The sequence below is a fragment of the Streptosporangium sp. DT93 genome, assembly GCF_049844535.1.
In the GTDB taxonomy this organism is placed as follows: domain Bacteria; phylum Actinomycetota; class Actinomycetes; order Streptosporangiales; family Streptosporangiaceae; genus Streptosporangium.
The window spans coordinates 20,868-76,618 of sequence record NZ_JBNCLF010000032.1 but is presented as its reverse complement, the minus strand read 5'-3'; the positions used below and the strand labels follow the sequence as shown (position 1 = coordinate 76,618).

General features: G+C 72.4%; 44 protein-coding genes and 1 pseudogene. 25 read left to right on the top strand and 20 right to left on the bottom strand.

What is annotated here, in order from left to right; all coding sequences use genetic code 11:
* The first annotated feature begins 521 nt into the window (after nt 1-521).
* From ACLQ2R_RS38125 to egtD, 10 genes and pseudogenes are all read left to right on the top strand, one after another.
* Nucleotides 522-1,232 carry a hypothetical protein gene (locus ACLQ2R_RS38125; RefSeq protein WP_425966297.1) on the top strand — a complete coding sequence of 237 codons (711 nt, stop codon included), beginning with the start codon at nt 522-524 and terminating at the stop codon, nt 1,230-1,232.
* Nucleotides 1,233-1,537: 305 nt separating this feature from the next.
* Nucleotides 1,538-2,755, top strand: a complete 1,218-nt coding sequence (locus ACLQ2R_RS38120) for an ABC transporter substrate-binding protein (RefSeq protein ID WP_425966296.1) — start codon at nt 1,538-1,540, stop codon at nt 2,753-2,755.
* 18 nt (nt 2,756-2,773) lie between these two features.
* Nucleotides 2,774-3,742 carry a carbohydrate ABC transporter permease gene (locus tag ACLQ2R_RS38115; protein ID WP_425966295.1) on the top strand — a complete coding sequence of 323 codons (969 nt, stop codon included), beginning with the start codon at nt 2,774-2,776 and terminating at the stop codon, nt 3,740-3,742.
* Complete coding sequence (locus ACLQ2R_RS38110; protein ID WP_425966294.1) at nt 3,739-4,587, top strand: carbohydrate ABC transporter permease; 849 nt, start codon at nt 3,739-3,741, stop codon at nt 4,585-4,587. The genes ACLQ2R_RS38115 and ACLQ2R_RS38110 overlap by 4 nt, the downstream gene beginning before the upstream one ends.
* Nucleotides 4,588-4,619: 32 nt before the next feature.
* Nucleotides 4,620-4,832, top strand: a pseudogene (locus tag ACLQ2R_RS38105) (DUF2264 domain-containing protein); the annotation flags it as partial.
* Nucleotides 4,799-5,311, top strand: a complete 513-nt coding sequence (locus ACLQ2R_RS38100; RefSeq protein WP_425966293.1) for a hypothetical protein — start codon at nt 4,799-4,801, stop codon at nt 5,309-5,311. The pseudogene ACLQ2R_RS38105 and the gene ACLQ2R_RS38100, both read left to right, overlap by 34 nt.
* A 330-nt stretch (nt 5,312-5,641) precedes the next feature.
* A complete protein-coding gene (locus ACLQ2R_RS38095; RefSeq protein ID WP_425966292.1) occupies nt 5,642-7,102 on the top strand; it encodes a glutamate-cysteine ligase family protein in 1,461 nt (486 codons plus the stop codon).
* Nucleotides 7,103-7,249: 147 nt separating this feature from the next.
* The gene (gene egtB / locus ACLQ2R_RS38090) at nt 7,250-8,716 is read left to right on the top strand and encodes an ergothioneine biosynthesis protein EgtB (RefSeq protein ID WP_425966291.1); all 1,467 of its coding nucleotides are present in this window, start codon (nt 7,250-7,252) and stop codon (nt 8,714-8,716) included.
* Nucleotides 8,717-9,433 carry an ergothioneine biosynthesis protein EgtC gene (gene egtC, locus ACLQ2R_RS38085; RefSeq protein ID WP_425966290.1) on the top strand — a complete coding sequence of 239 codons (717 nt, stop codon included), beginning with the start codon at nt 8,717-8,719 and terminating at the stop codon, nt 9,431-9,433. It abuts the gene before it with no gap.
* 251 nt (nt 9,434-9,684) lie between these two features.
* A complete protein-coding gene (gene egtD, locus ACLQ2R_RS38080) occupies nt 9,685-10,665 on the top strand; it encodes an L-histidine N(alpha)-methyltransferase (RefSeq protein WP_425966289.1) in 981 nt (326 codons plus the stop codon).
* Between the two features lie 190 nt (nt 10,666-10,855).
* Here the strand turns inward: egtD and ACLQ2R_RS38075 are convergent, their stop codons facing one another.
* Nucleotides 10,856-12,058, bottom strand: coding sequence for an ROK family protein (locus tag ACLQ2R_RS38075; RefSeq protein ID WP_425966288.1), 1,203 nt, complete (start codon nt 12,056-12,058; stop codon nt 10,856-10,858).
* Nucleotides 12,059-12,203: 145 nt separating this feature from the next.
* Between ACLQ2R_RS38075 and ACLQ2R_RS38070 the strand changes: the two genes are divergently transcribed.
* From ACLQ2R_RS38070 to ACLQ2R_RS38040, 7 genes are all read left to right on the top strand, one after another.
* The gene (locus tag ACLQ2R_RS38070; protein WP_425966287.1) at nt 12,204-12,521 is read left to right on the top strand and encodes a hypothetical protein; all 318 of its coding nucleotides are present in this window, start codon (nt 12,204-12,206) and stop codon (nt 12,519-12,521) included.
* A 110-nt stretch (nt 12,522-12,631) separates the two neighbouring features.
* The gene (edd, locus tag ACLQ2R_RS38065) at nt 12,632-14,551 is read left to right on the top strand and encodes a phosphogluconate dehydratase (protein ID WP_425966286.1); all 1,920 of its coding nucleotides are present in this window, start codon (nt 12,632-12,634) and stop codon (nt 14,549-14,551) included.
* Nucleotides 14,548-15,504, top strand: a complete 957-nt coding sequence (locus ACLQ2R_RS38060) for a glucokinase (protein ID WP_425966285.1) — start codon at nt 14,548-14,550, stop codon at nt 15,502-15,504. Before edd ends, ACLQ2R_RS38060 begins: the two co-directional genes overlap by 4 nt.
* Nucleotides 15,501-16,112, top strand: coding sequence for a bifunctional 4-hydroxy-2-oxoglutarate aldolase/2-dehydro-3-deoxy-phosphogluconate aldolase (eda, locus tag ACLQ2R_RS38055; protein WP_425966284.1), 612 nt, complete (start codon nt 15,501-15,503; stop codon nt 16,110-16,112). The genes ACLQ2R_RS38060 and eda overlap by 4 nt, the downstream gene beginning before the upstream one ends.
* Nucleotides 16,113-16,445: 333 nt before the next feature.
* Nucleotides 16,446-17,744, top strand: a complete 1,299-nt coding sequence (locus ACLQ2R_RS38050; protein ID WP_425966283.1) for a TIGR03118 family protein — start codon at nt 16,446-16,448, stop codon at nt 17,742-17,744.
* A 522-nt stretch (nt 17,745-18,266) separates the two neighbouring features.
* Nucleotides 18,267-19,043: an AAA family ATPase gene (locus ACLQ2R_RS38045; protein WP_425966282.1), complete on the top strand. Its 777-nt coding sequence runs from the start codon at nt 18,267-18,269 to the stop codon at nt 19,041-19,043.
* A gap of 65 nt (nt 19,044-19,108) precedes the next feature.
* Nucleotides 19,109-19,471, top strand: coding sequence for a cupin (locus ACLQ2R_RS38040; protein WP_425966281.1), 363 nt, complete (start codon nt 19,109-19,111; stop codon nt 19,469-19,471).
* A gap of 59 nt (nt 19,472-19,530) precedes the next feature.
* Here the strand turns inward: ACLQ2R_RS38040 and ACLQ2R_RS38035 are convergent, their stop codons facing one another.
* Entirely contained in the window at nt 19,531-19,869 is a 339-nt protein-coding gene (locus tag ACLQ2R_RS38035) for an Lrp/AsnC ligand binding domain-containing protein (protein ID WP_425966298.1), read from the bottom strand.
* Between the two features lie 69 nt (nt 19,870-19,938).
* On the opposite strand from ACLQ2R_RS38035, the gene ACLQ2R_RS38030 reads away from it, so the two are divergent.
* The gene (locus tag ACLQ2R_RS38030; protein ID WP_425966280.1) at nt 19,939-20,745 is read left to right on the top strand and encodes an NmrA family NAD(P)-binding protein; all 807 of its coding nucleotides are present in this window, start codon (nt 19,939-19,941) and stop codon (nt 20,743-20,745) included.
* Between the two features lie 191 nt (nt 20,746-20,936).
* On the opposite strand, the gene ACLQ2R_RS38025 is transcribed toward ACLQ2R_RS38030, so the two are convergent.
* The 9 genes from ACLQ2R_RS38025 to ACLQ2R_RS37985 all read right to left on the bottom strand — a co-directional run bounded on the left by ACLQ2R_RS38025 (nt 20,937) and on the right by ACLQ2R_RS37985 (nt 34,146).
* Complete coding sequence (locus ACLQ2R_RS38025; protein ID WP_425966279.1) at nt 20,937-21,542, bottom strand: CGNR zinc finger domain-containing protein; 606 nt, start codon at nt 21,540-21,542, stop codon at nt 20,937-20,939.
* 126 nt (nt 21,543-21,668) lie between these two features.
* Nucleotides 21,669-23,120 carry an MFS transporter gene (locus ACLQ2R_RS38020; protein WP_425966278.1) on the bottom strand — a complete coding sequence of 484 codons (1,452 nt, stop codon included), beginning with the start codon at nt 23,118-23,120 and terminating at the stop codon, nt 21,669-21,671.
* Between the two features lie 2 nt (nt 23,121-23,122).
* On the bottom strand, nt 23,123-24,508 hold the full coding sequence (locus tag ACLQ2R_RS38015; RefSeq protein ID WP_425966277.1) for an aspartate kinase: 1,386 nt from the start codon (nt 24,506-24,508) through the stop codon (nt 23,123-23,125).
* 74 nt (nt 24,509-24,582) lie between these two features.
* Nucleotides 24,583-25,578, bottom strand: coding sequence for an acyl-CoA dehydrogenase family protein (locus ACLQ2R_RS38010; RefSeq protein ID WP_425966276.1), 996 nt, complete (start codon nt 25,576-25,578; stop codon nt 24,583-24,585).
* Nucleotides 25,575-26,711, bottom strand: a complete 1,137-nt coding sequence (locus ACLQ2R_RS38005) for an acyl-CoA dehydrogenase family protein (protein WP_425966275.1) — start codon at nt 26,709-26,711, stop codon at nt 25,575-25,577. Before ACLQ2R_RS38005 ends, ACLQ2R_RS38010 begins: the two co-directional genes overlap by 4 nt.
* Nucleotides 26,708-27,574, bottom strand: coding sequence for an alpha/beta fold hydrolase (locus tag ACLQ2R_RS38000; RefSeq protein WP_425966274.1), 867 nt, complete (start codon nt 27,572-27,574; stop codon nt 26,708-26,710). The genes ACLQ2R_RS38005 and ACLQ2R_RS38000 overlap by 4 nt, the downstream gene beginning before the upstream one ends.
* Nucleotides 27,574-30,867, bottom strand: coding sequence for a non-ribosomal peptide synthetase (locus ACLQ2R_RS37995; protein WP_425966273.1), 3,294 nt, complete (start codon nt 30,865-30,867; stop codon nt 27,574-27,576). Before ACLQ2R_RS37995 ends, ACLQ2R_RS38000 begins: the two co-directional genes overlap by 1 nt.
* Before the next feature lie 16 nt (nt 30,868-30,883).
* Nucleotides 30,884-31,060 carry an MbtH family protein gene (locus tag ACLQ2R_RS37990; RefSeq protein ID WP_386237341.1) on the bottom strand — a complete coding sequence of 59 codons (177 nt, stop codon included), beginning with the start codon at nt 31,058-31,060 and terminating at the stop codon, nt 30,884-30,886.
* Nucleotides 31,061-31,065: 5 nt separating this feature from the next.
* Nucleotides 31,066-34,146 carry an amino acid adenylation domain-containing protein gene (locus ACLQ2R_RS37985; protein WP_425966272.1) on the bottom strand — a complete coding sequence of 1,027 codons (3,081 nt, stop codon included), beginning with the start codon at nt 34,144-34,146 and terminating at the stop codon, nt 31,066-31,068.
* Between the two features lie 938 nt (nt 34,147-35,084).
* Here ACLQ2R_RS37985 and ACLQ2R_RS37980 point away from each other — a divergent pair.
* Genes ACLQ2R_RS37980 through ACLQ2R_RS37970 form a run of 3 tightly spaced genes read left to right on the top strand, consistent with a single transcriptional unit; the run spans nt 35,085 to nt 37,981 of the window.
* Nucleotides 35,085-36,245, top strand: coding sequence for an argininosuccinate synthase domain-containing protein (locus ACLQ2R_RS37980; protein WP_425966271.1), 1,161 nt, complete (start codon nt 35,085-35,087; stop codon nt 36,243-36,245).
* A gap of 21 nt (nt 36,246-36,266) precedes the next feature.
* Nucleotides 36,267-37,250 carry an aldo/keto reductase gene (locus tag ACLQ2R_RS37975; RefSeq protein ID WP_425966270.1) on the top strand — a complete coding sequence of 328 codons (984 nt, stop codon included), beginning with the start codon at nt 36,267-36,269 and terminating at the stop codon, nt 37,248-37,250.
* The gene (locus tag ACLQ2R_RS37970) at nt 37,247-37,981 is read left to right on the top strand and encodes a sulfotransferase family protein (protein WP_425966269.1); all 735 of its coding nucleotides are present in this window, start codon (nt 37,247-37,249) and stop codon (nt 37,979-37,981) included. Before ACLQ2R_RS37975 ends, ACLQ2R_RS37970 begins: the two co-directional genes overlap by 4 nt.
* 119 nt (nt 37,982-38,100) lie before the next feature.
* Here ACLQ2R_RS37970 and ACLQ2R_RS37965 read toward each other — a convergent pair whose 3' ends face one another.
* Nucleotides 38,101-38,733: a GNAT family N-acetyltransferase gene (locus ACLQ2R_RS37965; RefSeq protein ID WP_425966268.1), complete on the bottom strand. Its 633-nt coding sequence runs from the start codon at nt 38,731-38,733 to the stop codon at nt 38,101-38,103.
* Nucleotides 38,734-39,045: 312 nt separating this feature from the next.
* On the opposite strand from ACLQ2R_RS37965, the gene cysD reads away from it, so the two are divergent.
* Complete coding sequence (cysD, locus tag ACLQ2R_RS37960; RefSeq protein ID WP_425966267.1) at nt 39,046-39,936, top strand: sulfate adenylyltransferase subunit CysD; 891 nt, start codon at nt 39,046-39,048, stop codon at nt 39,934-39,936.
* Complete coding sequence (gene cysC / locus ACLQ2R_RS37955) at nt 39,936-41,771, top strand: adenylyl-sulfate kinase (protein WP_425966266.1); 1,836 nt, start codon at nt 39,936-39,938, stop codon at nt 41,769-41,771. Before cysD ends, cysC begins: the two co-directional genes overlap by 1 nt.
* A 135-nt stretch (nt 41,772-41,906) precedes the next feature.
* On the opposite strand, the gene ACLQ2R_RS37950 is transcribed toward cysC, so the two are convergent.
* The gene (locus tag ACLQ2R_RS37950) at nt 41,907-42,359 is read right to left on the bottom strand and encodes an Lrp/AsnC family transcriptional regulator (RefSeq protein WP_425966265.1); all 453 of its coding nucleotides are present in this window, start codon (nt 42,357-42,359) and stop codon (nt 41,907-41,909) included.
* Between the two features lie 112 nt (nt 42,360-42,471).
* On the opposite strand from ACLQ2R_RS37950, the gene ACLQ2R_RS37945 reads away from it, so the two are divergent.
* On the top strand, nt 42,472-46,038 hold the full coding sequence (locus ACLQ2R_RS37945; protein WP_425966264.1) for an indolepyruvate ferredoxin oxidoreductase family protein: 3,567 nt from the start codon (nt 42,472-42,474) through the stop codon (nt 46,036-46,038).
* Here the strand turns inward: ACLQ2R_RS37945 and ACLQ2R_RS37940 are convergent.
* The gene (locus ACLQ2R_RS37940; protein ID WP_425966263.1) at nt 46,028-47,092 is read right to left on the bottom strand and encodes a LacI family DNA-binding transcriptional regulator; all 1,065 of its coding nucleotides are present in this window, start codon (nt 47,090-47,092) and stop codon (nt 46,028-46,030) included. The genes ACLQ2R_RS37945 and ACLQ2R_RS37940 overlap by 11 nt on opposite strands.
* Nucleotides 47,093-47,407: 315 nt before the next feature.
* Here ACLQ2R_RS37940 and ACLQ2R_RS37935 point away from each other — a divergent pair, with 315 nt between their 5' ends.
* Complete coding sequence (locus tag ACLQ2R_RS37935; RefSeq protein ID WP_425966262.1) at nt 47,408-48,676, top strand: ABC transporter ATP-binding protein; 1,269 nt, start codon at nt 47,408-47,410, stop codon at nt 48,674-48,676.
* 32 nt (nt 48,677-48,708) lie between these two features.
* Here the strand turns inward: ACLQ2R_RS37935 and ACLQ2R_RS37930 are convergent, their stop codons facing one another.
* From ACLQ2R_RS37930 to ACLQ2R_RS37905, 6 genes are all read right to left on the bottom strand, one after another.
* Entirely contained in the window at nt 48,709-49,347 is a 639-nt protein-coding gene (locus ACLQ2R_RS37930) for an amino acid-binding protein (protein ID WP_425966261.1), read from the bottom strand.
* A 93-nt stretch (nt 49,348-49,440) separates the two neighbouring features.
* A complete protein-coding gene (locus tag ACLQ2R_RS37925) occupies nt 49,441-50,802 on the bottom strand; it encodes a right-handed parallel beta-helix repeat-containing protein (RefSeq protein WP_425966260.1) in 1,362 nt (453 codons plus the stop codon).
* A gap of 234 nt (nt 50,803-51,036) precedes the next feature.
* Nucleotides 51,037-52,152, bottom strand: a complete 1,116-nt coding sequence (locus tag ACLQ2R_RS37920; protein ID WP_425966259.1) for a LacI family DNA-binding transcriptional regulator — start codon at nt 52,150-52,152, stop codon at nt 51,037-51,039.
* On the bottom strand, nt 52,142-53,770 hold the full coding sequence (locus ACLQ2R_RS37915; RefSeq protein WP_425966258.1) for a glycoside hydrolase family 13 protein: 1,629 nt from the start codon (nt 53,768-53,770) through the stop codon (nt 52,142-52,144). The genes ACLQ2R_RS37920 and ACLQ2R_RS37915 overlap by 11 nt, the downstream gene beginning before the upstream one ends.
* Before the next feature lie 51 nt (nt 53,771-53,821).
* On the bottom strand, nt 53,822-54,718 hold the full coding sequence (locus tag ACLQ2R_RS37910; RefSeq protein ID WP_425966257.1) for a sugar ABC transporter permease: 897 nt from the start codon (nt 54,716-54,718) through the stop codon (nt 53,822-53,824).
* Nucleotides 54,715-55,617 (bottom strand): carbohydrate ABC transporter permease, encoded by a 903-nt coding sequence (locus ACLQ2R_RS37905; RefSeq protein ID WP_425966256.1) that lies wholly within the window; start codon nt 55,615-55,617, stop codon nt 54,715-54,717. The genes ACLQ2R_RS37910 and ACLQ2R_RS37905 overlap by 4 nt, the downstream gene beginning before the upstream one ends.
* Nucleotides 55,618-55,751 lie beyond the last annotated feature (134 nt).

Genomic DNA, 55,751 nt, shown 5'->3' with positions numbered 1-55,751 from the left:
GCCACGTCCGAGTTCTACCAGCCACGACCAGCCCACTACCGGACCTCACGTAGATCCGAACCTCGAACAGCTCCTAGCGGCCTGCGGGCGCGTTCCGCGTCCGGCCGCCCGCCCCGGCGACGAACGACCCCGGTGACGTCTTCCCGGGGTACGGAGCCGCAGGCGGGCCCGCCCGGCCCGGAACGTCGCCCGTACGACACGCGGCGCCCGTACGACAACGCGCCCGTACGACACGGGGCGCCCGTACGACAACGCGCCCCTACGACGACGACGCGCTCGTACGACGCGCGGCGCCCGTCGGCACGAGGCGCCCTACGACGCCAGGCGTAGAGAAGGGACCTTCCTGCGGGGGACGGCCGGACACGCGTTCACGGCCACAGTGGGACGGACAGCACGACGACCATGTCCGCTCCCACCGCGCCTCCCCCTGCCCTCCCCGGGCCCCGACGGCAACGGATCGCCTTCCGCGTGTCCGGGGTGAGGCCGGGACGCGGCGCGGTACGTGCCCGGAAGGCGACCCCATGCCCGCGCCCGTCCCGACCCCGCCGAATCCTGCCGCCGAGCCCGTCCCGTCGGGAGTGCCCGCCGCCCCGCGTGGCGAACGCGGCGGCCGGCCCGCCGAACGCCGATCCGGCACCGTCATGCCGCCCCGGCTCCGTAAGACCGTCCTCACCGTGCACGTGGCGATCTCGGTCGGCTGGCTCGGGCTCGACCTGGGTCTGCTCGCCCTCGGTGTCACCGCGCTGACCACCGGCGATCCCGCACTGGTGAAGGCCTCCTACCTGGCCATGGACGTCCTCGGCGACACGCTGATCGTCCCCGTGGGACTGATCGCGGTGCTGACCGGCGTCGTGCTCGGCCTGTACACGCCCTGGGGGCTGGTCAGGTACCACTGGGTGCTGCTCAAGCTGGTGACCAGCACGGCCGCGTTGATCGCCTCGGTGTTCGCGCTCCGCCCGCAGATCGAGGAGGCCGCCGCCTGGGTGTCCGGGGCGGGGGCCGCCACGCCGTTACCCCTCCCGGACCGGGGCGAGCTGAGCCTGGTCGTCGCGCCGAGCGTCGCCCTGACCGTCTACCTGCTCAACGTGGCATTGTCGACGTTCAAGCCGTTCGGCCGCACGCCGTACGGGCGCCGGCGGACGGCCCGGGGCACCGGGAGCACCGGGAGCACCGGCGTCGGCGGCGGCGGCGGTACCGCGACGCGGGCCGCCCGGAGCCGCCCGGCCGGCTGAGGCCGGAGCACGAACCTGACGCGGACCGGCCCCGGACCGGCCCCGGACCGGCCCCGGACCGGCCCCGGACCGGACAGGGCCGGACAGGGCCGGACAGGGCCGGACGCGCACCGGACCAGGACCGGACGCGGACAGGAGCACGCGCCGCGGCACGGGCCGGAAGCTCGGCGACCACGCGATCGTCACTGGCGACCGGCCCTCTCACTCCTGCCTCCCCACCGTGTTACCAAAGCGTTTCTCAACGGGGCTGAACTTTTTTCACATCTTACATTATCGTCCGTTGCACCCCCCATCAGGAGGAAGAAATGATCAGGAGAGTCACAGGGGCCGCGGCCGGTATGGCACTGCTCGCCGGACTCGTCGCTTGCGGCGGCGACACCGGGACGGCCTCGGAGGCCACGACGCTGACGTACTGGATGTTCCAGGACCGCACCCCGCAGGCCGGGGAGGTCGTGGAGAAACTGCGCGCGGACTTCGAGAAGGCCAACAAGGTCACCGTCAAGATCGTCAAGATCCCCAAGGACGACTACAACACCAAGCTGGGCAGCGCGGTCGCCGCCGGGACCGTCCCCGACGTCGGCATCCTGGACCAGCCCCTGGTCGCCAGGTACGCACTGGACGGCACCATCAAGGAGGTGCCCGCCGGCACGGCCGACGAGAAGGCGTACTACAAGGGCGCCCTCGACACCAACCGGGTGAACGGCAAGCTCTACGGCCTGCCGCTGGACCACACCGCGGTCGCGCTCTTCTACAACAAGAAGCTGATCCCGACGCCGCCCAAGACCTGGGACGAGCTCAAGCAGATGGCCGCGAAGGTCCACCAGGACGACCCGAAGACCGCCGGGATCGTGGTGCCCAAGGGCGACGGCTACGGCGGCTGGATGTGGCCGGGCTTCGTCGCGGGCGCCGGCGGCTCCATGGTCGACGAGCAGGGCAAGAAGATCCTGTTCGACCAGCAGCCCGGGGTGGAGGCGCTCCAGCTCTGGGCGGACCTGCTGCCCTCCTCCCCCAGGGAGATCACCGACTCGGACAAGGCCTTCGAGAACGGCCTGGCCGCGATGACGATCTCCGGCCCGTGGGACGTGGCCAACATCAAGGACCAGTTCCCCGACCTGCAGTTCAGCACCGCCCCGCTGCCGTACAAGACCGAGCCCGCCGGGAACATCGGCGGCGAGAACGCGGTGGTCTTCAGCAAGGGCAAGAACGCCGAGCTGGCCTGGAAGTGGCTCGTCCACCTGACGAGCGCCGAGAACAACACCGCGCTGGCACAGGCGCTCGGCGGCTTCCCGACGAACGTGGCCGCGGCCGAGAAGGACGCCGCGACCTTCGGGCCCGACCAGGCGGCGTTCCTGGAGCAGCTCAAGGTCGCCCAGGCCCGCCCCGCCCTGCCGGAGTGGATCCAGATCAACGACGAGATCATCGCCCCCGCCATCGAGGCGGCGCTGAGCGGCAAGAAGACCTCCCAGGAGGCGCTCACCGAGGCCGCGGACAAGACGCGCGCGCTGCTCGGCTGGAACGGCTAACGCGAAAGCGAGGCGAACGTGGCATCTCCGGTGCTGGCCGACCAGCCCACCGTGACGCCCCGTCCCGGGCGGCCCCGCCGCCGCCCGGGGTTCGGGCGACGCGACCACGTCATCGGGTGGCTCCTGATCGCCCCCGCGATGATCTATTTCGTGATCTTCATGCTCTACCCGGCGCTGGCCGCGCTGTACTACAGCTTCACCGACTGGAACCTGCGGTCGGCGGCGAGCTGGGTGGGCCTGGCCAACTACTCCGACCTGCTCTCCGACGACGCGAAGTACCCCCACTTCTGGAAGTCGGTCCAGGTCACCCTGCTCTACACGGTGATCGCCGTCCCCCTGACGCTGGTCACCGCCCTGGCCCAGGCCCTGCTGCTCAACATGATCCGCCGCGGCTCGGGGGCCTTCAGGCTGCTGCTCTTCCTGCCCGTGGTGACCGCCGAGGCCGCCGTGGGCGTCATCTGGCGCTGGCTGTACGACCCCCAGTACGGGCTCGTCAACGGCTTCCTCGGGCTGTTCGGCATCCCCGGGCAGAACTGGCTCAACACCCCCGAGCTGGTCATCCCGGCGCTGGCGTTCATCGCGGCCTGGCAGTGCGGCATCTCGATGCTCATCTACCTGGCCGGGCTGAAGGGCATCCCCGGCTCGATCCGCGAGGCCGCGATCATCGACGGCGCCGGCCCGCTCCAGCGCTTCTGGAAGGTCGTCGTGCCGATGCTGCGGCCCACGACGTTCTACCTGCTGGTCACCGGGGTGATCGCGGCGCTCCAGGTCTTCGGCCTGGTCTACGTGATCCTGTCGGGCGGCGGCGGCAGGAGCGTCACCGGCGGCCCCGAGCAGTCGGGCCTGACCTACGTGCTGCACCTGTACCTGTACGCGTTCCGCTACGACGCGATGGGCGCCGCCTGCGCGATGTCGTTCGTCCTGCTCGTCTTCATCATGATCATTACTGCGCTGCAGTTCAGGTTCGTCCGGCAGGAGGCGTCATGAGGACGGCGAGGAACGTACGGCTCGCGCCCGTCTACGTCGCCCTGGTGCTGCTGGCGGCGGTGTCGGTCGTGCCGTTCCTGTGGATGCTGGCGACCTCCTTCAAGCACGGCTCGGACGTCTACACCAAGGTGCCCAGCCTGCTGCCGCTGGACCGCAGGACCGGCGAGTGGTCGCCCACCCTGGAGAACTACTCCTACGTCCTGGAGTTCGGCGGGATGGGCCAGGCGTTCGTCAACAGCGTCTGGGTCTGCCTGATCCTGGTCCCGGCCAAGCTGCTGATCGACGCGCTGGCCGCCTACGCCTTCGCCCGGATCCCCTTCCCCGGCCGGGACAAGATCTTCGTCCTGCTGCTCGCCGGCATGATGGTCCCCACGATCACGCTCCTGGTGCCGCGCCTGCACGTCACCCAGGCGCTGGGCATGTTCGACTCCGCGTGGGGCCTGATCGTGCCCAACGTGGCCTCGGTGCTGGACATCTTCCTGCTGCGCCAGTTCTTCCTGTCGCTGCCCACGGAGCTGGAGGAGGCCGCGCGCATCGACGGCGCGGGCCGGATGCAGATCTTCTGGCGGATCGTCGTGCCGCTGTCGAAGCCGGTGCTGGCGGTCGTGACGATCACCAGCTTCATCTTCCACTGGAACGACCTGATCTGGCCGCTGGTGGTGCTCAACGACCCCGAGCTCTACACGCTGCCGCTGGCCCTGCAGCAGCTCGCCAGCGGCGAGTCGGGACGGGCCTACTACATGATGGCCGGTGCCGCGCTGGCGGTCGTCCCGGTCATCGTGATCCTGATGATCTTCCAGCGCCGCATCATGGAGGGGATCGCGTTCACCGGCCTCAAGAGTTGACCTCCGCCGGGCACGGAGGCGGGCACGGAGACGTGAGGGGCACCGGGAGCGGGACGCCGCGTGACCGCGAGGGCCTGCGCGAGCCGGTGACCGGGCTGGTCGAGCCGCTGGTGCCCCGCCTCAGCCCCGGGCGGGCGCGCCTGCGGCTCGGGGTCAACACGGCCCACTACCCGGACGCGGCGGCCGAGCTGGAGGCGTTCGCCCGCCCGCTGTGGGGGCTGGCGCCGCCGGCAGCCGGGGGCGGGTCCTTCGGCCACCGGGAGCTGTGGCGCCGCGGGCTCGCCGCGGGGGCCGCGCCGATGTCGACACCTGGCTGCTCCCGCACCCGCCCTGGCACCTGCGGGTGCACCGGCTGCGGACGGGACGAAGGCTGCTGTCGGCCGAGGGCGCGTTCGCGGTCGACCGTGACCCCGCCGCGTACCGCGACGCCGCCGGTCCCGGTCACGCCCGCGTCGGCTCCCCCGCGGGGCTGTGCGTGATCGAGGACCTGACCGGGGCGCGGACCGGGGAGCTGGTCCGTCCCCTGCCGGGCACGAACGTCATGGTCCCGCGCACGGTCATCCCCACGCTCCGGGGTGAGCACGTCCCCGGCGGGGAGGGCGCGGGCTCCGGCTCAAGCGGGAGATCCTTCCGGCCGGGCACCCCTTCAGGACCCGCTGTCCCCGCCACCTGCCACGGGCGAGTCGATGCGTGCGGCGATCCCTCATCGCCAAAAAGGTGTTGAACCAGGTCAGAAGGGGAATTTTTCTCCCAGAACCACCGTCGCTCCCGGGAGCGCCCCGGCGAGAAGGGCGTCATCACGTCCGAGGGCCGAACGCGACACTGCATCACCATGGGCTACCACGGTGACGCTCGGCGATCGATCCATGACGTCTCGCCATGGAGGTCCCGGACACACGGAGGTCCCGGACGCCCCGGCCGAACGGCGGGCGCCCGGACTCCGCGGGAGCGTACCGGATCCGTGGAAGCCGTTCGCGGCCCCGGACGCCGGGCCCGTGGATCTGATCACTCATGGACCTGTGAAGCCGTACAGGAATGGCGAGAGGGGACGGGGATGACCGGTCTCGCGACCGAGAACGCGCTGGTCCGGGATGTCGACGACGTGGAGGCCTTCGCGCGGCGCTGCTTCTCCGGCTCTCCCGGCGACCTTCTGGGGGTGGAACTGGAGTTCCTGGTGTTCGACCGTACGGTCCCCGCCCGCCAGGTCCCGATCGCCAGGATCGCCGGCGCCCTGCCACCGCTGCCCGGCGGGAGCGTGGTGACCTTCGAGCCGGGCGGCCAGCTGGAGCTCTCGAGCCCGCCGGGCTCCCTGCCCGACGCGATCGGCCGCCTCACCTCGGACGTCGAGGCCGTGCGGGAGGCGCTGCGGGGGGCGGACCTGGTGCTGGCCGGGGTCGGGCTCGACCCGCTGCGACCGGCCTGGCGGCAACTGCACCTTCCCCGGTACGAGGCCATGGCCGAGTTCCTCGGCACGCCGTACGGGTCGCTGATGATGTGCTCGACCGCGTCGATCCAGGTCAACCTGGACCTCGGCCCGGATCCCGTGAGGCGCTGGGAACGCGCGCACCTGCTCGGTCCCGTCCTGGTGGCGGCCTTCGCCTGCTCGCCGCTGAGCGGGAGCCGGCCGTGCGGGTGGATGTCGGGCCGCCAGGCGGTGTGGGAGCGGCTCGACCCCACGAGGACGGGCTCCGTCCCCGCGAGCGGCGATCCGGCCGCCGCCTGGACGGAGTACCTGCTCGACGCCCGCCTGATGGCGGTACGCGAGGACGCCGGGTCCGGCGAGGAGGGCGCCGGGAACGGACGCCACGGCCGGCACGGGCGCCACGGTGGAAACGGGCGCGGTGAGAACGGGCGCGGCGGGAACGGCCCGCGCGGGAACGGGCGCGGCCGGGACACGGAACGCGACCTCCGCCACGCCCGGACCGGCGGTGCCGGGGACCACGAGGGACAGGGACACCACGGGGATCACGGGAATCACGGGGATCGCGCGGGTCACGGGAACGGGGTGCGTTACCGTCCCGTCCGGGACGGCTCGACCTTCCGCGACCTGCTGGCCGCCTCCCGCGAACCGCCGACCCTGGCGGACCTGACGTACCACGCCACCACCCTCTTCCCGCCGGTCCGGCCGCGCGGCTGGCTGGAGATCCGCTACCTCGACGCCCAGGATCCTGCGGGCTGGCAGGTGTGCGCGGCGGTGACGCACGCCCTGGTGACCGACGACCGCGCGGCCGACGCGGCGCTGGCCGCGGTGGAGCCGTGCGCGGGGATGTGGCTCCAGGCGGGACGCCGCGGGCTGGCCGAGCCCCGGCTGAGGGACGCGGCCGACGACTGCTTCCGCGCCGCGCTCGCGGCGCTGCCCCGGCTGGGGGCGCCGCCGGGCCTGGTCCGGGAGGTCGCCGCCTTCGGGGACCGCCACGTGACCCCCGGCCGGTCCCCGGCCGCGGATCTGCTGGAGCTGGTGAAGGGGCCGGAGGGACGCCTGCCGGCCTGGCTGTCCGGGGAGGGGCGGGCCTGACGCCCTCCAGGACCGGACCACCGTCCTGACCGGCCGGGAAGGGGGGCCTGACGTTCCCCCGGGCCGGACCACCGGCCCGGCCGTCCGGGAGGGGGGATCCGAAACCCCTCCGGATCGGAGCACGCGGGTCCCACGCAGGAGGTATGGATGAGCGACTTCAAGGAACGGATCGCCGCCGAGCTGACCGCGGCGCGGAGCCGGTCCATCGCCTACACCGACGCCGAGGACGACCTGCTGGTCAGGCAGCACTCACCGCTGATGTCACCGCTGGTGTGGGACCTGGCGCACGTGGGCAACTACGAGGAGCTGTGGGTGCTGCGCCAGGCCGGCGGGATCGCCCCGCTCCGCCCGGAGATCGACGACCTGTACGACGCGTTCCGGCACCCGCGCGCCGACCGCCCGGCCCTGCCCGTCCTGGGGCCCGGCGAGGCACGCCACTACATCGGGGGCGTGCGCGGCCGGGTGCTGGACGTCCTGGACGAGATCGACCTGAACGGCCCCGATCCCCTGCACCGCGACGGCTTCGTCTTCGGCCTGGTGATCCAGCACGAGCACCAGCACGACGAGACGATGCTGGCGACCCTGCAGCTGTCCGGCGCGCCGGACCTGGTCCGCGACGGCGACCTGCCGCCCGCCGGCCCGCCGGGGCCGGCCGAGGTGTTCGTCCCGCCGGGCCCGTTCCTGATGGGCACCGCCACCCACCCGTGGGCCTACGACAACGAGCGCCCCGCCCACCCGGTCGACCTGCCCGGCTACTGGATCGACAGGCTCCCGGTCGGCAACCGCGCCTACGCCGACTTCGTCGAGGACGGCGGCTACGACGATCCCCGCTGGTGGAGCGGGGAGGGCCTGCACTGGCTGCGGCGCAGCCGGGCGTTCGCGCCGCTGTTCTGGACGCGGGACGGCGGGAGCTGGTGGCGTACCCGCTTCGGCCGGACCGAGCCCGTGCCCATGGACGAACCCGTCCAGCACGTGTGCTGGTACGAGGCCGAGGCCTACGCCCGGTGGGCCGGGCGGCGGCTGCCGACCGAGGCCGAGTGGGAGAGGGCCTGCGGCTGGGACGCCGGGGCGGAGCGGGCGCGGCGCTACCCCTGGGGGGACGACGCGCCGGGGCCCGGCAGGGCGAACCTCGGCCACCGGGCGGCACGGCCCGCGCCGCTGGGCGCCTTCCCGGCCGGGGCCTCCCCCTGCGGGGCCGAGCAGATGGTCGGGGACGTGTGGGAGTGGACGGGCTCGTGCTTCCTGCCCTACCCGGGGTTCCGGAGCTTCCCCTACCCCGAGTACAGCGAGGTCTTCTTCGGCTCCCGCCACCGGGTGCTGCGCGGCGGGTCCTGGGCGTCGGATCCGGCGGTGGTGCGCACGACGTTCCGGAACTGGGACCGTCCGGCCCGCAGGCAGATCTTCTCCGGCTTCCGGTGCGCCCGCTCGGCCTCGGCGGAGGACTCCGCCTGTGTCCACCCGGCCTCCGCCGGGAACTCCCGGTCCACCCGCCCGGCCTCCGCCACGGACCTCCCGCCCGTCCGCCCGGCTTCCGCGGGAGACTCCGGGTCCACCCGCCCGGGCTCCGCCGGAGGCTTCGGGGCCACCCGCCCGGCCTCCGCCGGGGAGGGGTAGATGTGCCGCCACGCGGCGTGGCTGGGCGCCCCTCGCACCCTCGCCTCGCTGATCCACGAGCCCGGTCACGGCCTGCTGCGGCAGTCCTACGCGCCGCGCCTGCAGCGCCACGGCACGGTCAACGCCGACGGTTTCGGCGTCGCCTGGTACGACACCGCCCGCGCGGAGCCGGTCCGCTACCGGCGGGCGATCCCCATTTGGACCGACGAGAACCTGCCGGGGATCGCGCGGATCGCGAGATCCGGCTGCCTGCTGGCCGCCGTACGGTCGGCCCCCGTGGGGACGCCGGTCGAGGAGAGCGCGACCCCGCCCTTCGCCGACGGGCCGTGGCTGGTCAGCCACAACGGGCGCGTCTCCCGGGAGGTGGTCGGGGAGCTCGCCGACGACGCGGAGAGCACGTGCGACTCGGCCTGGCTGGCCGCCGCGGTGTTCGCGCGCCGGCGCGCGGGTGATCCGCTCGGCGAGGCCCTGACGGAGATCGTCACCCGGGCCGGGGTGAAGGATCCCGGTGCCCGCCTGAACCTGCTCGCCTGTGACGGCGTCTCGATCGCCGCGACCGCGTGGGGGGACACGCTCTTCGTCCACCTCGGCGACCACGCGCGCGACGGGGTGCTCGTGGCGAGCGAGCCCCTGGACGGCCGGCCCGGCTGGCGGGCCGTTCCCGACCGGACCCTCGTCCTGGCCTCACCCGACGGTGTACGCGTCCGGCCGCTCTGACCGGCCCCCACCGGCCCCACGGCCCCGAGCAGCCCCCGGCCCCCACCGGCCTCCTCGGTCCCGTCGGTCTCCGAGGAACCGGAGGGAACGCCGGTCCCCGGTGGGCACGCGCCGGCCCCGAAGGACCACGAACGTCCCCGGGCGACCACCGGGGCGACCGACCCGGCCGAGAGGAGAGCGGTTCCGCCACACCAGAGCGACACGGCCGCGGACCCGCGTGCGGGACGTGGCCCACAGACCCGGGAGGCACCGTGTCCATCAGCCAGTCACCCGTACAGCTGATCGATCATCTCGGCCGCGAGCACCTGCGCCACGCCCTCGGACGCGACGTCCGCACCGGGATGGCGGCCACGCCCAAGTGGTTGCCGCCCAAGTGGTTCTACGACGAGGCGGGCAGCGACCTGTTCTCCAGGATCACCCGGCTGCCGGAGTACTATCCCACCCGCCGCGAGCTGGCCATCCTGCGCAGGCAGGCGCTCGACATCGCCGTCCGCAGCGGCGCCGACACCCTGGTCGAGCTCGGCTCGGGAACCGGCGAGAAGACCGTGCTGCTGCTGGACGCGCTCTCGGCCAGGGGCACGCTGCGCGCCTACACGCCGGTGGACGTCGACGCGGCGACCCTGGGCGACGCCGCGCGGCGGTTCGCCTCCCGCTACCGCGGCCTGGTCGTGCGGGCGATCTGCGCCGACTTCGAGACGCACCTGGCGCTGCTGCCCCGGACGGGACGGCGGATGGTGGCCTTCCTCGGCGGCACCGTCGGCAACCTCGCCCCGGAGCCTCGCGGGGCGTTCCTGAGGGAGCTGCGCGCCACGCTCTGCCCCGGGGACTCCCTCCTGCTCGGCGCCGACCTGGTCAAGGACCCCAGGCGGCTGGTCGCGGCGTACGACGACGCCGCGGGGGTGACGGCCGCCTTCAACCGGAACGTGCTGCGGGTGATCAACCGGGAGCTGGGCGCCGGCTTCGAGCCGGAGGCCTTCGAGCACGTCGCGCTCTACGACGAGCGGCACGAGTGGATCGAGATGCGGCTGCGCGCGAGCCGCGCCATGCGCGTGCCGATCCCCGGCCTGGGCCTGCGGGTCTCCTTCGCGGCGGGGGAGGAGATACGCACCGAGATCAGCGCGAAGTTCCGTATCGGCGGCCTGCGGCGGGAGCTCACCGCGGCCGGGTTCCGGATGGAGTGCCACTACACCGACCCGATCGGCGACTTCGCGCTCGTCCTGGCCCGCGTCTGACCTGTCCGTGGGCCCGGTACGGACGTGCGGCACCGGACCTCGGGCATCACCCCCGGCCGGATCCCGGGGCTCGGGTCCCGGAATCCGGGTCTCGGGCTCCGGACCTCAGGCCCGGGCCGGGACCCGGGCCCGGGACCCGGGATCAGGCCCGGGACCCGGGATCAGGATTCCGGGCTCAGGGTTCCGGACCTCAGGCGAGGGAGCGGATCGCCCTGGCCGGTCGGCGCCAGGACGCGTCGACGGCCTCGGGCGACAGGATGTGGTCCAGGACCATGTGGGCGCAGCCGGCGATCCCGGCCTCCGGGCCGAGGCGGCTGCGCTCGATGCGCAGGTTGCGGGTGGCCAGGGCGGTCGAGCGGCGGTGGACCACCTCGCGCACCCCCGAGACCAGCGGCTGGAAGGTCTCGGCGACGTCGCCGCCCAGGACGACCACGGAGGGGTTGAGCAGGTTGACAGCGCTGGCGACGACCTCCCCGAGCATCCGGGCGGCGTTGCGCACCACGGTCATCGTCCGGGCGTCGCCAGAACGGACCAGGCCGACCACGTCGTCGAGGGTCTTGACCTCGTACCCCAGGGCGCGCAGGTCGCGCAGGATGGCGGTGCCGCTGGCGACCGAGTCGACGCAGTCGATGTTGCCGCAGCGGCAGAGCACTCCCCCGCCGTCGCGGACCGGGATGTGCCCGATCTCCCCGGCGGCGCCCAGCGCCCCCCGCAGGATCTCGCCGCCGGCGATGACGCCGGAGCCGATCCGGGTGGAGACCTTGATGAACAGCAGGTCGTCGGCCTGGCCCGCGTAGACCTCGCGGTGCTCGCCGATCGCGATGACGTTCACGTCGTTGTCGAGGAAGACCGGGACGGGGAAGCGCTCGGCGATGATCGGCGGGATGGCCACGCCGGTCCAGCTCGCCATGATCCGGGTGCTCTCGGTACGTCCGGCCGCGAACTCCACGGTGGCCGGGACGCCCAGGCCGACGCCGCGGACCGGCGCGGCGAGGTCGTCGCCGAGCAGCTCGCTCCAGGTCTCCATGACGAGCGGCAGGACCACGTCCGGGCCCTCCTCCACGTCCACCGCGAGCCCGGCGGAGGCCAGCACCTCGCCGCCGAGGTCGCAGACCGCGATCTGGGCGCGGCTGGCGCCCAGGGAACCGACCAGCACGACCCCGCCGGAGGCGTTGAAGACCAGGCGGGTCGGCGGGCGGCCTCCGGTGGAGGGGCCCTCGCTGTCCTCCACCACCAGGTTCCGCTCCAGCAGCTCCGACACCCGCAGGGACACGGCGGGCCGGGACAGGCCGGTGACACGCCCTATGTCGGAGCGCGTGACGGCCTCACCGGAGCGGATGAGGCGCAGCACCTCACCGCTGGTGGCCAGCGCGGCAGCGGGACGTCGAGGCATCGGCCAAGTGAATCACACCCACTTAGTAAATGAAACCTTCGTACTTTCTTATCTTGAATGACAAAACTCCGCTTGCGAAGAGCGCAAGGTCTGGCTACTGTCCGATCTATCCCAGATTCCGGTAGCCCACCGTGGAGCACCCCCCATGTCCGAGACACCGCGACCCGCAGACCTGATCGTCTTCGGCGGCACAGGCGACCTCTCCATGCGGAAACTCCTGCCCGCGCTCTACCACGCCGACCGTGACGGCCGGCCGGCCCCCGAGACGCGGACCATCGCGATGTCCCGGGGCGGGCTCGACGAGGTCGAGGCCGCCTGGCGGTGGATCGACCCGATCCTCGGCGAGCGGGACTCGCGGGGCACCCCGCCCGAGCCCTACCCGGCGGGCAGCGCCGGACCCGCCTCGGCGTACGAACTCGTCGGCCGCCGCGGCCGCGCCTGGCACGAGGAGGTGCCGGTGTGAACGACCGCGCGGACCCCGCGGACCGGCCGGGACACGACCACGACGACCGGCACGAGCGACACGAACGACCTGACCGACGAGATCGGCACGACCGCGACGGAGGACACCGGATGCACCCCGTGATCCAGGAGGTCACCGACCGCCTGACCGAGCGCAGCCGCCCCAGCCGCACCGCGTACCTGGCCCGGCTGCACGCCGAGGCCGAGGCGGCGCGCCTCCGGGGACCGGCCAGGGCGAGCCTGGGCTGCGCCAACCTGGCCCACGGCTTCGCCGGGGTCGGCGCGGCCGACAAGCGCGACCTGCGGGCGAACGTCAAGCCCGGCGTGGCGATCGTGTCGAGCTACAACGACATGCTCTCGGCGCACCAGCCCTACGAGGCCTACCCGGCGATCCTCAAGGACGCCGTGCGCCGGGCGGGCGGCGTCGCGCAGTTCGCCGGCGGCGTGCCCGCGATGTGCGACGGCATCACCCAGGGCCGGGCCGGCATGGAGCTGTCGCTCTACAGCCGCGAGGTGATCGCGATGTCCACCGCGATCGCGCTCTCGCACGACATGTTCGACGCCTCCCTCCTGCTCGGCGTCTGCGACAAGATCGTCCCCGGCCTGCTGATCGGCGCCCTGCACTTCGGCCACCTGCCCGCGATCTTCGTGCCCGCCGGGCCGATGACCTCCGGCCTGCCCAACAAGGTCAAGGCCCGCACCCGGCAGCTCTTCGCCGAGGGCAAGGTCGGCAAGGACGAGCTGCTCGACGCCGAGGCGAAGTCCTACCACTCCCCCGGCACCTGCACCTTCTACGGCACCGCCAACTCCAACCAGGTCATGATCGAGGTCATGGGCCTGCACCTGCCGGGCGCCACGTTCGTCAACCCGCGCACCGAGCTGCGCGAGGCCCTGACCCGGGCCGCGGGCAGGCGGGCGGTCGAGCTGACCGCGCACGGCGACGAGTACACCCCGGTCGGCGAGGTCGTCGACGAGAAGGCGATCGTCAACGCCTGCGTGGCGCTGCTGGCCACCGGCGGCTCCACCAACCACACCATGCACATCGTCGCCATCGCCGCGGCGGCCGGCATCGAGCTGCTCTGGGACGACCTGTCGGCCCTGTCGAAGGCCGTGCCGCTGCTGACCCGGATGTACCCCAACGGCCAGGCCGACGTGAACCACTTCCAGGCCGCCGGCGGGATGCAGGTCCTCATCGCCGAGCTGCTCGACGCCGGGCTGCTCCACGGCGACGTGCTGACGATCGCCGGCCGCGGGCTGGACCACTACCGCTCGACCGTGGAGCTCAAGGACGGCGAGCTCCTCTGGCAGGAGCGCACCGAGGGCAGCACCGACCCGGACGTGCTGCGGCCGGTCGCCGACGCGTTCTCCGCCGACGGCGGCATCCACATGCTCGACGGCAACCTGGGCCGCGCGGTCACCAAGGTCTCCGCCGTCAAGGACGAGCACCTGGTCATCGAGGCCCCCGCCAAGGTCTTCGACGACCAGCTGGAGCTGCTGCGCGCCTTCGACGCGGGCGAGCTGGACGGGCAGGACTTCGTGGCGGTCATCCGCTACCAGGGGCCCAGCGCCAACGGCATGCCCGAGCTGCACAAGCTCACCCCGCCGATGGCGGTGCTCCTGGACCGCGGCCAGCGGGTGGCGATCGTCACCGACGGCCGCATGTCCGGCGCGTCCGGCAAGGTCCCGGCCGCCATCCACCTCTCGCCCGAGGCCGCCGACGGCGGCCCGATCGCGCGGGTGGTGGACGGCGACCCGATCCGCCTCGACGCCGCCGCGGGCACCCTGGAGCTGCTGGTGCCCGCCGCGGAGCTGGCCGCCCGGCCGACGCTGGGCGCGCCGCTCGACGACGCCCGCTGGGTCGGCACCGGCCGCGAGCTGTTCGGCGCCTTCCGCCGCGCCGCCGGCCCCGCCGAGCGCGGCGCGAGCGTCTTCGCCCTGAACGGCCGCGCCGAGGCCCTGGCATCGGCGGCGTCGACGTCGGCGCCCCCGGCCGCCGGCCACCCCGCGACCACCTCGGGCGCGACCCCATGACCCTCCCCTGGCTCGTCGCCGACATCGGCGGCACCAACGCCCGTTTCGGGCTGATCACCGAACCCGGTGGCCGGCCCGAGGCGGTGGCCGTGCTCGCGGGCGCGGAACACGACGGCCTACCCGGAGCCGTAGCCGCCTATATCGCAGATCATGCGGGCGGAGTTCGGCCGGGAGCCGCGTGTGTCGCGATCGCGGGGCCCGTGGAGGGAGACCGTTACCGGCTCACCAACGCCGGATGGACGGGGTCGGTGCGCGACCTGGGCATTCCCCACGCCTGGCTGCTCAACGACTTCGAGGCCCTGGCCGCGTCCCTGCCGTACCTGGGCGGCGAGGATCTGGCCGGCCTGGGCGGCCCGGAACCCGGCGACGGCGTCAAGGCCGTGCTCGGGCCCGGGACGGGGCTCGGCGTGGGCGGCCTGGTGCCCTCCGCCGGAGGCTGGGTGCCGATCCCCGGGGAGGGCGGGCACGTCACCGCGCCGCTCCTGGACGAGCGCGACCACGAGATCGTCCGCGCCCTGCGCGCGGACGGCCTGGAGCACGTGGTCGCCGAGCACCTGCTGTCCGGCCCCGGCCTGTCCCGGCTGCACCGGGGGCTGGCGCTGGTCCGCGGCACGGACGCGCCCCGGCTGACGGCCGCCGAGATCGTCACCCGGCTGGACGACTCGCTCTGCGCCGAGACCGTCGAGGTGTTCTGCGCGATGCTCGGCACCTTCGCCGGGAACGTCGCCCTGACCCTGGGCGCCAGGGGCGGCGTCTACCTGGGCGGCGGGGTGCTGCCGCGTATCGTGGAGCGGGTCCGCTCCAGCGACTTCCGCCGCCGGTTCGAGGCGACCCCCACCCTGAACGACTACCTCTCCGGCATCGCCACGACGCTGATCGTGGCCCCCCAGCCCGCCCTGGTCGGCGCGGCGGCGTGGCTGGACCAACGCCTGTCAGACATGGAGTACGCATGAGCCTGCTCGACATCGCCCCCGTCGTCCCGGTCGTCGTCATCGACGACGTGGAGACCGCGGTCCCCCTGGCCCGCGCCCTGGTGGCGGGCGGCCTGCCGGTCATCGAGGTCACCCTGCGCACCGAAGCGGCGCTGGAGGCGATCGGGCGCATCTCCGCCGAGGTGCCCGACGCGGTGATCGGCGCGGGCACGATCCGCGCCGCGGCCGACGTGGCCGCGGCCGTGGCGGCCGGTTCCCGGTTCCTGGTCAGCCCGGGGACCACGCCCGGCCTGGTCGACGCCATGGAGTCGAGCGGGGTGCCGTTCCTGCCGGGCGCGGCGACCGCCTCCGAGGTCATGGCGCTGGCCGACCGGGGGGTGAGCGAGATGAAGTTCTTCCCCGCCGAGGCGGCCGGGGGCCTGCCGTACCTCAAGGCGCTCGGCGGCCCGCTGCCGCAGGTCAGGTTCTGCCCGACGGGCGGCATCAGGCTCGACACCGCCCCCGCCTACCTGGCGCTGCCGAACGTCGGCTGTGTCGGGGGGACCTGGCTCACCCCGGCCGACGCGCTCGCCTCGGGCGACTACGCCCGGATCGAGAAGCTGGCCGCCGAGGCCGCAGCCCTGCGCTGACCGCTTCCCTCCACCCGGCTCCCCCGGACCCGGGCCGGGCCACGAACCCCGTGGGCGTGTCTGTTCTCCCTTGGCGCGCTCGCGGCCATGAGTCACCGTGACCCGGTGAGACGCTCATGGATCCGGCCCGCGGCCGCCCCACCCGGCGGTCGCGGGTCGCCTTTTCTCCCCCTCCCGGTTCCCCCTCCCCGGGCTCCTCGCGGCCTCGCCCTCGCGGCTCTCCGCGCGGCCCCGCAGGCCCCCGGCGGCCCCTCGCAGCCGGGCGGGCTGAACCCCGCGCGGACCCCGCGCGTATCTCGCGGCGAAAGGCACTCCCTCACAGAGGAGCCATGAATGCGAGTACGCATCGTCACGATCTGCGCCACGGTCCTGGTCATGGGCGTCGCCGGTACGGCGTCGGCCGGGACAGGGCACGCGCAGGGCGGAGCGAAACAGACACCGGCCGGGACCGGCGCGGCGAAGGCCGGCGCGGGACGGGTCACGACCGACGGCGGCCGGTCGGAGGCCGGCGCGGCGCTCTCCCGCAGCCGTTTCTCGGTCACCAACCTCGTCTCGGACGTCGGCGGACGGGCCGCGATCACCGACGCGACCCTGGTCAACCCGTGGGGCCTGGCGATGGGCAAGACCCTGTGGGTCTCGGCCGCCGGCACCGGGCTCGCCACGGTCTACTCCGGCGGCGCGGGCAACGTGAAGCAGGAGAAGACCCGGGTCCGCGTCCCCGGCGGCAGGCCCACCGGGCAGGTCGTCAACATGGGCGAGGAGTTCGTCGTCAAGGGCCCGGGCGGTTCGGGACCGGCGACCTTCATCTTCGCCAGCCCCAGCGGGGCGATCACCGGCTGGAACGCCGAGGCCGACCCGGACGACGCGATCATCAGCGCCTTCGTCAGGGGCGCCGACTTCAAGGGGCTGGCCCTGGCCAGGACCAACCGGGGGCCGATGCTGCTGGCCGCCGACTTCGCCCACAACCGGGTACACGTCTTCGACGGCGACTTCGACCGGATCTCGATGGGCCGCCGCGCGTTCCAGGACCCCGGCCTGCCCGAGGACTACGCCCCGTTCAACGTGGAGGTCGTGGGCCGCTCGATCCTCGTCGCGTACGCCAGGCGCGACCCGCAGACCGGCAAGTCGGTGGCCGGGCAGGGCAAGGGGTTCGTCAGCCAGTTCAACGGCTCGGGCCGGTTCGTCGGCCGTTTCGCCGCGCGCGGAGCCCTCAACGCGCCCTGGGCGATGACACTGGCCCCGAAGAACTTCGGCGCCCACTCCGGGGCGCTGCTCGTGGGCAACTTCGGCGACGGCCGGATCAACGCCTACGACCCGCGCAACGGCCGCCCGCTCGGCCCGCTGCGCTCCTCCGACGGCCGGCCCGTCACGCTGGGCGGCCTGTGGGACCTGGAGCCCGGCACCGAGACGGTCGGCGGCACGAACGCGCTCTGGTTCAGCGCGGGCAGCGACGGCGGCACGCACGGCCTGCTCGGCCTGATCAGGCCCGCCGGCGCCGGTGGCTCCTCGTCCTCCCCCAACGCCTCGCCGTCGCCGACGTCCTCGCACCCGAGCTCCCACAACTCCGGCACCTCCAACAACTCCGGTAACTCCGCCCCCGACAACTCCGGCGGCTCCGGGTACGGCTACTGACGGCTACTGACGGATCCCGGACGGCCGCGGGCGCCCGGAGCACGCCCGGCGGCGCCGGCACCCCCGCACCACGGGCCCGCGAGGTCCGGCTTCAGGGCCGGTCCCCACGGGACCCGCGGCGGGGTGCCGGCGCCGCGGCGCGTCCGGGCGGGGCCACCGGGCCCGTCCCGAGCCCCCCGCCCCCCTGTCCCCTGCCGTCCCCGGCCGGAACGGCTCCCGGCCCCGAGCCACTGGCCCCCCGGCCGAAGCGGCCCCCGGCCCCGGCCCCCTGGCCCCCGCGGGAGCGGCTCCCGGCACCGTCCGGACGGAGCCTTTCCCTGCCCGCCGGGCGGCGCGTTCCCGGGCTCGGGGGCCTCGATGACCACGCCGGTGCCGGGTTTCCTTTAACCTTGAACCAGCGAGGGGAGTACTTCCCAAGAATCGGCCCGGTCAGTACGGACGTTCTACAACGTCCCCGGACGGTCGCCCGCGACGATGCGGGTGAAGGAGACCTCGGATGACGAGCGCATTCGAGGTGCGAGCATGACCGCCGACCGTCCCTCCTCCCTCCCGGACGTCACCCGCCCGACGCTCCCCCCTGCCCGGCGCCGCGTCTCCCTGCGCCGCATCCGTGTCCGCCACTGGAAGGGCGCCCGAAGCGTGACGAGCGACATTCCCCATCTCCGTGAGGTGCACGTGATGGCCACCACACCGGCAGGCCGTCCCGCGGACGGAGAGCTGCACTACCCGGCGGGGTCGCTGGTGCTCCTCGCGGGCATCCCCGGGGCGGGCAAGAGCACCCTGCTGGACCGGCTGTACGGGCTCAGCGGCGACGAGCGCCATCCGGTACGGGCGGGCGAGGCCCGGGTGATCGACTCGCGCCAGTCGCGCAACTGGTGGGCCCGCTACCTGGGCCCGCTCCCCCCCAGGGCCCGCATCCCGATCGTGCACACCACCCACGTGGTGCGGATCGCCCGCGCCCTGCTCGGCGGGCACGGCGTCGTGGCGCACACCCGAGGCACCTGGCCGCACATCCTGTACGGCTTCGCCTGGCTGGCCCGCAGAGTCGGCAGCGAGGTGCACCTGATCCTGCTCGACGTGGACCCTGCCACGGCCCGGGCGGGGCAGCTCGCCCGCGGCCGGGTCGTCACGGACGCGACCTTCGCCCGGCACTGCCGCCGCTGGCGGGTGCTCATGGACCAGGCCCGCGACGGCGCGGTCCCGCCGGCGGCCGGTGTGACCGTCCTGGGCCGCCCGGATGCGGATATGCTCCGGGCGATCCGCTTCGACGAGCGGCCCACCGCCTCGCGGAGCCGCTGAGTCGTCCACATAGGGTTCTGCGCCCCGCCTTCCGGGGGACGGCAGGACGATCGGGAGGAGACCACATGATCGACGTAACGGCTCTCGCCGAGGAGCACCTCTCCCTGGCGCGGCAGAGCGCGCACGGCCGCAGCGCCCACACCTATCTCGACGAGGGCACGCTCCGTCAGGCGATCATCGCGCTGACCGCGGGCACCGCCCTGGGCGAGCATGACGCCCCGCCGGCCGCGAGCCTGCACGTCCTGTCGGGACGGGTGCGGCTCGTCGACGGCGTGCCGGCCGACGGTTCCGGTGCCGGTCAGGCCGCCGGGCAGGGGACCGCGCTCGACGCGGGGCAGGTCGCCCCGATCCCGCAGCGGCGGCACTCGCTGGAGGCCGACGAGGACTCCGTGGTCATCCTCACCAGCGTCGTCAACATCACCGTCTGACGTCACCGTCCGAACCGGACGCCGCCCGGCACCGCCCAGCCCGCCGCACCCGTCCGCCGTCAGGCGGGCGGGGACGCGGGGCGGGGACGGGTTCTCGGCGGGCTCGGCCGCCCCGGGGGGAGCACCTCGACCGAGGTCTTGCGGATGTGGTCGTAGACCAGCGAGGTGCGCACGTCGGCGATGTTGCGGTGCCGGGAGACGTGGTCGAGGACGAAGTCGCGCAGGTGCCCGGTGTCGCGTACGGCCACCTGGATGATGAAGTCGTCGCCACCGGAGACCACGAAGACCGCGAGGGTCTCCGGGAGCGCGGCCACGTGGTCGCGGAAGGCCTCGACCGCCTCGCGGAGCTCCTGGCGGGCTGCGCCTGACGTGGAGGCGGTGCGGGCGGACTTCTTGATCTCAAGTGTGGTTGAGTTTCTAGGCTCGTCGGTGACTCATCCGGACAGGACGACCTAAGGAACTCGACTGTGACGACCTTGGTGACAGGTGCCACCGGGAACACCGGCCGGCACGTCGTGGCGGAGCTGGTCCGCCGAGGAGAGCGGGTCCGGGCCCTGACGCGGGACCCGGCGGCGAACGCGGGAAGATTTCCGGCCGAGGTGGAGCTGGTGGCCGGCACGCACACCACACCGGAGACGTTGGACGCCGCGCTCCACGGCGTCAGCCGGCTGCATGTCACGGTGACGGCGGGAACGGCCGAGGCCGGGCCCGAGCTGGTCCGGCGGGCGGTCGCCGCGGGCGTCCGGCGCATCACCGTGCTGTGGGGCGGCTGGGTGGGCCCGGCCGAGCAGGCGGTCGCCGACTCGGGCGTGGAGTGGACACGCCTGGAAGCACAGGAGTTCATGTCCAACACGTTGAGCTGGGCCGAATCGATCCGAGCCGAGGGAGTGGTCCGAGAACCGTACGACTTTCCCAGCGCGCTGGTGCACGAGGCCGACATCGCGGCCGTGGCAGCCGTCGCACTGCTCGACGACGGCCACGCGGGGCGGTCCTACAACCTCACCGGACCCGAGGCGCTGACCCCGGGTGGGCGAATCGCGATCCTGTCCCGGGCCGTCCGCCGCGACATCGCCTTCGAGCCGACAACGCACGAACAGGCGATCGACAGGCTGACGGCCACCGGCGTGTCCCGGGCGGACGCCGAGTATGTCGTCGGCTGGTATGCCGAGCCCAGTGACTCCTCCACGACCGTGGACGACACGGTGGCGCAGGTGATCGGCCGTCCGGCACGGACGTTCACACAGTGGGCGGACGAGCACGCGGACCGTTTCTAGGCCGGGGACGATCCCTGGCGGCCGGACGCGCCCACGCCGGCCGATCTCCCCCGTTCGGGGGGAGGGGCTTCCGCGTTCTCCCGACATGAGGTGACACGGAAACCCGTGCCCTCGCCGGGCCGGCTGCCGCCGGCGACAGATCGATGTGTCGCGGCGACCGCCGGAAAGCGCCCCGGTACGTCGGACGGGGCTCAGTTGTACGTCTGGCCCTGGCGGTGGCGGCGGGCCTTCTCGCGGTTCCCGCAGACGCTCATGCTGCACCAGCGGCGGCGCCCGCCCCGCGAGGAGTCCAGGAACAGCCAGCCGCATCGCCCGCACGCCCTGACCCGGTCGAGGGGGAGGGTGAACACCGCGTGGACCACCAGCAGCGACAGCGCCGAGGGGATCGCGCCGGGCACCGCCCAGTCCGTGGTGCGGTGGTCGAGCACGGCGTCGATCTGCTGGACCTGCCCGGCGCGCATCCCCTTGCCTGCCCGCTGCAGGAGCGCGCCGAAGGGTTCGGCCGGCACCGTCCCGCCGTCGGCGATCGCGCTGAACACGGCCCACGCGTGCTCGCGAACGGCCCGGACCTCCGGCACGAGACCACGCTCGGACGCCTCCGTCAAAGGGGGCGTCCCGTCGATCAGGCCGGCGGACTCGCACCAGGTCAGGACGTCGGCGGAGGTGTTCAGCAGGTCGACGTCCTCGGCCGGGAGCGTGCGGTCGAAGACGGTGTTGGCGAGGTCCAGGACCGGGTGGCCGCCGATGAAGTGGGCGTCCATCCAGGGTGAGCGGACCCGGGAGGTCAAAGTAACCATTGTACCGAGTATATACGGTTTCAGCCGATGGGCGTCGTCGGCCCGCCGCGCGCCCCGGACCGGGCGGATCGCCGCGAAGCGGCGTGCGACGATCACGCGGGAATCGCGATCACGCGGGAATCGCGGTCACGCGACCTCCGCCGCCTCCGCGCCCTTCGTGGCTCCCTCTCCCCTGAAGCGCCCCCGGAGAAGGAAGGTCGTGACGATCGCCACGACGGCGAACCCGACCGAGCACCACAGGGCCCAGCGCCAGCCCGCGAGCACGGCACCCGCCCCGGCGCCCACGGTGAAGTGGGCGGCCACCGAGGTCACGACCCCCACGCCCACGGCCAGCCCCAGCTGCTGCGAGGCGTTGATCAGCGCACCGGCCGTGGCCCGCCGCCCCTCGTCGGCGCCGTTCGTGCCGGCGATGCTGGTGGTGATCAGCGCGAGGATGTGGCCGAAGGCGTTCACGGACGTGCCGACCAGGACGAGGACGAGCCCGTACCCCTCCGGCAGGCCCACCATGACCGCGATGCCGATCGTCTCGACGGCGATGCCGTAGAGAAGGACGCGGTACAGCCCGAACCGCTCGACGAGCTTTCCCGCGTAGATGCCGGTGACGACCGCGACCACGCCCGAGAGGGCGAACGTCAGGCCGGTCGCGAGCGCGCCCAGGCCGAGGTGGGTCTGCAGGTAGAGGGTGAGGATGAACAGCATCCCGCCGTAGGAGCAGATCAGCAGGACGGTGACCAGGTTGGCCGCGCCGATCGCGGCCGTGCGGAAGATGGAGATCGGCACGAGCGTGTCGTCGCTCCTGGACTCCACCCAGACGAACAGGGCGACGGCCGGCACCGCGATCCCGGCGGCGAGCAGGATCGGGGCCGACGTCCAGCCGTACTTCTCCCCCTCGGTCAGGGCGAACACGAGGGCGACCATGCCCGTCGTCGCCAGGGCGACGCCGGCGAGGTCGAGGTGGCGGGACGCGTTCGTGTCCCGGCTCTCGTCGAGATGGATCCTCGCGAGAAGGCAGGCGACCACGACGATCGGCACGTTGATCAGGAAGACGGACCGCCACCCGGCGTACTCGGTGAGGACGCCCCCGAGCACCATGCCGGAGACGAATCCCGCCGACAGCGCCGCACCGTAGACGCCGAGGGCGCGTTCGCGCTCCGGTCCTTCGGGAACGGTCGCCTGGAGCAGTCCCAGCCCCGCCGGGGCGATGAACGCGGCGGCGACCCCCTGCAGGGCGCGGCCCGCGATGAGGGCGGCCGGCGACCAGGCGAGGCCCGCGAGGAGCGAGGCCAGGGCGAAGCCGACCAGGCTCCAGATAAACGTCCGCTTCCTCCCGAAGAGGTCGGCGACCCTCCCCCCGAGCAGGAGGAAGCCGCAGAAGGTGAGCGGGTAGACCGAGAGCACCCAGGCGACGCCGCCCCCGGAGCCGAAGTCCATGCCCTCGCGGATGCTCGGGGCGGCGACGTTGATGATCGAGTAGTCGACGGCGACCAGGAACTGGGTGCCGCAGATGACGGTGAGCTGCCAGAACCGCCGGGAGCGGAATCCGCTCCCGGTTTCTTCTGTCGTGTGTGACGATGTCATCTTCAATGCACCTGCCTTTCGCTTCTGCCGACCAGCGGACCGGAGATTCCAGGCAGTCGCGGCTGGGCCGGTCCCGGTACGGTCGCGTCCCGGATCTCGCCCGACCCTACCGAGGCCTCGGCGCGTGAGTACGGCGTTCCGCGCGACGGGTGACCTGCACGGGAGTGCGGGCCGGTGGCGAGGAACATCCCGTGAAGCCGCTTCACGGCGTCGAGGACGTCGTGCTCGGCGCAGGTGATGGAGATCCGCCGGGCACGGACCGTCATGTCCCGCACCGTGACACCGTGGTTCCCGAGCGTGTCCGCCAGGAGGTGCACCTCGGGGTGGCGGTCGCGGAACCCGCGGCCCACCAGCGACACCTTCCCCAGGGGCCCGGACCAGTGGCATCCGGTGAAGGCGCCGGCCGCGTGCAGGCCGGCGAGCACCTCGTCGACCCGGTCCCGGTCGGCGGCCCTCACGACGAAGCGCAGGGAGCGGCCGGCGCCGGGGCCGTCGGCGTCCAGGTGCTCCAGCATGTCCACGGGCAGCGGGAGGTCGGCCAGTACGGCGGCGATCGTGCTCAGGGCGCCGGGGTCGATCCCGTCGAGCCGGCAGCGGAGCTGGCCCGTCCTGTGGGCGACGCCGACGGCGGTGAACCGCTCGCTGTCCGGCGGGGCGGAGGAGCGGAAGCCGGTCACCCAGGTGCCGGCGGCCTCGGTCGTGCTGGAGCGGATGTGGAGGGGGACGCGGTGGGTGCTGGCGTACTGGACGCTGGAGTGGGCGAGCACCGAGGCGCCGCCGGCGGCCAGCTCGGCCATGTCCTCGTAGGTGAGGTGGTCCAGCTTGCGGGCGTCGGCGACGTGTCGCGGGTCGGCGGTGAACACGCCCTCGACGTCGGTGAATATCTCGCACACCTCGGCCCGCAGCGCCGCGGCCAGCGCGACGGCCGTGGTGTCGGAGCCGCCGCGGCTCAGGGTGGTCAGCTCGCCGCTCTCGGCGGCGATGCCCTGGAAGCCGGTCAGCACGGGGACGTGGCCGCTCTGGATGCATTCGCGGATCAGTTCGGGGTGGACGCCGACGATGCGCGCGCCGCCGTGCACCCCGTCGGTGATGATGCCGCCGTCGCGGGCGTTGAACGAGCGGGCGGGTACGCCCAGCTCGTTCAACGCCATGGCGAGCGCGGCCGCGGAGGCCTGTTCACCGGTGCTGAGCAGGATGTCCAGCTCCCGGGCGGGTGGATTGTCGGTGAGGTCGTGTGCCATTTCGAGCATGGCGTCGGTGGTGCCGCCCATCGCGGACACCACGACGGCCACGGATCCCTTCGCGGCGGCTATGCGCTGCGCTGCGTGACTGATCTTTCTCGCGTCACCCAGTGATGTTCCGCCGTACTTCTGTACCACCAGGTTCATCGTTCACTCCTGGACCATGTGATTCCCTGAGAACCGTCCGGGCGGGCCGGGCCGGTCTCCCGGCCCGGCCTCCTTCATCGCGTCTCCCGGCCTTCCCGCCGCAGCCGGGACGGGGTGCCGAGCCGTACCGACTCGGCCGCCGCCCACCTGTAGTACAGCTGCGCGTCGTTGTCGGAGCACATGCCCGCGGCGCCGTGGATCTGCATGGTCCGCGTCGTGACGGTACGTGCCAGGTCCGAGGCCTCCGCGAGGTTGGCCGCCGCGTGCGCGGCCGCGTCGCGGTCGTGCACCAGCAGGCGCGTGGCGTCGAGGCGCATCGACATCTCGCTGAGCCGGAAGGCCAGGGCCTGGAACTTGCCGATGGGCCTGCCGAACTGGCGTCGCGCCTTGGCGTGCTCGACGGCGTGGTCGAGCGCCGCCTGGGCCAGGCCCACCAGGTACGCCGCCTGGCGCACGCGCGCGCCGGCCAGCGCCGTCTCCCACCGGTCGCGGGAGCCGTCCCAGGCGGTCGCGGGCGTGCCCTCGAACTCGACCCGGTAGGCCTCGCCCCGGCTCGTCTCCTCGTGGCGCCGCGTCGTGACGGACGGATGATCGGCCCGTACGAGCGCCAGGCGAGGTCCCTGCCCGCCGTCGGTGCCGCCGTCGCCGGTCGCGCCGACGACGAAGTGGTCGACCTCCGCCGCGAACCCGACGAAGTTCCGCCGCGCGGTGATCGCGCCGTCCTTCTCCGACCACGGCTCGTCGGCGATCGCCAGCGCCACCGGCGCCTGGCCGACGGCGTCGTCCCCGAACAGTTCCCGCGCGGTGAGCGTGTCGAGCAGGGGCCCCTGGTAGAGCACCGACCCGAGCAGCTCGGCCAGCCGTACGGTGCCGGAGGTCCGCAGGGCGCCGAGCCCGACCAGTCCCTCCCACACCATCGCGCGGGTCTCGCGGCCGTCGTCGTCGTCCCCGTCCTCCACGCGGGGCCGGTCGGTCATCCGCCGTACCAGCGGCGCCAGGTCCCCCTCGAAGAAGTCGGCGAACGCCGTGATGTCGTCCCTGCTCTCCTGTGTCGTCTCCGTTGTGGTCATGACGGCAACCCCAGTTTCGATGTGGCGACGAAGAAGAGCATGATCTCCGAGGAGCCCTGGGCGAGCGTGAGGCCCGGGGCCTCCCGGAACGCGGCGTCGAAGACGCCCTCGGCGATCGCCTCGGGGTCGCGCGCGTCCAGCAGCGCCCGTGGGCCGAGAAGTTCGACCGCCGCCAGCGACACCTCCTTGGCCGTCTCGGACGTGTACCACTTTGCGGTCGCCGAGTGGACCTCGTCGGGCCGTCCCTCGTGGAGGTTGACGATGCACCGCCACGCCAGCAGCCGTGCCGCGCGCACCCGTGTCTCCAGCTCGACCAGCCGCTCCTCGCTCCCGGGCGGCGCGTGCTCGCGCAACGCGGCCAGCGTGCGCTCCGCCTTGGCGGAGTGGTCCAGCCCGGTGCGCTCCAGCGGGAGCACCTTGCCCAGCACCTGCCACCCGTCGTCGACCTCGCCGAGCACGTTCTCGGGGCCGATGCGGATGCCGTCGAGCGTCACCAGGTCGAACCGCTCCTCGGACAGGTTCCACACCGGCTCGATGACCGTGCCGATGCTCTGCAGCGGCACCAGGAAGAGCGTGATCCCGGAGAAGTTCACCGGGCCGGTCGACGTGCGGGCCGCGCACAGCGCGAACTCGCTGTGCTGCGCCTTCATGTTGTAGATCTTCCGGCCGTGCAGGCGCCAGCCGTCGCCGTCCGGCTCGGCGCGCGTGGTCAGCGACGCCAGGTCGGATCCGACGTCCGGCTCGCTGAACAGCACGTTGGCCGTGATCTCGCCGCGCGCCAGGCCCGGCAGGTAGCGTTCCTTCTGCTCGGGTGTGCCGAACAGGTTGATGGCGTTGCCGACGATGTCGACGCCCAGCGAGTGCACGTTCTCGGGAATGCCGTGGCGGATCATCTCCTCGGTGAGGATCGCCTTCTCCACGATCGTGGCGTCCGCGCCGCCGTACTGCTCGGGCCAGTTGATCGCGAGCCAGCCGAGCTTGCCCAGCCGCCGGTGCACGTCGAGCAGGCCGCTCTCCTGCCCGTACGGCATCCGCCGGGACTGTGCGATCTCCGCGCTCACCGCGTCCTCGCACAGCATCGTGCACACCTCGTGCCGGAAGTTCTCCTGTTCCGGTGTGAAGACCGGCATCATCGGACGTTCACCTCGCTTAGTCTGTCGCGCATCACGTCCGCCAGGGCCTCGGCGTGCGCTGGTCGGAGCATCGTGTAGTGGTCGCCCGGCACCGTCCGGATCTCGTCGGCGTAGGCACGCCATCTACCGAGCGCCTCGGCGCCCTCGGTGTCCCGGGTGTCCCGGGTGTCCCGGGTGTCGCTGGTGTCGCCGGCCCACAGCAGCACCACCCTGCCCTTCACCCGCGAGGGGCGGAACTCCAGCAGCCCGCGTACGTTCGCGGCGAACACCGGGAACCGCCTCGCCACCTCGGCGTCGTCCGCCTCCACGCCCATCGCCGCGACGTCGGCGGCGAACCACCGCCTCAGCTCGTCGTCGCCGGGACGGGACGGCTCGCCCGGCAGGGCGGTGTCGAGCACGAACGTCAGCGCGACGTCGCCGTCCTGGCGCGCCATGTCGAGCGCCACCGCGCCGCCGATCGACCAGCCGCCCAGGTGCAGCGGCCCGTCGGGCTGGACCTCGCGGACCGCGGCCAGGTAGACGGCCGCCAGGTCGGACAGCCGCCGTTCCCCGGCGACGCCGTCGCGCAGGCCCGGATCCTCCAGCGCCAGGACGGGACGGTCGTCGTCCAGCAGCGCGGCCAGCGTGACGTAGGGCGCCACCGATCCGCCGGCCGCGTGCACCAGGAACAGCGGCGGCTTCGAGCCCGCGTGGACGAGCGGCACCAGCGGGGACGCCGCCTGCCGGCCGGAGCCCGGCGGCCGCTCCCCCGGCGGGGCGGGGGAGGCCCCCTGGGCGAGGGCCTCCTCCCTTCTGCGCCGCAGCCGCAGCCGCAGCAGCGCGTCTCGTTTCTCCTCCAGGGTGGAGGGACCCGGACCGCTCATCAGCTCGACTCTTTCAGCAGCTTGTCGAGTTCCTCCTCGGACATGTCCGCGACCTGGGCCTCCAGCTGCGCCACCTCGTCGTCGCCCAGCAGCGCGCGCTGCGCGTCGTCGACCTTCTCGGAGAACTGGCTGAGCAGCGGGTAGCTGAACAGCTTCCGCGGGTCGAGCGTCACCTGGAAGGCGTCGCGCACCCGGGAGATCATCTGGGTCACCTGCAGGGAGTTGCCGCCGAGGACGAAGAAGTTGTCCTGGGCGCCGACGCTCCCGGGGTCGAGGCTCAGCAGGCTCTGCCAGATCTCGGCCATCCGCCGCTGCGTCTCGGTGGTCAGCTCGACCTGTTCCACGCCGCCGTCGGGGCGGGGGTCGGGCAGCTTCGCGTGGTCGACCTTCCCGCTCGAGGTCAGCGGGAGCGCCTCCAGCGACACGTAGTCGTTGGGCACCATGTGCAGGGGCAGCAGCCCGACCAGGTGCTCGCGCAGCGCGTCCTGCTCGAACTCGCCGACCACGTAGGCGGCCAGCCACGCCGACGTCGTGCCCTCGTCGCGCACGGTCACGACGCACTGCCGCACCCCGTCGAAGCCCTCGATGGCGTGCTCGATCTCGCCGAGCTCCACGCGCAGCCCGCGCAGCTTCACCTGGCGGTCGACCCGGCCCAGGAACTCCAGGTTGCCTTCGCTGTTCCAGCGCGCCAGGTCACCGGTGGCGTACATGCGCTCGCCCGGCGTGGCGGCGAACGGGTCGGGCAGGAACTTCTCGGCGGTCTGGTCGGAGCGGCCGAGGTAGCCGATGGCCAGGCCGGCGCCCGCCATGAAGAGCTCCCCGGGCACGCCGACCGGCACGGGCCGCAGCCCCCTGTCCAGGACGTAGGCGCGCTGGTTGGCCATCGCCCGGCCGATGGGGGGCGTCCCCTCCAGCGGTTCCGGCGGGCACAGGTAGTCCACGCACGTCACCGTGACCTCGGTCGGGCCGTACCCGTTGTGGAACTCCCGTCCCGGCTTGCTCCACCGGTTGACCAGGTCGGGACCGAAGGGCTCCATGCCGATGAAGCACACCCGCAGGTCGTCCAGGGTGGAGGGGTCGAGCAGTCCCAGCACCGCGGGCGGGATGTCGACCATCGTCACCCGCTCCTCGGCCAGCAGCCGCTGCAGCGCCTCGGGGTCGAGCAGTTCGGAGCGCGGCGCGCCCACGATGGTCCCGCCCGCGGTCAGCGTGGAGAAGACGTCCGACACGCTCACGTCGAAGGCGGGGTTGGAGAACTGCAGGATCCGGTCGTCCGGCGTCACCGAGAACATCCGCTGGAAGGTGACGCAGAAGTTCACCACCGCCCGGTGGGGGACCATGACGCCCTTGGGGGTGCCGGTCGAGCCCGAGGTGTAGATGACGTAGGCGGTGTCCTCGCGCGTGACCTGCACCGAGGGCGCCGAGGTCTCCCGCGTGTCGAGCGCGTCGGTGTCCAGCAGGATCCGTCCCACGTCCGCGGGCAGGAGGTCGGCGAGATCCGACGTCGTCACGACCGCGGCCACGTCGGCGTCGGCGAGCTGGTAGGCCAGCCGCTCCTGCGGGTACTGCGGGTCGAGCGGCAGCCACGCGCCGCCCGCCTTGAGCACGCCGAGCTCGGCGGCCGGCAGGTCGAGGCCGCGCTCCAGCAGGACCCCCACCACGCTTCCCGGGGCCACCTTGAACTCCTCGGCGAGCGCGTGCGCCAGCCGGTTGGAGCGCTCGTCCAGTTTCGCGTAGGTCAGGTCCTCCCCCGCGAAGCGCATCGCGACCGCGTCGGGCGCCTCGGCCACGCGCGCCGCGACCAGTTCGTGCAGCAGGCGCTCGTCGCTCTCCCCGGGCTCGGGGTTCCATTCGGTGAGCACGCGCAGGTACTCGTCGCCCGACATGACGTCCAGCGCGTCGATCCGGGCGTCCGGCCTGGACAGCGCGTCGGCCATGACGGTCGTGAAGTGCTCCACCAGGCGCTCGACGCTCTCCTGGGCGAGCAGCTCGGAGGAGTACTCGATCCACACGCCCAGGCCGCCGTCCGGCAGGTCGTTGATCTGGAACGTGAGGTCGAACCTGGTCGTCTCCGGCTGCGGGGTCAGCATCTCGACGTCCACGCCGGGCAGGCTCCAGCGCGCGATCATCTGCTCGGGCAGCAGTGTGAACAGGTGCGCGACGATCGGGTTGCGTCCCGGCAGCCGCTCCGGGCTGAGCTCCTCCACCAGCCGGCCGAACGGCACGTCCTGGTTGGCCATCGCCTCGATGATGGTGTCGTTGACGGAGTGCGCCAGGTCTCGGAACACCGGGTCGCCGTCGAGGTTCCCGCGGATCACCACCGCGTTGGCGAAGAACCCCATCATGGGTTCGGTCTCCGAGCGCGTCCGCCCCGACAGGACCGATCCGAGCGCGATGTCCCGCTGGCCGGTGTAGCGGTTCATCACGACCTGGTACCCGGCCATCGTCAGGGCGAGCAGGGAGACGTTCTCGGCCTGGGCCAGGTCGCGGATGCCCCGCGCGAGGTCGTCGGGCAGGCGGGTCTCGTGGATGCGGCCGGCCCCGGTGGGCGCCGACGGGCGCTGCCGGTCGGTGCGCCACTCCAGCGACTCCATCCCGTCCAGCGTGGAGCGCCAGTGGTCGATCTGCCTGGCCGGGTCCTCGCTGAGCAGCCAGAGCCGCTGCCAGGCCGCGAAGTCGACGGGCTGGAGGTCCAGCTCGGGGAACTCCGCGCCGCTGGGGTCGCTGTAGCGGGCGGTCAGCTCCTCGGCGAACTGGCGCGAGGACCATCCGTCGATGACGATGTGGTGCCAGACGATGGACAGCACGTGGTCCTCGGGGCCCAGACGCAGCACGGCGAACCGGTACGGCGGCTTGTTGCGCAGGTCGAACTCCTCGCGCACCTGGGCGTCGATCCACTCCTGGACGGAGTCCTCGCTCCCGTCGGTCACCGGCAGTTCCCACGTCTCGGGCGGCGGGTCGACGAGCTGGAACGGCACGCCGTGCTCGTCGCCGAAGCGGGTGCGCAGGCTCTCGTGGCGCGTGACGATCCCGCGCAACGCCTCGGAGAGGGCCTCCATGTCGAGCTTCCCGCGCAGGCGCATCGCGAAGGGCACGTTGTAGACCGGTGCGCCGGCGACCATCTGGTGCAGGAACCACAGGAAACGCTGCTGCTCGGCGATGGCCATCTTGCCGGTGCGCGGGACGGCGACGATCCGCTCCCGCTCCGCCTTCTCCGCCACGCGCTGGCGGACCTTCCTCTCCAGCAGTTCACGCCTGATGTCGGCGACGTCACGGTTCTCGGGGTTAGCCATGATCTCCTTCTCCTCCTTAACGTCGCACGCTCAGCGGGCGCTGGTCGGTCCACACCCGCGCGATGTGCTCCAGGCATTCGCTCTTGCCGCCTTCGACCCCGGCCTCGCTCCAGCCGGACGGGATGTCCCGGCCGGCGGGCCAGATCGAGTACTGCTCCTCGTGGTTCATCACCACGGTGAACTTCTCTTCCATGACGCTTACCTTTCTTGAGGTACGAAGGCGGATATGTCTGTCAGCTGGGTGAGGTAGCGGTCGAGCGTCCTGAGCCCGTCCGCCTCGGGGGACGCCAGCGAGGCCGCGTGCCGGCCGAACCGCCGGGTGTCGAAGTGCCGGGAGCCGTCGGTGAACATCCGGTCGAACTCGGCCGGCGCCTCGTCGCGGCCCTCGTCCGGGGGCGGCAGCAGCAGGTGCAGCCCGGCGAGTCTCCCGTCGGGCCCGGCGACGGCCTCCAGGCGGTCGCGGAACCGCGCGTAGCCGACCCGGTCGAGCCCGCACCGGCCGGCGAGCTCGTCGAACGCGTCGGCGAAGCGCAGCCTGGCCGGCCACACCACGTGCATCGCGCCGTCGGGCACCTCGATGTCGCCGGTCGCGGCGCCCGCCACGAACCGGCCGACCACGTCCACCGGCGTCACGTCGGTCGCGGCCTCGGTCGGGAACACGCATCCGGTGCGCGCGCACGCGTACAGCAGGTTGTGCGCCAGCGAGTCGGGGTTGGCCACGCCGGTCGCCCGGTGCGGCCAGACCTCGCCGAGGCGGTACACCACCGAGCCGACGCCCTGCCGGTGCGCGCCGGCGAGCAGGCTCTCCGCGACGTACTTCGACCTGTTGTAGCCGTCGGCGGCGACCTGGTCGGGCACCGGGATCTGGTCCTCGGTGAAGCGCGGGGCGCCCGGCCCGGCGGGGGCGAAGATGCTCAGGGTGGACAGGGTGTGCAGGCGGGCGCCGCCCGAGGCGAGCTTGATGAGCTCCTGCACGCCGAGCACGTTGGCCGGGCGGTGCTCCAGGTAGCCGGACAGGAAGTTCACCGCGCCCGCGGCGTTGACGACGCCGGAGACGGCCGACGCGATCGCGTCGAAGCGCTCCCGCGGCAGGCCGAGCAGCTCGCTGCCCAGGTCGCCGGGGACCACCTCGACCCGTCCGGCCTTGATCGCCGCGGGGAGCTGCTGCCGGGCGGAGGTCAGCTCGTACCGGTCGAGGACCTCGGTGAGCCGCCGGGCGCCGTCGGCGGGGTCGGAGCAGCGCACCAGGCAGATCAGCCCGGCGTCGGAGTGCGCCAGCAGTTCGGCGAGGATGTGCGCCCCGATGAACCCGGTCGCGCCGGTGAGCAGCAGTGTCCTCGGCGGGCGCCAGGCCAGGTCGTGCCTGATGTAGGCGAGTTCGGCGCTGTCGTCGTCGACGCCCGCCGACAGCCGCGCGGCCTGGGCGCGCACGGTCGACTCGACGAGCAGGTCCCTGGGCCGCACCGGCCTGCCCAGCCGCTCGCCGACCGCGACGGTGAGCCGGTAGGCGATCAGCGAGGTGCCCCCGTAGTCGGAGAAGGGCACGACCACCGAGATCTGTTCCCGTTCCAGCACCTCGCGCCAGGCCGAGCAGATCAGCTCCTCCATCGGGTCGGCCGGCGGCTCGATCGGCTCGGCCGTGTCCTCCTGCCGTGCCGCCTCGGCCACGACGAGGCCGGCCAGCGCCTTGCGGTCCGCCTTGCCGTTGTGGTTGAGCGGGAGCTCGTCGAGCACCACGATCTGGTGCGGGACCTGCTCGGCCGGAAGTTTCTCCGCCGCGTGCTCGCGGAGTTCCTCCACCGAGGGGGTCTCCTCCGCCGACAGCGGCGTGACGCAGCCGGCCAGGGTGGCCTCGGGGGCCTCGCCGAGCACGACCGCCGTCGCGTTGCCGACGAGCGGGTGGTCGGCCAGGGCCGACGCGACGTCGCCGAGTTCCACCCGCACCCCGCCGAGCTTGACCTGCTCGTCGAGCCGTCCGACGAAGTGCAGCAGGCCGTCCTCGCCGACCCGCGTCCGGTCGCCCGTGCGGTACAGCCGCCCGCCCGGGATCTCCGGGAACGGGTTGGGCACGAACACCCGCGCGGTGCGCCCGGGATCGTTGAGGTAGCCCGCCCCGATGCACTCCCCGCCGAGGTAGAGCTCGCCGGGGGTGTTCGGCGGGAGGGGCCTGAGGTCGGCGTCGAGCACGATCGCGGCGGTGTTGTCGATGGGCCGCCCGAGCGGGATGCGGTCGGCGTCGGCGTCGGTGACGTCGTGGAACACCGACCCGATCGAGCACTCCGTCGGCCCGAACGTGTTGGTGACCTCGAGTCCGGGCAGCAGCTCGCGCAGCCGGTGCACCACGCCGGGGACGGCCGCCTCCCCGCCGATCAGCATGCGGCGCAGGCTCGACGTCGCGGCGCGCAGGTCCTCGCGTTCCTCCAGCAGGGACACGAACGCCGCGAGGACGGAGGGCACGAAGTCGGTCATCGTGACGCCGTAGCGGCCGATGGTCATCGCGGTCTCCTCAAGGTCGAGGATCCCGTCGCGGTCGGGCAGCACGACCTGCCCGCCGCAGGTCAGCGGCCACAGCACCTGCCACATCGAGGAGTCGAACGTGGAGCGGCTGTTCTGCAGCGTCACGTGACCGGCGCCGTCGCCGAACCGGCGCGACATCGCGGTCAGCCTGTTGACCACGCCGCGGTGGTGGTTGAGCGCGCACTTGGGCGCGCCCGTCGAGCCGGACGTGTAGAACCCGTAGATCAGGTCCTCGGGCCCGGGGGCGCGGCCGGCCGGTGGCCCCGCCCCGGCCGGGTCGCGCGGCGGTTCCGCGCAGTCGACGATCACCGCCGGGACGGACGGCGCCAGTTCGGCGGCGGTCTCCAGCGTCGCCGGGGACACCACGACGGCGGGGGGCGACAGTTCGGCCACGATCGCCCTGAGCCGGTCGAGCGGCCAGGCCGGATCCAGCGGCACGAATGCCGATCCCGTCTTCATCACCCCGAGGAGTGCGGTCGGGAATTCGCGTCCGTCCGCTATCAGCACGGGTATCGGATGTCGTTCCGGTACGCCTTTTCCGATCAGTCGATCGGCCGTCGTATTGGCTGCGGAATCGAGGTCGGAATAACTCATCGTCATGTCCCGGTAGCGGACCGCGGGACGGTCCGGCGCGTTCTCCTTCTGTTCACGGAACAGGTCGAGGACCGTGCTGTTCCGGGGGAACGGGTGCTGCGGGCCCAGGGACGATCGAACGGCGGTCAGGTCGTCTTCGCTCAAGTTCTTCTGCTGATGGCGTGGCATCGTGCTTCCATGGTCTCGGCTGGCAACAGGTCCTCTGTGAGATGGGTCGTTCACTGTTCAGATTGTCGGGCTCAAAGCGGTCGCGGCCGACCCTCGGAGAGCGTCACGAGGGCGAAAGAAAGCGTTCACCATGTTTCGCGGCCGCGCCGTTCTGCTGCCCCGATTTTCGGCCGGATATACGGGGAACGGAGAGCTTCGCTCGGGCGTGCGGCGGCCGTGCTTTTCCTCCCCGCACCGGGGGGTCTTAATGGTGTGCGATATGTTGAATAACTGTTGTTCATCGCCTTGGGGGTTACTTCCATACTGGGACACCTGACGGGGTTCCGCAAGTCCTGGTACCTCCTCGGCCGACTCGGCAAGCCTGTGAACTGCGAATATAAAGACCCGACTCATTCCGGGGAGCGCGTGGGGCGACGACGGGCGTTCGGACGCCGTCGCCGCCGGGTGCCCACAGCTCACCCGCGCCGGCGACGGCGCCGGCATCGGGTCCGGGCACCTGAAACGACCACCCGAAATGTGGGAAAAAGATTCCGGAACCGGTGGCGCGGCCGGTCGGCCGGACAGGTCCCGCTGAGGGGGATGGGAAAGGCATGCCCGTCCGTACCCGGGTCGACAGGCGTTAATCCACGGAGTGCACTTTTTTGTCAAACCGCCCGGAAAAAGGCCGTGACCAGCGAGGAAACGAATGTCGATCATCACTCTCCCGCGTCCGACGAATGGTAGGAGGGCAATCCGTGGCACGCCCCGTTCCTCTCTGCAGAAGTTAAAGGATTCGCCGGAGAGGACGGCCAAAAAGGCCGCGTCGGTCGTACCGGAATCAATGCCGGAATCGGCGGCGTATCAGAGGTGCGGGCTTGCATTTCGTGGGTAGTGTGGGTGAGGGTTGATGTATTGATCACCGCCATCGTTCACCGTCCGCCAGCGCAAAGGAGGAGGTCATGGGGCAGGCAGATGACAACGCACGGGTAGGGCTATTCCAATCGGGGGGACTGTCCTCCCTCGCCGTCGGGGTGTGGCTTCGCGAGACGTCCACTCCGGCGAAGCACTATCTCGCCGATATCGGTCAGTCGGATCGCGCGAATATGGACGCACTCGTCTCCTCCCTGAGGAGTTCGGGCGACGAGGTGGTCGTCGTGGACCTGCGGGCGCCGATGGCCTCCATGGCGTCGGATCTGCTGCGCTACCGCGCCCGCCACGACGGCGGCTACTGGAACACGACCGGCGCGTCCCGCTTCGTGCTCGTCAACGAGCTCGTGCCGCTGATGCGGGCGGACGGGTGCCGGACGTTCGTGCACGGCTGTGTCGGCGGTGGCAACGACCAGCGCCGGTTCGCGCGCTACGGCGTCCAGGTCGCCCCGGAGATGTCCCTCGTGGAGCCGTGGACGGACCCGCGGGCGCTCGGGCGGTTCCCCGACCGCCACGCCATGCTCGCGGCGGTCGTCGAGCACGGGCTGCACCTCGACCCGGGCAGTGCCGCCGACCGGTCCACCGACGCCAACCTCGCCGGCATCTCGCACGAGTCGGCCGAGCTTGAGGACCTCCAGACGCCGGTCACCCGGCTCCGGCCGCGGTGGAGCCGATGGCCCTGGGAGGGCCCGGACGAGCCCGAGACCGTCACCGTCGTCTTCCGCGACGGACGGGTCGCCGACGTCGGCGGCAGCGGGCCCGACCCGGTCGAGTGGATGACGCGCGCCAACGAGATCGGGGCCCGGCACGGCGTCTGGCTCCGTGACGTGGTCGAACGGCGCATCATCGGCACGGTCTGCCGGGGCATCTACGAGGCCCCCGGCCTGGAGGTGCTCGAACACGCGTGGACCCGCGTCCTGCAGGCCAGCCTCGACGCGGCGGGCCGCGAACTCTACGACCGGCTGGCCGCCGGCCTGGGCACCGCGCTGTACGAGGCGCGCTGGCTCGAACCCGCCGCGCAGGCGGCACGGGACGCGATCGACCGGATCGTCGGCGAGGTCAACGGCAGCGTGACCCTCTCGGTCCACCGCGGCGTCGTCCGCGCCGAGGGGATGAAGGCGGCCGGTCACGTGACGCAGCAGACGCGGTTCGGCTCGGGTGGCAACCGCTGGAGCCAGGTAGTGGCCGTCTAGACGAAGGAAGAGGAGGAGACGATGCGTGAGCGTCGATTCGGCCGGCTGGGCTGGATGGTCGGCGACGTCGGCTACGGGATGTGGGGCATAGCCGGCGGTGAGGGCGGATGGACCGGCGCCGACGGCGAGACGGGTCACACCGCGCTGGACGAGGCCGTGCGCCTGGGGTGCGATTTCTTCGACACCGCCTGGATCTACGGCCGCGGGGAGAGCGAGAGGATGCTCGGGGAGCTGGTCAAAAGGCACCCGGAACGCCGCCTGTACATCGCGACCAAGCCCCCGCCGAAGGATCGCACCTGGCCGTCCACCCGGGACTCCAAGCTGTCCGACGTGTACCCGCCGGACCATCTGTGGGAGTACCTGCACCGCAGCCTCGAAGGGCTGGGCACCCCGTCCGTCGACCTGTTCCAGTTCCACGTCTGGGAGGACGCCTGGGCGCACGACGCGGCCTGGCAGGACACCGTCGCCGAGATGAGGGAACGCGGGCTGATCAAGGGGGTCGGCATCAGCGTCAACCGCTGGGAACCCTGGAACGTGCTGGAGACCCTGAAGACCGGCCTGATCGACTCGGTGCAGGTCATCTACAACATCTTCGACCAGGCCCCCGAGGACGAGCTCTTCCCGGCGTGCCGTGAGCTGGACGTGGCGGTGATCGCGCGGGTGCCCTTCGACGAGGGGTCGCTCACCGGCACCCTCACCCGCGACACCCGCTGGCCGGAGGGCGACTGGCGCAACACCTACTTCGTCCCCGAGAACCTCGCCGCGAGCGTGGAGCGCGCCGACCGGCTGGCGCGGATCGTGCCCGAGGGCATGACCATGCCCGAGCTCGCCCTGCGCTTCATCCTCCAGAACCCCGACGTCACCACCGTCATCCCCGGCATGCGCAAGCCCGCCCACGTGCGCGCCAACATCGCCGCCGGCGACGCCGAACCGCTGAGCGAGGAGCTGATGGCACGGTTGCGCGAGCACCGCTGGGACCGCGAGCCCACGGAGTGGTCGCAGTGAGCGCCGCGCCGAAGCCCATCGTGCTGTGGGCCGTGCCCCGCTCCCGTTCCACCGCGTTCCTGCGCATCATGATCGAGCGCGGCGATCTCGAGGTGGCCCACGAGCCGTTCTCGTACCTCCAGGCGGACGGCCACTTCGAGTTCGCGGGCAGGCGCGCCGCGTCGCCGATCGAGCTGCTCGACCTCATGCTGGAGGTCAACGAGGAGCGGCGGGTGTTCGCCAAGGACACCTCCGACTACACCTACACCCCGCTGTTCGAGGACGAGCGCCTGTTCGGCGACGTCATCAACACCTTCATGATCCGGGAACCGCGGGGCGCCGTCTCCTCCCACTACGCCATGAACCCCAAGGCCACCCTGGACGAGTACGGGTTCGAGTACCTGCACGCCATCTTCGAGGCCGTACGGTCGGCCACCGGCGAGATCCCCCTGGTGATCGACGGCGACGACCTGGTGACCGATCCGGAGGGGACGGTCCGGGCGTACTGCGAGCGGGTCGGGCTGGAGTTCATGCCCGAGGCGATGCGCTGGAAGCCCGGTGAGCAGAAGAGCTGGCAGCGCACGAACCGGTGGCACGCGGAGGTGGCCGAGAGCAGCGGGCTCGTGGCGAGACCGGCCGAGCGGCGTGAGACGCCCGACACCAACGAGCACCTGCGCCGCGTCGCCGAGCACCACCGGCCGTTCTACGACGCGCTCGCGCGCCACCGCCTCACGGTCGGGGGGAAACGGTGACGTGCCGGTGCCGGCTCCGTGACCGCCCTCCCCCGCAGGCCGGGGAGCGGGCCGGGGAGCGGGCCGGGGAGCGGGCCGGGCGGCGGCGCCCCGGGACGTCGCCGCCCGGCCCGGCGGCCTCACCCCAGCTTGCGCCGCATGACCGGCCGGTCCTCGCGCGGGCGGGCGACCTCGGAGAATCCGGCCTTGAGAAAGGCGCTGGCAATTCCCGTCATCGCCGTGTCCGCGCCCGCGCGTTTCCCCTCGCGCGGTTCGACCGGATACCCCTCGGCGATCTCGTGACCCGCGGAGGCCGCGTATTCGCAGACGGCCTCCAGAACGGCCGGGAGCAACCCGGAGTCACGATGCTCCTTCCGGACGTAGACGCACGCGATCGCGCAGACCGGCTTGTCGTCGACGCTCGCGAGAAGCGGCGAGCGCTCCAGTCGCGGAAACGACGAGCGTGGTCCGAGCGAGCACCACGCCACCGGCGTGTCGTCGTCGTAGACGACCACGCCGGGCGCCGGTTCACGCTGGGAGAGGCGTTTCATGGCCCGCTTGTTCCCCTCGCCCTTCCCTTCCGTCCACTCCGCGATCGACAGCCGCCAGTGCATGCACCAGCAGCCGCGGGCGCCCCCGTTGGTCCCGAGGACCTTCTCGAAGTCGCCCCAGGTGTCCTTGGACAGCTCTTTGGCGGTCAGGGAGCCGGATCCCTTCCGGCTTCCGCGAGTGCTCTTCTTACCAGAGGTGTTCGTCTTTCCACGGGCGTTCATCGCCGCACCCTCCATCCGATGCCGAAGACGTGACGTACGTCGGCGTTTCCTGGCCGCGTCCACGCCCGGCGGCCCCCGAATCCTTTCGTTTCCGGGCGGGGCCGCGAAGGCGGGACGTTCCCGTTCCATGACGGCCGGCCCGTACGGTGACCACGCGTTTCTCCATCGGCGCGATTCACCGGGGACCGCACGACATGTAAATAACCGTTATAACAGTTTTACAAGTTACTATAGATGGAGCACGACCGTAGGGAAGAAGAGCCGTTCCGGGCCGTGCCGGGCTCGGGCGGAGCGACGACGGAGGACCGAGACGTGGCAGAAGAAGACGTCCTGGACACACTCGAGGCCGAGGCGATCCACGTACTGCGTGAGGTCGCCGGAGCGTTTCGCCGGCCGGTGCTGATGTACTCGATCGGCAAGGATTCCTCGGTGCTGCTGCACCTGGCGATCAAGGCCTTCGCACCCGGCCGGATGCCGTTCCCGGTGCTGCACATCGACACCAAGTGGAAGTTCGGCGAGATGATCGCCTTCCGGGACGACACGGCCCGGAGGCTGGAGCTCGACCTGCGGGTGCACACCAACCCCGAGCGCGTGACGCCGTTCACCCACGGCGCGCACGAGTACACCCGGATCATGAAGACCGAGGCGCTGCGCCAGGCGCTCGACGAGAACGGGTTCGACGCCGCGATCGGCGGCGCGCGGCGCGACGAGGAGCGGTCGCGGGCCAAGGAGAGGATCTTCTCCCTGCGCGAGCCCGGCCACCGCTGGGAGCCGCGCTCGCAGCGCCCGGAGTTCTGGTCGTGGGCGAACACCGAGCTGGCCGAGGGCCAGACGATGCGGGCGTTCCCGCTGTCGAACTGGACCGAGCTGGACGTCTGGCGCTACATCAGGCGCGAGGACATCCCCGTGGTGCCGCTGTACTTCTCCGCCCCGCGCCCGGTCGTCGAGCGGAACGGCTCGTTGATCATGGTGGACGACGAGCGCTACGAGCTGTCGCCCGGCGAGCGGCCGACGACGCGCCAGGTGCGGTTCCGCACCCTCGGCTGCTACCCGCTGACCGCGGCCGTCGAGTCCAAGGCCGAGAACATCGACGAGGTCATCGACGAGATGCGCCTGGACCGCAGGTCGGAGCGCGCCGGCCGGCTCATCGACGGCGAGGGCGGCACGTCCATAGAGAGCAAGAAGTCTGAGGGGTACTTCTGATGTCCGCGGTTCTGAGAGTGGTGGCGTGCGGCTCGGTCGACGACGGCAAGTCCACCCTTATCGGTCAGCTACTCGCCAACACCGGCGGCGCCACCGACGACCAGCTCGAGTACGCCAGGAGCACCAGGCGCGGCGGCTCCACGATCCCGGCCGGAGCGGTGGACTACTCGCTGCTGACCGACGGGCTGGAGGCCGAGCACGAGCAGGGCATCACCATCGACGTCGCCCACCTCTTCCTCGACCTGCCGTCCGGGCGGCGGGTGATCGTCGCCGACGCGCCGGGACACGAGCAGTACACCCGCAACATGGCGGTCGCGGCGTCCACCGCGGACGTCGCCGTGCTGCTCGTCGACGCCACCAAGGGGATCCGCGAGCAGACCCACCGGCACCTGGCGATCTGCGCGCTCATGGGCGTGCCGTCCGTCGTCGCGGTCGTCAACAAGCTCGACGCGGTGGGCTGGGACCGGACGACGTTCGACGACCTCGCGGGCGAACTGCGGTCGGCGGCGGACGGCTTCGACATGACGGCGACCGTGATCCCGGCCAGCGCGCTCGCCGGGGACAACGTCGTCACCCCGTCGGAGAACCTGCCGTGGTACGAGGGGCCGACGCTGCTGGGCGCGCTGACGGACTGGGAGCCGGTCGACCGGAAGGGACCCGACGGCTACCGGCTGCCCGTCCAGTACGTGATCCGGGCGGACGACCTGCGCGGTTTCGCGGGCACGGTGTTCGGCGGCCCGGTCCGGCCGGGCGACACCGTCGCGGTCGCGGGCAGCGGCGCGACGTCCACGATCGACCGGGTGCTCGGCCCCGGCGGCACCGACCTCGACGTGGCCGGCCCCGGCACCGCGGTGACGCTGACGCTGGCCGACGACGTCGACGTCCGCCGCGGGGACCTGCTGACGACGCCGGACGCGCTTCGCGACGGGCCCTCCCCGGCGACGGCGTACTCCGCCACGCTGATCTGGACCTCCGACGAGCCGCTGCGGCACGGCCGTTCCTACCTGCTGATGGCCGGGGCGCGGACCGTGCCCGCCGTGGTCACGACCGTGCGCGGCCGGCTGGACGTGGCGTCCGGCAAGCAGTTCGCCGCGCGCACCCTCGACCTCAACGACATCGGCACGGTCGAGCTGACCACCGACGGCCCGGTCTGCCTGGACGCCTACCGGGAGTGCCGGGACACCGGCAGCCTCCTGCTGGTGGACCGGGTCAGCAAGGAGACCGTGGCGGCCGGCATGGTCCGGCACGCGCTGCGGCGCGGCCGCAACGTCGTCCCGCACGCCTACACCGTCGACCGGGACGCCCGGCAGCGCCTCAAGGGCCAGCAGGCCAAGGTGGTGTGGCTGACCGGCCTGCCGGGCGCCGGCAAGTCGACGATCGCCAACGCGCTGGAGCGGCGGCTCCACGGCATGGGGCTGCACACCTACGTGCTCGACGGCGACAACGTCCGCAGCGGGCTGAACAAGGACCTCGGGTTCACCCCGGAGGACCGCGCGGAGAACGTGCGGCGGGTCGCCGAGCTGACCCGCATCCTGGTGGACGCCGGCCTGATCGTGATCGTCGCGCTGGTCTCGCCGTTCCGGACGGACCGGGCGGTGGCCAAGAGCCTGTTCCAGCCGGGCGACTTCGCCGAGGTCTGGGTGAACACCCCGGCCGAGGTGTGCGCGACCCGGGATCCCAAGGGTCTGTACGCGCAGGCGAAGGCCGGCAGGCTGCCCAACATGACCGGCCACGGCCAGGCCTACGAGCCGCCGGAGCGGCCCGACCTGGTGGTCGACGGCAACGGCTCGCTCGACGACGCGACCGAGGCCCTGAGCGCCCTGCTGCGCGGCTGAGGCCGTTCCGCGGACCCGGGGCCGCCGGCCCCGCCCGCGGATCCGGGCGTCGTCCGGCCCCTGCGGCCCACCGGACGACGCCCGGACGACCCACCGGACGGCACCCTGGTCACGGGGCCCTGGGCGGGAACCGGGTCACAGGGGCAGGGCGCCGCCGGTCTTGAGGGCCTTCATCGCGATCTGCGAGGTGAGCTTGTCCAGGCCGGGCAGGCGCCCGAGCCGCTCCAGGCAGAGCTGGCTGTAGGCCTCCATGTCCGGCACGGCCACCCGCAGCACGTAGTCGGGGCGGCCGAACATCCGCAGGCACTCGACCACGTCGTCGATCTCCAGCACGGCCGTCTCGAAGGCGGTGACCGTCTCGGCGTCCTGGCCCTCCAGCTCGACGTAGGCGACGACCTGGAAGCCCCGGCCGACCGCCGCCGGGTCGATCACGGCGCGGTAGCCGGTGATCACCCCGGAATCCTCCAGGTTGCGGACCCGGCGCAGGCAGGGGGACGGCGTCAGCCGCACCCGCTCGGCCAGTTCCAGGTTGCTCAACCGCCCGTCCACCTGCAGGAGGTTGAGAATTGCGCGATCCGTCCCATCCATGACATCGGATGCTAACGAGAGGGTCCGCCCTTGGAAAGATTGAAATCGAATTTTGTTCTGTCTGGCATAACCTTGCGGACACCGCAGGAGTGCCACAGACGGGACAAGGACTATGACGATCTTCGCCGACGCCCGTGAGATCTCTCCCGACGACCGTTACCTCCTCGACGAGGGCCGGGTCTTCATGACCGGCACCCAGGCCCTGGTGCGCGTGATCCTCGACCGGATGCGCGCCGACCGCGCCGCCGGCCTGGACACCGGCGCGATGGTGTCGGGCTATCCCGGCTCCCCGCTGGGCGGCTTCGACCAGGAGCTGGCCCGCTCCCGCCGGCACGCCGGGCCGCTGGGCGTGGTGCACCGCCCGGGGCAGAACGAGGAGCTCGGCGCCACGGCCGTCTGGGGCAGCCAGCTCGTGCCCACCCTCCCCCGCCCGCGCAGGTCCGGCGTGCTGGGCGTCTGGTACGGCAAGGCGCCGGGCGTGGACCGCGCGGCCGACGCGTTCCGGCACGGCAACTTCGTCGGCGCCCACCCCGACGGCGGCCTGATCGCGTTCTGCGGCGACGACCCCTCCTGCAAGTCCTCCACCCTCCCCTCGGCGACCGAGAGCGCGCTCGCCGCGCTCGGCATGCCGGTCGTCCATCCCGGAAGCGTCCAGGAACTGCTCGACCTGGGCCGTCATGCGATCATGGCGTCCCGGGCGAGCGGCCTCTGGGTCGCGGTGAAGGCCGTCTCCAACGTCGTGGACGCCACCGGCACCGTGGACCTCGGGTATGACCGGGTCGCCCCGGTCATACCCGTGGTCGAGTACGAGGGCAGGCCCTACCGGCACGTGCCCGACGCCACCCTGCTCACCCCGTGGTCGCTGGAGATGGAGCGCACCCTGGTCGGCCCGAGGCTGGAGCTGGCCCGCGCCTACGCCCGCGAGAACGGCCTCAACCGCGTCACCTGCGACCCGGCGGACGCCTGGCTGGGCATCGTCGCCTCCGGCACCGCCTACCACGACGTACGCGAGGGCTTCCGCAAGCTGGGCATCACCCCCGAGGAGGCCGGCGTCCGGCTGCTGAAGATCGGCATGATCTGGCCGCTGGAGAAGGAGATCGTCCGCACGTTCGCCCGCGGGCTGGCGGAGATCCTGGTCGTGGAGGAGAAGGCCCCGCTGCTGGAGACCTCGGTCAAGGACGTGCTGTACGGGACGGCCGGCGCCCCCCGCGTGCTGGGCAGGCACGACGAGAACGGCGAGCGGCTGATCCCCGGGCACGGGTCCGTCGACGCCGACCTGGCCGCCAAGGCCATCGCCTTCCGGCTGCGCCGCCGGGGCCTGACCGGCTTCGGCGACCGGATGGACGCCGGGCTCGCCCTGCTGTCGCGCCCGGCGCCGCTGACGCTGCTCGCCCCGAAGCGCACGCCCTTCTTCTGCTCGGGCTGCCCGCACAACCGCTCCACCGCCGTGCCCGACGGCGCGCCCGTCGGCGCCGGCATCGGCTGCCACACGATGGTGGTGCTCAACCGCGAGGGCAAGGGCGAGCTGCTGGGCCTGACCCAGATGGGCGGCGAGGGAACGCAGTGGATCGGCCAGGCGCCCTTCACCGACACCCCGCACATCTTCCAGAACCTCGGCGACGGCACCTTCCACCACAGCGGCTCGCTCGCGATCAGGGCCGCGGTCGGCGCGGGCGTCAACATCACCTACAAGCTGCTCTACAACAGCGCGGTGGCGATGACCGGCGGCCAGACCATCACCCCGGCCCTGTCGGTGGCCGAGCTGACCCGCTGGCTGGAGATCGAGGGGGTGCGCCGGGTCCTCGTCACCACCGACGAGCCCGCGCGCTACCGCGGGGTCAGGCTGTCGGGCATCGCCGAGGTCCGCGACCGCACGGCCCTGGACGACGCGCAGCGCGAGCTGGCCGCGATCCCGGGCGTGACCGTGCTCATCCACGACCAGCAGTGCGCGGCCGAGAAGCGGCGGCTGCGCAAGCGGGGCGAGCTGCCCGACCCGGTCAGGCGGGTGGCGATCAACCAGCGGGTCTGCGAGGGCTGCGGCGACTGCGCGCAGAAGTCCGAGTGCCTGTCGGTGCTGCCGGTCGAGACCGAGTTCGGCCGCAAGACCGAGATCCACCAGTCGTCCTGCAACAAGGACTACTCCTGCGTGGAGGGCGACTGCCCCTCCTTCGTCACCGTCCTGCCCGCCAGGGGCAAGGCCGCCAAGAAGCGCGCCGCGGTGCCCGTCCCGCCCGTGATGCCGCTCCCCGGGACGCGTGCCGGTGAGGCGTCGATCAGGATGGTCGGCGTCGGCGGCACCGGCGTGGTGTCGGTCGCGCAGATCCTCGGCACCGCCGCGCTGCTCGACGGCAGGCGCTCGCGCGGGCTCGACCAGACCGGGCTGGCCCAGAAGGGCGGCACCGTCGTCTCCGACATCCTGATCTACGACGGAGACGACAGCGACGACGGGGACGGGGAGCGTACGGCGCGGGGCGGCACGGCCAGCGTGGACGCCTACCTCGCGCTGGACCTGATCGGCGCCACCGACCCCGCCCACCTGGCCGCGGCCGACCGCGGCAGGACCGTGGCGGTGGTCTCCACCAGCCTGGCCCCGACCGGTTCGATGGTGCTCGACCCGTCCACCCACCTGACCGACCCGGCCTCGCCGATCGCGGTGCTGGAGACGCGGACCCGGCGCGAGCTGAACGTCTACCTCGACGCCGAGGAGCTGTCCCAGGCGCTGTTCGGCGACCACATGCCGGCCAACACCGTCATCGTCGGGGCCGCCTGGCAGCGCGGGCTCATCCCGGTCGGGCTGGAGGCGATGGAGGGGGCGATCCGCGCGACCGGCGGCCGGTCGGCCGAGCGGACGCTGGCCGCCTTCCACTGGGGCCGCGCCGTGGTCGCCGCCCCCGAGGCGGTGGCCGAGGCGACCCGGCCCGCGCCCCCGGTCGCGGCCGCCCCGTCCCCGGAGGCGGCCCGGCTCGTCGACGCGGTCGCCGAGCCCGGCACCGAGCTGCACCGCGTCCTCACCGTGCGGGTGCCCGACCTGGCCGCCTACCAGGACCCGCGCCACGCCGCCCGCTACGCCGACGCGGTCCGCGCGGTCCTGGACAGGGAACGGGCGGCCCTGAGTGCGTCGCCGGACGCGGCCTCCGGGACGTCCTTCCCGGTCACCGAGGCCTACGCCCGAGAGCTGCACCGGCTGATGACCTACAAGGACGAGTACGAGGTGGCGCGGCTGCACCTCGACCCGGCCGAGCGGGCCAGGCTCGCCGCCGAGTTCGGCCCGGGCGCGCGGATCTCCTACAACCTGCACCCGCCGGTCCTGCGCGCCATGGGCGTGAAGCGCAAGATCCGGCTCGGCGCCTGGTTCGACCCGGCCTTCCGCCTCCTGTACGGCATGCGCCGGCTGCGCGGCACCCGGCTGGACCCGTTCGGGCTGGGGACGGTGCGCTCGACCGAGCGGGAGCTCGCCGGCGAGTACACCCGCGACGTGCACCGCGCGCTGGACCACCTGCGCCCGGAGACCGCCGGGCGGGTGCTGGAGCTGGCCGGGCTGCCCGAGCTCGTCCGGGGGTACGAGCACGTCAAGCTCCGCAACGTGACGACCTACCGCGAGCGCGCGGCACGGCTGCTGGAGGACCTGTCCCCCGGCCCGTCCGCGGGGGACGGGCGTCCGGGAGTCGTCAGCGGTTGACCAGCGGGCCGGAGCCGGTGGAGCGGCGCACGACGAGCTCGGGCTGGAAGATCAGCTCGACGTGCTTGGCGCGCATGCCGTTGATCTCCTCCAGCAGGGTGGCCACCGCCGCCGAGGCCATCGCGCCGATGGGCTTGCGCACGGTGGTCAGCGGCGGGTCGGTGAACGCGATCAGCGGCGAGTCGTCGAACCCCACCACCGACACGTCACCGGGCACCGAAAGCCCCCGGTCCCGGCAGGCGCGGATCGCGCCCAGCGCCATCAGGTCGGACGCGCACACGATCCCGGTGCAGCCCCGCGCCAGCAGCTGCGTCGCCGCGGCCTGGCCGCCCTCCACCGAGAACAGCGAGTGCGAGATCAGCTCGTCCACCTCGACCGCCCCGAGGAGCTGCGCCATCGCGCGCCGGTAGCCCTCGATCTTCCTGATCACCGGGACGAACCGGCGCGGCCCCACGGCCAGGCCGATCCGCTCGTGACCCAGGTCGGCCAGGTGCTGCACGGCCAGCCGCGCCGCGGCCCGGTCGTCGGGCGAGATGAAGGGCGCCTCGATGCGCTCGCTGTAGCCGTCGACCAGGACGATCGGCAGTCCCCGGTCGGTCAGGCGGGTGTAACGGTCCATCCTGGCGGTGGTGTCGGCGTGCAGTCCCGAGACGAAGACGATGCCGCTGACCCCCCGGTCCACCAGCAGTTCGGTGAACTCGTCCTCGGGGGCGCCGCCGGGGAGCTGGGTGCACAGCACCGGGGTGTAGCCGTGCTGGGTCAGCGCCTTCTCCACGGCCTGGGCGAAGGCGGGGAAGATGGGGTTGTCCAGCTCGGGGGTGACCAGGCCGATCAGGCCGTTGCTGCGCTGGCGCAATCGCTGGGGGCGCTCGTACCCCATCAGGTCGAGCGCGGTCAGCACCGCCTGACGCGTCGACGACGACACGCTCGGCTTGCCGTTGAGCACCCGGCTGACCGTGGCCTCGCTCACCCCGGCGTGCGCGGCGATGTCGGCCAGCCGGATCGACGTGCCGTCGGGGCGTGAGCGCGAGGGCTGCGCGATTTCACCGTCCATCACGAGCCACCCCACCATGCGGCACAGGCGGGCGCAAGCAGATCGGCGCCCGGCCCCCCGTGCGTGTTGTTTCCGTAAATATCACAAACTGTAACATCTCAACCCTCACGGTCACCTCGCTGTAAAGCCTTCTGGTCACGACTGACCGTCACATCGGGGAACGAAGAAGTAACCATCAGATGAGCGATTTCTAACGACATCTATGGACACACGGGCAAGTGACGCGATGTACTACCTCATCAATCACACAGCTTGGATCTGGGCGGGGGCGTCCGGGAGGAACGAGCGCGCATGAGTACCGTCGTCCTCGATAACGTGAGCAAGGTATACCCGGGTGGGTACCTCGCGGTCGACCGCATGAGCCTGCGGGCGGAGAACGGGGAGTTCCTCGTCCTGCTCGGGCCGTCCGGCTGCGGCAAGTCCACGTTACTCCGGATGATCGCGGGACTCGAGGACGTCACCGACGGTGACCTCTGGCTGGGCGGCACGCTCGCCAACGATCTCGCCCCCCGTGACCGGGACGTGGCCATGGTCTTCCAGAACGGCGCGCTCTACCCGCACCGGACCGTACGGGGCAACATCGCCTTCCCGCTGGAGATCGCCAAGGCCGACCCGGCGATGGTCAGGGATCGCGTGACCGAGCTGTCGAAGGTGCTGCACATCGACGAGACGCTGGAACGGCGCCCTGGAACGCTCTCCGGAGGCCAGCGCCAGCGCGTCGCGATGGGCCGCGCGATCGTCCGCCAGCCCTCGCTCTTCCTGATGGACGAGCCGCTGTCCAACCTGGACGCCGGCATGCGCACCGAGCTGCGGATGGAGATCTCCTCGCTGGTCCGCTCCCTCGGGGTGACCACGATCTACGTCACGCACGACCAGGTCGAGGCCCTGACGCTGGCCGACCGGATCGCCATCATGAACCGCGGCGTGCTGCAGGACCTCGGCACCCCCGGCCAGGTCTACAACGACCCCGCGACGGCCTTCACCGCGGCCTTCCTCAGCTCCCAGCAGCTCAACCTGCTCTCGGCGACCGTGCGCACCCCGCAGAACCAGTACATCCTGCTGGACTTCGGCCCGCACCAGATCATGATCCCCTGGACCGATCCCAGGGCGTACGTCATCTCCCAGCACGTGGGCCACCAGATCATCGTCGGGCTGCGCCCGGACTGCCTGGCGCCGGTCCCCGACAGCTTCGAGGGTCCGACCTTCCTCGGCCGGGTCCGCGCGCTGGAGTACCACGGCCACGACTGGCTCGCCTACGTCGAGAGCGGCCTGACCTCCGTGGCCGTTCCCGAGCCGCCCGACCCCCGCCAGAAGGCCCACGCGCTGGGCGATTCCCCCCTGGCCGGCGGACGGGTCCGCTCGATGCTGCGCCGCCTGATGCCCGGCGCCGCGCCGGACGAGGAGGCCGAGCCGCACCAGCAGCAGGAGCACGCCAGCGGCCACCACCGCAGGGCGGACCTCATCGTCCGGCTCGGCTCCCGCCCGGTCTGGCGGGCCGGCGAGTCCGCCCGGGTCGGCGTCGACGCCAGCCGCCTGATGCTCTTCACCATGGACGGCACCCGCGTCGACCCGCCGCAGCGCTGACCCCCCGGCCCCGCCTCCCCGGGGGCCGGGCCTCAGGTGTCGCGGCTCATGATCGAGACGACCTCCACGATCCGGACGGCACGTTCCAGCTCGGCGCGGTGGAAGGGCGGCCCGTCGGAGCGGGCCATGACCAGGTGCAGGCTCGTGCCCGGCACCGGGACGCTCATCAGCCGGTAGCGGCCCGTGCCGAGGACGGCGGGCCGCAGCGTGGCCAGGTCGGCCGCCTTGACGCCGCCGAGGCCGCCCGTCTCGTCCAGGGCGAGCGGCGCCTGCCAGCTGCGGTGGACCGGCTCCCCGTCCTGCGGCGACAGGATCATCGCCCACTCGGCGCTCACCAGGTCGGGCACCGCGTCCACCAGCGTGGCGAGAGCCCTTCCGGGGTCGGTGGCGACGTGCTTCATCAGGTCGTAGTCCGGAGCGGTCCCGGGGGCCTCCTTGGTGGGCCAGACGCCCTCGACGCGTATCCCCGGCATGCCGGAGAGCCGGTCCCTGACCGTGTCCGCGTCCACCGTGCCGGGCCAGAAGACGGTGAAGTCGTCCACCACCCGTCCCGCCTCGCGTTCCAGGACCGTCACCTGGTGGATGTCCGCGCCCAGCGTGCCGAGCACCCGGGCCGCCTGGCCCAGGGCGCCCGGACGGTCGGGGAAGGAGACCCGTAGCCGCAACATCATGCCGATCACCTCGCTCTGGGCACAGCCTGTCCTAGCCAGGTTTCACGAGGGTTCCGGGAAGATGTCCAAAATAAGACCCAAAAACCTTAAATATCAGGATTGATAGGCACCGGCGGCGGGGGTGCCGGACAGTACGGCACCGGACAGGTCGCGGGCCATGACCGCTCCCCCGTACCAGGCGGGACCGAGCCGCACCCCGCGGCCGATGGCCGGGGAACCCGGCCTCAGGCGCAGGTCGGTGCGGCTGCGGAAGCGGGGGTCGGCCAGGATCGACCGGGGTCCGAGCTTGAACCGCAGGGAGCGGCCCCGGTAGACGCCGGCGTCCTCGTCGGCGCCCTTGCCGTCCTCGAACCCGATCTGGCCGCCGACCACGATGACGTTGTTGCGCAGTTTCAGGATGCCCGGGGAGCAGCCGTCGTGGCAGGACCAGCCCATGGTGTCGCGGGCCGGCAGGTTGACCGAGTTGTGCACCGCGACGGTGCCCTTCACCGGGCCGACCACGTGACCGGGGCCGCGGGTGACGAGGAAGGAGCCCCGCCGCGAGGAGGTCACCACGTTGTGCGCGAAGACGTTGCCCGCGGCCGTCCTCCCCTTCTGCGCGCCCAGCTCGACGAAGGTCTCGTTGTCCCTGGCGACGTTGTGCGTGACCCGGTTGCGGTCGCCGTTGAACACCTCGACGGCGGCGCCGTCGGTGCCGTAGTCCTTGCTCTTCGCGTAGCTGCCGGTGATCACGTTCCCGGTGACGAGGTTGTCGTCGCCGTTGAGCAGCACGCCGAAGGCGCCGGAGTCGTCGTCGCCGCCCTCGTCGTTGACGCTCATCCGGTCGTTGTCCTCCAGCAGGCTGTTCTTGAGGACGTTGTTCCTGCCGATGAAGTGGACCCCGGTGATGTTGCGGTCGGCGACGACGCGGTCGAGCTCGTTGCGGCTGCCGCCCACCTCGAAACCGGCCCACTGGCAGTTGCTGGCCCGCACCCCCGCCACGCGCACGTAGGAGCCCGACACCACCACGCAGGCCGCGTCCCTGCCGCTGATCCTGGGGGCCGCGCCCGTGCTGTACGGCTCGACCGTGACCGGGGAGGCGGCGGTGCCCCGCGCCGACAGCGTCAGCGGGCCCCTCCAGCTCCCGCCGCGCCTGAGGCGCACGACCGAGCCCGGCCGCAGCGTCGCGGCGTTGACGTTGTCCAGGCTGCGCCAGGGCTTGGCGGGCGAGGTGCCGGCGGCGGCGTCGTCACCCGCCTTGGAGTCGACGTAGTAGACGGTGCCCGCGACGCCGACGGCCTCGACGGCCTCGACGGCCTCGGTGACACGGGCGGCGCCCGCGGTGACACGGGCGGAGTCTGCCGTGACACGGGCGGGATCCGCGGTGCGCGCGGCGGCGCCGGGTGCCGTGACGAGCGCGCCTGTCGTCGCCAGGGCCACCGCCACGGGTAGGGCCCACCGCCTCGTCGAGTTCATGCTGGCACGCTCCATCGCCCTCACCACCGGTGTACAGGCGCCGATCTTTGCACACCCGGTGCTCGATCGGCGATCCATGGAGACGACCCACAGCCGACCGTTACCAGCACTTCACCGGCCCGTGCTCGGCCGGCCCGCTCCCGGACCGCCGGACGACGGGACGGTACGCGCGGACGGCCGCGCGGGATCGCCGCGGAACCCGCGGGACCGCCGCCGGGCGCCCGCGCGGAGAGGTCAGCGCAGGATCTTGGGGCCCGAGCCCGTGGATCCGCGCACGATGAGTTCGGGCTGGAAGATCAGCTCGGAGTGCTGCTGGACGGAGCTTCCGGCGACGGCCTCCAGCAGGGTGTGCACGGCGGCCGTCACCATCGACTGCACGGGCTGGCGCACGGTGGTCAGCGGCGGGTCGGTGAACGCGATCAGCGGCGAGTCGTCGAACCCCACCACCGACACGTCACCGGGCACCGAAAGGCCCCGGTCCCGGCAGGCGCGGATCGCGCCCAGCGCCATCAGGTCGGACGCGCACACGATCCCGGTGCAGCCGCGTTCCAGGAGCTGGGCGGCGGCGGCCTGGCCGCCCTCCACCGAGAACAGCGAGTGCGAGATGAGCTCGTCCACCTCGACCGCCCCGAGGAGCTGCGCCATCGCGCGCCGGTAGCCCTCGATCTTCCTGATCACCGGGACGAACCGGCCGGGGCCGACGGCCAGGCCGATCCGCTCGTGTCCCAGGTCGGCCAGGTGCTGCACGGCTAGCCGCGCCGCGGCCCGGTCGTCGGGCGAGATGAACGGGGCCGGGACGTCGGCCGCGTGGCCGTTGAGCAGGACAATGGGCACGCCCTGCCCGATGAGCTGGGTGTAGCGGTCCGAGCGGGCGGTGACGTCCGCATGCAGCCCCGAGACGAAGATGATCCCGCTGACCCCGCGCTCCACCAGCAGCTCGGTGAACTCGTCCTCGACCGCGCCGCCGGGAAGCTGGGTGCACAGTACCGGGGTGTAGCCGTGCTGGGTCAGCGTCTTCTCGAAGGCCTGGGCGAACGCCGGGAAGATGGGGTTGTCCAGCTCCGGGGTGACCAGGCCGATCAGGCCGTTGCTGCGCTGGCGCAGCCGCTGCGGGCGCTCGTACCCCATGACGTCCAGGGCCGCCAGCACCGAGCGCCGGGTGAGGGCGGACACGCCCGGCTTGCCGTTGAGCACCCGGCTGACCGTGGCCTCGCTCACCCCGGCGTGCGCGGCGATGTCGGTCAGCCGCGCTGTGCCCCCGGTGCCCCCGGTACTCCCGGTACTCCCGGCACCACCGGCGCCGTTGGCACCGCCGGCGGTGTTGCCGGGCGCGCCCCCGCTATGCGACATCGGTTCCCCACCAGACGGCGGAGTCGGGGGCGAGCCGTGCCAGGCCGTCCTCGATCGTCGTCTCGGCGCTGGCCAGCAGGACCCGTCCGGGGGCGGGCAGCGAGACCGGCTCGCCGGTGAGGTTGACCGTGCAGGCGAACCCGTCGCCCCGGCGGAAGGCCAGCGTCCCGTCCGGGGAGCCGATCCAGGTCAGCGGAACGTCGTCGAAGCCGCGGCGCTCCCGCCTGATCCTCAGCGCCTCCCGGTAGAGGTTCAGCGTGGAGAGCGGGTCGAGAAGCTGGGAGCCGACGCTGAGCGGCCCCCAGGAGGCCGGCATGGGCAGCCAGGGGGAGCCGGTGCCCGGCAGCAGGCTGAAGCCGAAGTGCGGCTCGCCGTCGGCCCACGGCAGTGGCACCCGGCAGCCGTCGCGGCCGTCGTCGGGGTTGCGGTGGCGCTGCGGGTCGCGCAGGAACTCCTCGGGCAGGTCGAGGACCTCCGGCAGGCCGAGTTCCTCGCCCTGGTAGACGTAGGCCGAGCCCGGCAGGGAGAGCGTCAGCAGGGCGGCCGCCCGGGAGCGGCGCAGGCCGAGCTCGCCGCCGCCGTAGCGGGTCACGTGGCGCTTGACGTCGTGGTTGGACAGCACCCAGGTGCTGGGCGCGCCGACCAGGTCGGCGGTGGCCAGCGACTCCTCGATGACCGCGCGGAACCCGCCGGCGTGCCAGGGGGTCTTGAGGAAGTGGAAGTTGAACGCCTGGTGCATCTCGTCGGGGCGGACGTAGTCGGCCAGCCGCCGCGGGGACGGCGCCCACGCCTCGGCGACGCCGATCCGCTCGCCCGGGTAGGAGTCGAGCAGCCTGCGCCAGGCGCGGTGGATCTCGTGCACGCCGTCCTGGTCGAAGAACGGAACCACGTCGGCGCCGATCATCTGGACCTGGTCGGGGTGGCCGACGTCGGGCAGGCCCTCGGCCTTGACCATGCCGTGGGCGACGTCGACGCGGAAGCCGTCCACGCCCAGGTCCAGCCAGAAGCGCAGGATCGACTCGAACTCCGCGTGGACCTCGGGGTTCTCCCAGTTCAGGTCGGGCTGCTCGGGGGCGAACAGGTGCAGGTACCACTCGCCGTCCGGCAGCCGGGTCCACGCCGGGCCGCCGAAGATGGACTCCCAGTCGTTGGGCGGCAGCTCACCGGCCGCGCCCCGGCCGGGGCGGAAGAGGTAGCGCTCCCGCGCCGCCTCGCCGGGGGCCGCCGCCAGGGCCTCGGCGAACCAGGCGTGCCGGTCGGAGGTGTGGTTGGGCACCACGTCCACGATCACGCGCAGGCCGTGCCGGTGCGCGTCCTCGATCAGGGCGCGCGCGTCGGCCAGCGACCCGAAGATCGGGTCCACGTCCCGGTAGTCGGCCACGTCGTAGCCGAAGTCGGCCATCGGCGAGGTGAAGAACGGGGTGAGCCAGATCGCGTCGACGCCCAGGTCCGCCAGGTAGGGCAACCTGCCGCGCGCGCCGAGCAGGTCCCCCACGCCGTCGCCGTTGCCGTCGGCGAAGCTGCGGACGTAGACCTGGTAGATCACCGCGTCGCGCCACCACCGGGTGGCGGTGCCGGCGCCCGATGGTGACGGGTCCGCGTGGACGAGCTCGGTCATGGTTGAGTCCCCCGATCAGATGACATGTCAGGACGTGATGGCACGGGAGTGTCAGGCCTTCGTGGCGCCGCTGGTGAGCCCGGCGACCAGGTGGCGCTGGACCAGCAGGAAGACGACCGCCGCGGGCACCGCGATCAGCACCGCGGAGGCGGTGAGCAGGCCCCAGTCCGACCAGTGCTGGCCGACGAACTGCTGCAGGCCGATGCCGAGCGTGCGCTTCTCCTCCTGGGACATGAAGACGGTCGCGTAGGCGACCTCGCCCCAGGCGGTCATGAAGGAGTAGAACGCGGTGACCGCCAGGCTGGGCCTGGCCAGCGGCAGGATGACCCGCCAGAAGGTGCCGAACGGCGTCAGGCCGTCGACCATGCCCGCCTGGTCGATCTCGCGCGGGATGGAGTCGAAGTAGCTCTTCATCATCCACGCGCAGAACGGGACCGCCACGGTCATGTAGGCGATGACCAGGCCGGGGAGCTGGTTGAGCAGCTTCAGGCCGGCCATCAGGTTGTAGAGCGGGACGATCAGGATCGCCACCGGGAACATCTGGGTGACGAGCAGCATCCACATGACCCCGCGGTAGCCGGGGAAGCGGAAGCGGCTGATCGCGTACCCGGTGGTGGAGGCCAGGAAGACGCCGATGACCGTGGTCAGCCCGGCGACGATCACCGAGTTGAGCAGCCAGGTCGGGAACTGCGTCTCGGTCAGCACCCGGGTGTAGTTGTCCAGCGAGGGCTGGTTGAAGATCTCCAGCTCGCTGGAGAGCCAGCCGTCGCGCGGCTTGAGCGAGGTCAGGATCAGCCAGACGATCGGGAAGAGCGAGACGAGGACCGCGGCGAGCAGGGTCGCGTGCAGCAGGAGGGACCTGCCGAGGCCGCGCTCCCCGCGTCCCCTGCCGGGCGTGGCGGCCGTCCTCGCGGGGCTCGCGGCGCCCCTGATGTCGGCGGTGCTCACCAGACCTCCCCTTGCTTGCGCAGCGAGCGCCGGTAGACCACGGCCAGCACGACGAGGAGCAGGAGGATGATGACTCCCCAGGCCGCGGAGTTGGAGTAGTTGCGGACGCCGGTGAAGGCCTCGCGGAAGGCGTAGGTGACCAGGATCTCGGTGGAGCTGCCCGGTCCTCCCCCGCTGATCAGGTAGATCACCGGGAACATGTTGAACGTCCAGATGGTGCCCAGCAGGACCACGGTGCTCGACACCGTGCGCAGGCCGGGCAGGGTGATGAAGCGGAAGCGCTGCCACGGCGTGGCGCCGTCCACCTCGGCGGCCTCGTAGAGCTCGCCGGGGATCGACTGGAGCCCGCCCAGCATGGCGACCATCATGAACGGCACGCCCATCCAGACGTTGACCGCGATGACCGCGATCCTCGCCGTGGTCGGGTCGTCGAGCCAGCCGACCGCGCCCAGGCCCGCGGCCCTGAGCATGGCGTTGATCACGCCGAAGTCGCTGTTGTACAGGTAGCGCCAGATGAACGCGGAGACGAACCCGGGGATCGCCCACGGCAGGATGAGCAGCAGCCGGTAGGCCGAGCGGAACCTGAGCTTCCGGTTGAGCAGCAGCGCCAGCCCCAGGCCCAGTCCGTAGTGCAGCGCCACGCAGGCGACGGTCCAGATCACGGTCCAGGTCAGCTTGTCCCAGAACAGGGAGCTGGTCAGGATCCCGACGTAGTTCTCAAGACCCACGAACTCGTAGGTGGAGGGGATGACGTTGACGCCGATCGTGCGGCCGATGTTGGCCTCGGTGGCGTCGGTCAGCGACAGGTAGACACCGCGGGCCAGCGGCCAGCCGACCAGCAGGCCGGTGACCAGGATCACCGGGGCGACCATGGCCAGGGCGTACCAGTGCCTGCCCATGGCCTGCCGGAACGAGCCGTTGGGGCCGGGCCGGCGGCGGCCCCGGGCGGGGGGGGGGGGGGGGGGGGGCGCGCGCGGGCGCGGGGGGGGGGGGGGGCGCGGCGGCGGGGCGCGCCCGCCCGCGCGGCGCGCCG

Bases quoted from the DNA above. Each gene is read 5' to 3' on its own strand.
- ACLQ2R_RS38050 (WP_425966283.1), top strand. From the start codon at position 16,446: ATGCGAGTACGCATCGTCACGATCTGCGCCACGGTCCTGGTCATGGGC.
- ACLQ2R_RS37905 (WP_425966256.1), bottom strand. From the start codon at position 55,617: ATGGGCAGGCACTGGTACGCCCTGGCCATGGTCGCCCCGGTGATCCTG.
- ACLQ2R_RS38010 (WP_425966276.1), bottom strand. From the start codon at position 25,578: ATGACCACAACGGAGACGACACAGGAGAGCAGGGACGACATCACGGCG.
- ACLQ2R_RS37940 (WP_425966263.1), bottom strand. From the start codon at position 47,092: ATGGACGGTGAAATCGCGCAGCCCTCGCGCTCACGCCCCGACGGCACG.
- egtB (WP_425966291.1), top strand. From the start codon at position 7,250: ATGAGCGACTTCAAGGAACGGATCGCCGCCGAGCTGACCGCGGCGCGG.
- ACLQ2R_RS38110 (WP_425966294.1), top strand. From the start codon at position 3,739: ATGAGGACGGCGAGGAACGTACGGCTCGCGCCCGTCTACGTCGCCCTG.
- ACLQ2R_RS38015 (WP_425966277.1), bottom strand. From the start codon at position 24,508: ATGAACCTGGTGGTACAGAAGTACGGCGGAACATCACTGGGTGACGCG.
- eda (WP_425966284.1), top strand. From the start codon at position 15,501: ATGAGCCTGCTCGACATCGCCCCCGTCGTCCCGGTCGTCGTCATCGAC.
- ACLQ2R_RS37915 (WP_425966258.1), bottom strand. From the start codon at position 53,770: ATGACCGAGCTCGTCCACGCGGACCCGTCACCATCGGGCGCCGGCACC.
- ACLQ2R_RS38045 (WP_425966282.1), top strand. From the start codon at position 18,267: ATGACCGCCGACCGTCCCTCCTCCCTCCCGGACGTCACCCGCCCGACG.
- ACLQ2R_RS38070 (WP_425966287.1), top strand. From the start codon at position 12,204: ATGTCCGAGACACCGCGACCCGCAGACCTGATCGTCTTCGGCGGCACA.
- ACLQ2R_RS38020 (WP_425966278.1), bottom strand. From the start codon at position 23,120: ATGACATCGTCACACACGACAGAAGAAACCGGGAGCGGATTCCGCTCC.
- cysC (WP_425966266.1), top strand. From the start codon at position 39,936: ATGTCCGCGGTTCTGAGAGTGGTGGCGTGCGGCTCGGTCGACGACGGC.
- edd (WP_425966286.1), top strand. From the start codon at position 12,632: ATGCACCCCGTGATCCAGGAGGTCACCGACCGCCTGACCGAGCGCAGC.
- ACLQ2R_RS38125 (WP_425966297.1), top strand. From the start codon at position 522: ATGCCCGCGCCCGTCCCGACCCCGCCGAATCCTGCCGCCGAGCCCGTC.
- ACLQ2R_RS38005 (WP_425966275.1), bottom strand. From the start codon at position 26,711: ATGATGCCGGTCTTCACACCGGAACAGGAGAACTTCCGGCACGAGGTG.
- ACLQ2R_RS38075 (WP_425966288.1), bottom strand. From the start codon at position 12,058: ATGCCTCGACGTCCCGCTGCCGCGCTGGCCACCAGCGGTGAGGTGCTG.
- ACLQ2R_RS38060 (WP_425966285.1), top strand. From the start codon at position 14,548: ATGACCCTCCCCTGGCTCGTCGCCGACATCGGCGGCACCAACGCCCGT.
- ACLQ2R_RS37985 (WP_425966272.1), bottom strand. From the start codon at position 34,146: ATGCCACGCCATCAGCAGAAGAACTTGAGCGAAGACGACCTGACCGCC.
- ACLQ2R_RS37975 (WP_425966270.1), top strand. From the start codon at position 36,267: ATGCGTGAGCGTCGATTCGGCCGGCTGGGCTGGATGGTCGGCGACGTC.
- ACLQ2R_RS38025 (WP_425966279.1), bottom strand. From the start codon at position 21,542: ATGGTTACTTTGACCTCCCGGGTCCGCTCACCCTGGATGGACGCCCAC.
- ACLQ2R_RS37925 (WP_425966260.1), bottom strand. From the start codon at position 50,802: ATGAACTCGACGAGGCGGTGGGCCCTACCCGTGGCGGTGGCCCTGGCG.
- ACLQ2R_RS38120 (WP_425966296.1), top strand. From the start codon at position 1,538: ATGATCAGGAGAGTCACAGGGGCCGCGGCCGGTATGGCACTGCTCGCC.
- ACLQ2R_RS37945 (WP_425966264.1), top strand. From the start codon at position 42,472: ATGACGATCTTCGCCGACGCCCGTGAGATCTCTCCCGACGACCGTTAC.
- ACLQ2R_RS37990 (WP_386237341.1), bottom strand. From the start codon at position 31,060: ATGGAAGAGAAGTTCACCGTGGTGATGAACCACGAGGAGCAGTACTCG.
- ACLQ2R_RS38000 (WP_425966274.1), bottom strand. From the start codon at position 27,574: ATGAGCGGTCCGGGTCCCTCCACCCTGGAGGAGAAACGAGACGCGCTG.
- ACLQ2R_RS38095 (WP_425966292.1), top strand. From the start codon at position 5,642: ATGACCGGTCTCGCGACCGAGAACGCGCTGGTCCGGGATGTCGACGAC.
- egtC (WP_425966290.1), top strand. From the start codon at position 8,717: ATGTGCCGCCACGCGGCGTGGCTGGGCGCCCCTCGCACCCTCGCCTCG.
- ACLQ2R_RS37930 (WP_425966261.1), bottom strand. From the start codon at position 49,347: ATGATGTTGCGGCTACGGGTCTCCTTCCCCGACCGTCCGGGCGCCCTG.
- ACLQ2R_RS37920 (WP_425966259.1), bottom strand. From the start codon at position 52,152: ATGTCGCATAGCGGGGGCGCGCCCGGCAACACCGCCGGCGGTGCCAAC.
- ACLQ2R_RS37980 (WP_425966271.1), top strand. From the start codon at position 35,085: ATGGGGCAGGCAGATGACAACGCACGGGTAGGGCTATTCCAATCGGGG.
- ACLQ2R_RS38040 (WP_425966281.1), top strand. From the start codon at position 19,109: ATGATCGACGTAACGGCTCTCGCCGAGGAGCACCTCTCCCTGGCGCGG.
- ACLQ2R_RS37995 (WP_425966273.1), bottom strand. From the start codon at position 30,867: ATGGCTAACCCCGAGAACCGTGACGTCGCCGACATCAGGCGTGAACTG.
- ACLQ2R_RS37965 (WP_425966268.1), bottom strand. From the start codon at position 38,733: ATGAACGCCCGTGGAAAGACGAACACCTCTGGTAAGAAGAGCACTCGC.
- ACLQ2R_RS37950 (WP_425966265.1), bottom strand. From the start codon at position 42,359: ATGGATGGGACGGATCGCGCAATTCTCAACCTCCTGCAGGTGGACGGG.